A 57,671-nucleotide genomic window follows, 5' to 3' on the forward strand; every position below is an offset into this window, starting at 1 on the left:
TGATAAAATACGAAGTTCTGTAGCTTTACATTTAGGGAAATCTGTAGCTGATTTGGGTGACATTATAGCAACTGAATCTTCTTTAACAAATAAAGTACTAAATATTTCAAGTCAAAGTTCAGTTCGTGGATTAAATCCCGGATACGCTTTTGGTGAGTTGGTTGTAATTGATGGATCTCCGGAAGGTGTTGAGGTTTCTTCAAACAAAATTTATATTTTTCAAAAACCACCATCCGATTTAAAACCTGTAGGAGGAATTGCTACTGTTGCAGAAGGAAATTTAGTTTCTCACGTTCAATTATTAGCACGTAATTTAGGAATTCCAAATGCTGCGTTGTCTGATGATAATCTTCAAAGTTTAAAAAAGTTCAACGGGCAAAAAGTGTTTTATGCGGTTTCAAATAAAGGAAATGTTATTTTGAAATTAGAGAAAGATATGACTCTGGAAGAAAAAGGGTTGTTTTCCAAAAAAGAAAGAAATGAAGCTAAAATTGCCGTTCCTGTTGAAAATATTCGGTTAGATGTGAATAGCATTTTAAATATGAGAAATGTTGATGCGAAGGATTCTGGTAAGTTATGCGGACCAAAAGCAGCTAATTTGGGACAATTGAAAAAAATGTTTCCAGATAAAGTTGTGGAAGGTGTTGTAATTCCGTTTGGAATTTTTAAATCACACATGAATCAGCAAATGCCTGACCAAAATATTTCATATTGGAATTTTTTAACCAATATGTTTTTAGAAGCTGATAGGCAACGTTCAAATTCTATTTCGGAAATAGAAGTAGAGAAATTTCAATTGAAGCAGCTAGAGATTTTGCGTGATGCTATTAAGAAAATGCCGATTCAAGCAAGTTTTATTACACAATTAGAAAATGAATTTTTAGCTGTTTTAGGAAAAAAATTAGGTGAAATACCTGTGTTCTTAAGAAGTGATACGAATATGGAAGATCTAAAAGATTTTTCAGGAGCGGGTTTAAATTTAACTTTATTTAATGTTGTTGCAAAAGATAAAATTATTCAGGGAATAAAAGATGTATGGGCTTCACCTTATACAGAAAGAAGTTTTAAATGGCGTCAAAAATATTTGTTAAATCCAGAAAATGTGTTTCCTTCAATTTTGGTAATTCCAAGTGTTGATGTAGATTATTCTGGAGTTATGATAACAACTGGAATAAATTCAGGAAATTCAAAAGATTTAACCATTGCTTTTAGCAGAGGCGCTGGTGGTGCCGTAGATGGACAATCTGCAGAGGCTTATGAATTAGGAGCTGACGGAACTGTCAAATTAATTGCTCCGGCAAGAGAATCAGATTATAATAGTTTGCCAACTACTGGTGGAACTGCTAAAAAATCTGCAACTTTTGAAAACTCAGTTTTAAATGAACAAAACATAAAAGAGATTAGAGAATTAGCTGAGAATTTACGAAAAAAAATGGCTAAAGAAGTAAATGCCGAATATATAGGTGCTTATGATGTGGAACTTGGTTTTAAGAATAATAAATTGTGGTTGTTTCAAATTCGTCCGTTTGTTGAAAACAAAAAAGCATTAAGTTCTGGGTACTTAGAATCAATTACCCCAAAAATTGATAAAAACAAGGAAGTATTACTATCTAAAAAAATATAAAATGAAGAATTATTTAAAAATTGCAATCGTTTTAGTGTTGTCTTGGACTTTTACTGGGTTAAACCCTTACCCAATTGATGGTTATGCGCGAACAGGAATTAAACGATTATTACGATTAGAACGCATAAAAAGTGGTGAAATAAAAGAGAATTTAAATTTACCTGCAGGCGCCTTAAAATCTTACAATGAAATCGCATTAAGTTTAACTTCAAAAAAGAAAGATAGTACAGCGCAGTTTTTAGTTAAAGATGAAAAATTCAACAAAGAGATTAATGGGTTATTTTATGGATTGGATAAAAGTTACTCTCTTTCAGTTATAGATATTTCAGATGTAAATAATATAAGATATGCTGCTAGAAATGAAACTGCAGGCTATCAGCCAGGTAGTGTAGGGAAATTGGCTGTTCTAATTGGTTTATTTACTCAATTAGAGATAATTTATCCTGATTCTTTTGAAAAACGCATTGAGTTGATAAAAACAAAATCTGTAAAAGCTGGTTTGTGGGGGTTAACTGACGAACATACAGTTCCAATTTTTAATACTGAAACTAATAAATTGGTAAAACGACAAGTGATTGCAAGTGATGTTTTTAGCTTGTTTGAATGGACTGATCATATGACGTCTGTTAGCAATAATGGTGCTGCAAGTATTGTTTGGAGAGAAACGATATTAATGGCTGCTTTTGGTAAAGATTATCCAGCTTTAACTCAAGAAGGTGCAGATACTTATTTTAAAAACACACCTAAAAAAGAATTAACAGACCTAGGAAACGATGTTGTTAATTTACCATTACGAAAACTTGGAATTACTTTTGAAGAATGGCGTTTAGGAACTTTTTTTACAAGAGGTGCAAATAATTTTATTGGAAGTAAAGATGGTAGTATTGGAAGTCCTATTGGATTAATGAAATTTCTAGTGCAATTAGAACAGGGAAAGGTTGTAGATGAAAAATCTAGCTTAGAAATGAAACGATTAATGTACATGACAGATAGGAGAATTAGATATGCATATTCACCAGCATTAAAGGATGCGGCTGTTTATTTTAAATCGGGGAGTTTGTATAAATGTGATAGAAGTAAAGGTGAAGCTTGTGGAAAATATATGGGAAATGTTCAAAATTTCATGAATTCAGTTGCTATTGTTGAGCATCCAAATAATTGTAAATATATGGTGGTTTTAATGACAAATGTATTGCGCAAAAATTCTGCTAGTGATCATATGTATTTGGCAGGAAGTATTGATAAACTAATTAATAAGTAGGTGAAAATTATTAGGAAAGTATTTCTAAAGCTTTATTTCTTATATTTTCATTTTTATCATCCAAAACAATTTCAACCAAGGGTATAAATTTTTTATCGTTGGTTTTTTCTATTAAGTATAATACAGCCTGTTTTAGTTTAATGTCTTTTCTACTCAATAAAGAACGATAGCATTCCTCTTCGCTGTAAACTTGTAAGTTCAGCTTTTTTATTTTTTCTTCTGAAATAGTATCAACTAAAATAGATTCAGCTATTGGAATCAATTCTTTTTTAAGTTGAATATTTAAAATATTATCTAAAAATTCAATAGCATGAATGCGCTGTTCTTCCTTACCTGTTAGGATAATATTTAGAATTGGTTCAACATCATTTGGTGGATATTTAATTCCTAAAAATTGAAATATTCGCTGCAATTGACGGTCTAAACGTTGTTCCAGTAATCGAATTAAACCATTTCGGGCTTTAGTGATCTCTATATTTTCTTCTGAAATATTTTTCTTTTTGTATTGAATCACAATCTGAGAATGAATTACAGAAAGTGTATCTTGATAAAGATAGCATTCATCTAATATTTTATCAACTATAAATCTATCTTTTATATGTAAATTCGGGTATTTCCATTTTAGTCTTTTTAACGCTTCTATGGCTTCTATTTTAACAGAATGCTCTGTTCCATCTGTTAATTTTTTTAGTGCACTTATTGCTTTTTGAGAAGCGAACTTTTCAATAACTGCTATTGCATGAGTGGCATCTTCTAGATCAATAGTTTCTCTTTTAACTTTTTTCACTAAAATATCTATAATTGGTACACCATAACTATATAGCGCATCAATAGCTGTTTTTCTAGTATCCTTTCCAGATAAATGGTCTATAATTAAATCGATAAATTGTTGATCCAGAGTTTTAGCAGCACTTAGAATGGCTGTAATTTGTAATTTTAAATTTTTAGATGCCAGTTGTTCTTGTAAAATGTCATAAAAATTTTCTGATTTTGAATTTCCAATTGCTTCTATAATGGCTATCATTTTATTCGTTTTTTCCTCTTCGGAATCAATAAATTTCCATTGAATCAATGCTTGTTTTAACCTGTTTTCTAAACTAAAACGTTCTTGTGATAAATGATTGTTTCTTAGTTCTAAAGATAAACCTATTAATGCGGCATTAGCTATAGTAATATCATTTATGCTTAAAAATTTATTAAAAAGTTCAATAGTATCCTTATCATAATGCTTTAATAAATATCTAAAAGCATCTGTAGTTATTTGTTGGTCTTTATCATAAATCATTGATTCTATTTGAGAGCATAGGTTTTCAGTTTTTAAATAATATAAATTTTCAATTGCCAGTGCTCTTACTTTTGTCGAATCGTGATTTAATAATTTTTTAATTGAGTGAAAAAAACGTTCATCTTTTGCTTCCAACGTTTTTTCAAGCATATGTCTAATCTGGCTTTCAGAACCATTTTTAAAAACTTTTTTTACAGTTTCAATTATTGAAGTAATTGGTATTTCTTTTTTTGCTGTTTTTTCCTTCTTGGAATGAGAAGTTTCCAGCAAATCTTTGAATGAAATAATATATTCTTTTCTAAGGTGATATATATAATAAATCCAAACGGAAATCAGGGTAATAATTATTAGACTTATTGAGGTTGAAGAGATGTTTAACCCATTAATAAAAAAGATTAAAATAAAACCTGCCAAACCTGTTGCAATACTATCAACAACTACATCTGTAAATGTTTTGGTTTTCTTTTTAATATCAATTGGTATTGGAATAGAAAGTAACTCGGTAGCTGCTTTATTCACAGATTGTTTTAAACTTCCATCAACAACTTTAATGGCAATTATTACCCATAATTGCGGAAGGAATAGTAATAAGAATGATCCAATTAATATACCTGAAGGTAGCCAAAATAATGATTTCCCTACTCCAAATGTACCAACAATCCGTTGGGTTAAAAACAATTGAATTAAAAGAGAAATTAGGCTTAATGTTGAAAACCAAAAACCAAAAAATGAAGTTAATTTTTCTGGGTCATCAATTAGTCTTGAGGCATAATCACTGTATTGATAATCCACTAATTTTGCAACTAAAACACTCAAGCCAATTACAATGGCAATTAAACTAAGTAATTTAGATTGTTTTATTAGTTTAAATGGTGATTCTCCTTTTGGATTGGACCTAAAGGATACTTGGAACGAGTTTAGTTTAACTACTTCATTTTTCCAAATGTATTTAGTAATAGGTAAACAACCTGCAAGTAAAATTACGGCTACAAATAATAAGCTTTCTGTTCTTATAAAAGTTGTCAAAAATGAAGTTAAATATCCTCCAAAAATTCCACCGGCAATTGCACCAGCTCCAATAAAACCAAAAACACGTTTTGCTTCCCTAACATTATAAACAAGATTTGCTAAAATCCAAAATTGTGAAGCCGTTAACAGTCCAAAAATAGCAACCCAAATGTATGGGATATATAAAAGTAAACCACCAGCAATATTGAATTTAAATGCAATACCAAAAATAATTAATGAAATTACGGATCCCATTAAGGTTCCTTCAATAACTTTATTTAATGAATTTTTCTCTAAAATTTTATCATAAAAATAAGAGCCTACAATGGCCATAATTGCAGTTAAAACATATCCTAATGGTAAAGCAGCGGATGTAAGTTCTGATAAAAAAAGAGAATTTATTGTGGGTTTAATAATAAGTAATGTAGTAATAAGTAAAAAAATATTTAATTGTAATAACAAGGTTTTTTTGAGCTCGTCATCCTTTAGATCAAAAGCTTTTAAAATATATTTTTTTAGCGGAATAATGTTAAACATTTATAAAGTATATTACTTAAGTATTATTTGTTGTTAAGATAACAAGTTATCTTTCAATGTTAAATAAGTCTATGTTAAATTTTACACCTATTTTATAAAGATATTGAATCTATAAATGTTTGCCAAAGGTTTAATGAAGCAAAAGAAGAATAAGCGTTTTAATAAAGAGTTTAAAAGAATAAGGCCTTACTTATTTATTAAAATTAGTAAGGCTTTATTCGGTATGTTTTTAAGTTTTGAATTATGCTTTTTTAAGTGCTTTTTCAATTGGCCTTACTAAACTTCTAATAATTTGCTCACCACTTTCATCTTCTATAAGAGCAACAAGGATGTATCTTCTTTTAGGGTCTTTTCCCCATACTAATATTGAATCAGAATGGAAATTTCTCCAAGATCCTGATTTTCTAAATAACCTTGCATTTGGAGCAATTTGGTCTAGTGTATTCACAAATTTATGATGAAGGGCTGGGTTTTCAAGTATATCTAACATTTGCTTTGAACGATCACTACTAACTAACTTTCCATTAGCTAATAAGTAATAATATCTACAAACTTGGTTAACAGTAGCAGCATGGCTTAAATTTAATAGTGGCTCTCTATTTGTGTCTCCACCGCCACCATAGCGTTTTCCAACCCATAGACCACCGCCGTCTTCTTCATCATATAATTCATATTTTTCACTGGTCATTACACTTGCAATTTTGGCATAACCTAATCTATCAATCATTCTAGTTGCTGCATGATTATCCGATTTACTAATCATTAATTTCATATCATTAGTAACTTCTTTAGTTTCTATAAGTTCACCGTTTTCAATAGCATCCATTGCTGCTAATAAAATAGAGATTTTAGGTAAACTTGCAGCATACATCATATGGTTTCCATTAATGCTTGCATATTTTGCAATTTTTGGATTGCTCAAATCAATTACCCCAACAGCCATTTTATTTTGTGACATTAAGGTTTTCCATTTCGGAATTAAATTCAATTCCTTTTCTAAATTTGTTTGAAGTGACGAACTGGACAAACTGTTTAAAGGTTTCAAGTTTAAATTATTTTGTTGTATTGGCAATTCATTTTGTGCCAAAATAGGAAAAGAAAAAAAATATAGTAAAACTATAAATAATTGATATGTTTTCATTTAGGGATTTATATTGTTTATTATTGATGTCAAATATATTTATTTTTTTGACACAGAAAATGTTAAATTTTTAGTTATGAATAAAATAAGATTGTGTTTTAATATATGCCTTTATATCAAAATATAGTTTAAAAAAATGTTAATTTTTATTTTGATTTTTTAAAAAATATTCTGAAAAAGGTTTTTAAAGTATAAAAAGATTGCGTTAAAGCAAATAGTAATTAAAAATAATATATATAAAAAAAGCGGCCATTGGCCGCTTTTTTTATATTGAATAGATTTCTATCCTTTTCTTCTTTTTGAAGGCTTTGTATTACCAAATGCACTTTTACTATCAGATCGTTTTCTTCCAAAACCACTAGAATCCCCACCTGATTTTCTATCTTTACTTCTAGGTCTTCCTCCACCGCTTCTACCTCCACGTTCTCCGCGTTCATCACGATCTCTTCTGCCTCCACCGCTTCTTCCGGAACGTTTCTTTTCAGTAATTTCAACGTTTACATTTCTTCCTTCAAAACTAACATCACCTTCTTGAAAAGCAGAAATTGTTTGGTCTTTATAATTCTTATCTAATTCAAAAAATGAAAAAGTATCTAAAATTTCAATTTGACCAATTTCTATATTTTTAGCTATTTTTTGGTCATTTATTAATCCAATTAATCTAGCTGGATTTAATTTATCTTTTCTTCCTACATTAATAAAGAAACGAGTCATATTTTCATCATCTCTTCTTTTTCCTCTAGAATCTGAACCTCTATCAGAACCTCTCATTTGATCACTGTCATTTAAGTCAGGAGCATTTTCATAATAAGTTAAAAAGGTATTGAATTCTAAAGAAACAAATCTTTTTATTAATTCTTCACGATCTAAGCCTTCTAATTTTTCATAAATAGACGGTAAGAATTCATTTATTTCAGTTTCGTTCACTTTAATGTCATGAACTTTGTCAATTAACTTTAATAGCTGGTTTTGGCAAATTTCTTTACCTGTAGGAACAGGTGTGCTAACGAATTTTTTACCAATCATTCTTTCAATAGGACGTAGTTTTCCTTTCTCTCTTGCAGTAACAATGGCAATAGAGATCCCTTCTTTTCCAGCACGACCAGTTCTACCACTACGGTGAGTATAAGATTCTATTTGGTCTGGTAATTTGTGATTAATAACGTGCGTTAAATCAGTAACATCTAAACCTCTTGCGGCAACATCTGTAGCAACTAAAATTTGTAATACTTTTTTACGGAATTTACCCATAACACTATCACGTTGAGCTTGAGATAAATCTCCATGAAGTGCATCAGCATTATACCCATCTTTTATTAATTTATCAGCAACTTCTTGTGTTTCTCTACGTGTTCTACAAAAGATAATACTGTAAATATCAGGATTAACATCTGCAATTCTTTTTAAAGCATTGTATCTATTTCTTTCTGAAACAACATAATATTGATGGGATACTTGATCTGATCCTTTATTTTTTTCACCAGAAGTAATTTCAACTGGCTTGGTCATATAGTTTTTAGCTATACTTTCAACTTCTCTAGGGAAGGTAGCAGAAAATAGTAATGTTTGTTTTTCTTTAGGTGTTACAGCAAGAATTTTATCTAATTCATCTTTAAAACCCATATTTAACATTTCATCAGCCTCATCTAATACAAGCCATTGAACGTTATTAAGTTTTAATTGCTTTCTGTTTATTAAATCTACTGTTCTACCAGGAGTTCCAACAACAATGTGCATTCCTTTTCTAAGTTTTCTTATTTGATCATCAATACTCGCTCCACCATAAACTGCAGTAACGTTAAAGCCTTTTATGTGTTTTGCAAATTCTTCAATATTCTTTGCTATTTGCAAAGCTAATTCACGTGTTGGAGATAAAATAATGGCCTGAGTATCTTTGCTTTGAGTGTCAATTTGTTCTAAAATTGGCAAACTAAAAGCTGCAGTTTTTCCAGTACCTGTTTGTGCAAATGCTTTTAAATCTTCTTTTGATGCAATTACTTGTGGAATTGCTTTTTCTTGAATTTCTGTAGGATTTTCATATCCCAAATCTGTAAGAGCCTTAATGATATTTTCATTAAGCCCTAGGTCTTTAAATGTTGTCATTCTGTATAAATTATTGATCTACAGATGCCCATCTATAAACCGGTTAAAAATCGTGCAAAGGTACGCTTAATTATAAAGCAAAAAACAAATATTTAATTTAATTGTAGTTTAATCAATTCTGAACTAAATTTTGGAGAGTCTAAATAGGTAAAACCATTTGAAACAATACCTTCTTTGTTAATCATTATTGTTCTAGGGTATCTACTGGTTAAATATTGATGCGCATAACTGTCATTAGTCAGTTTGTATTGCTTACTAAGATTAAGTAAGTTTAAATTAGGTTCTGTTGCTATATCTTGAAAACCGGGGTTCATATTTATTCCGATAAACAACATTTCAGGATTGTTTTTTTCTAAATATCGAATTCGTTTTACCAAATAATCAAACGACATATATTCTGCTGACCAAAAGTAAACTACTGCATTTTTATCTTTTATAACATCACTAATATTTGAAATTTCACCTTTATAAGATTCGATTTCAAAATTGTTTAACGGTTTGTTATTTAAAACAAATTTACTATCATTTACTAAATTTTTAACTTGAGAAACATATTCTTCATCAGTACAATTTTCTATAAAGACATTTAAAGTTTCTTGATTTATCGAGCAGGTTGATTCACTTTTTAAGAAATCTTCAACTACAATACCTTTTAATAAAATGTTTTTGAATTCTTCTAATTCTACATTTTCAATAATAGAATTTAAAATATTTATAGTAATATTATTTTTAGAACTATCCTTTTCTTTAGTTTGATAACTTAAATTGTATAAATAGTTTATTACATAATTTCTGTATGGATAAAAAGAAAGCAAGTTATCTTCATTTAAATTTATGCTTTTTCTATAATTATAAAAGTTCTCTGAAACTTTAGGGAATTTAGAAAGTTTATGTGCTTTTTTATAGTAGTATGGATATATTTCCTTTAACCTATATAATGGATAATGAATTGCAGTATTTGTGAGTTTTTTAAAACCGTCAGAAACATTTAATTGGTTGGTTGTAAATTCATTATAAATATTTTCTCTTTCCAAAGCTAAAGAATCAATTTTAAATTGAAAGTCTTTTTCGTTTAAGCTAAAATATTTATACATAGCTTTTTCTTCTTTTTCATTTTGTAAAAATAAATTTATTAAAAACTCATTTTTACTACTTCCATTACCGCTATATACAATAGATTCATCAAAATCCCAGGTATTTAACCTTATTAAAATACTATCTTTTGGCTCTAAATAAACATATTGAAATTCAATTCCATGTTTAAATGTATATAAACCTTCATTTAATGATTTATATGAATTAATAAATCTGTTTTGACTATCTAATGTTAAAGTATCTATTATTTTATCATTCTTTAAGAATAGTACAAAATTGGATTTTGGATTTATTATTTGACCTCCAAAATAAGTTGTAACATCATTATTCTTAGATGAATTACAACTAAAAATTAAAAGGGTTAATATGCTGCTAACTATATATTTCATGAGATTAGGATTAGAGCAAAAATACGCACATCTTTAGGTTCTGGTTGTTAATGACTTGTTAAATTAAATGTTTGAACACTTATTTTTTTGTTAAAAATTATTTGCACAAATTAAATAAATATTAGTTAATCTAATTTATTACTTTTGCACCGCAAAATAAAAAAATAAAAATACAATGCTTTCAGTTTCAAATTTATCTGTACAATTCGGTAAACGTGTTTTGTTTGATGATGTAAATACAAAATTTACCATAGGAAATTGCTATGGAATAATTGGAGCCAACGGTTCTGGTAAATCAACTTTTTTAAAAATTATCTCAAATCAAATTGAGCCAACTTCGGGTCAGGTTCATTTAGAACCAGGAAAACGTATGTCGGTTTTATCCCAAGACCACTATGCTTTTGATGAATTTCCGGTGCTGGATACAGTTTTAATGGGAAATAATAAGTTGTACACTTTAAAAAAAGAAATGGATGCCATTTATGCAAAAGAAGATTTTTCTGAAGCAGATGGAATTAAGGCAGGAGAACTAGGAGCTGAGTTTGAAGAAATGGGCGGCTGGAATGCAGAAAGTGAAGCAGCGTCATTATTATCTTCTTTGGGGATAAAAGAAGAAATGCACTATACATTAATGTCGGAATTAGACGGAAAGTCTAAAGTACGAGTTTTAATAGCACAGGCATTATTTGGAAATCCAGATGTGCTAATAATGGATGAACCTACTAACGACCTAGATTTTGAGACAATTGGTTGGCTAGAAAACTTTTTAGCAAATTATGACAATACAGTTATAGTTGTATCGCATGACCGTCACTTTTTAGATGCAGTTTGTACGCATGTTTCTGATATTGATTTTGGAAAAATTACACATTATTCTGGTAATTACTCATTTTGGTATGAGTCAAGTCAACTAGCTGCAAAACAAAGAGCTCAACAAAGTAAAAAAGCTGACGATAAAAAGAAAGAATTAGAGGAGTTTATTCGTCGTTTTTCTGCAAACGTTGCAAAATCTAAACAAGCAACCAGTAGAAAAAAAATGATTGAACGTTTAAATATTGATGAAATTAAACCATCAAGTAGAAGATACCCTGCAATTATTTTTGAAAGAGAAAGAGAAGCAGGTGATCAAATATTAAATGTTGAACATTTATCTAAAGCTACAGAAGAAGAAGTTTTATTTAATGATATTCATTTTAACTTAAATAGAGGAGATAAAGTTGCATTAATATCTAAAAATTCCAGAGCAGTAACTGCTTTTTATGAAATTTTAAATGGTCATTTAAATGCAGATAGGGGTAAATTTCAATGGGGTGTTACCACAAATCAATCGTATTTACCATTAGATAATGCGGAATTTTTTACAGATTCAAGTTTAAATTTGGTCGATTGGTTGCGTCAATATGCAAAAACTGAAGAGGAAAGAGAAGAAGTTTATTTAAGAGGGTTTTTAGGAAAAATGATTTTTAGTGGGGAAGAAGCACTTAAAAAATGTAATGTACTTTCTGGAGGAGAAAAAGTTAGATGCATGATGTCTAGAATGATGATGATGAGGGCAAACGTTTTAATGTTAGATGAACCAACAAATCATTTAGATTTAGAAACTATCCAAGCTTTTAATAATTCATTAAGTAATTTTAAGGGAACTGTTATATTTACAACTCATGATCATGAGTTTGCACAAACGGTTGCTAATAGAGTAATTGAAATAACACCAAAAGGTGTTATAGATAGATATTCAACATTTGATGAATATTTAGAGGATCCAAAAATTAAGGAATTAAGAGAAAAGATGTATAAATAATAAAAAAGGGAGCAATTGCTCCCTTTTTTATTGCCCATTTCTTCTTCTTCTACCAAATTCTTGTAAAATTCTTCTGTTAAAATCTTTTTCAGATTTTTGAAGTTTCACTATTTGTATTGCAGATATTATTTTGGAAAGTTCTTTTATCATTTTAATTTTGACATCTGAAATTTCTTTTTCGTAAATAAGTGATTGATCAATTATTTCCTGTGCTTTTTTTTCTGTTAAACTTTCAATTCCACCAGCTATCTGAATTTCTTGAAACATACCACCTTCAAGTTTAAATTTTAGTTCCTGAAGTTTCTCGGAGTATAAATTGTAAACTGGCCAAAATTTTTCTGCTTCATTTGGTGTTAAGTTTAAAGCTTCAGTGATAAAAGCTGTTTTTAGAAGCTTTATTCGTTGCCTATTCATTTTTTGAGCAAAAATTGAGGAAGCTGTAAATATTAATATGACTGCTATAATCAGTGTTTTTTTCATTTTTTTAAATTTAATTTTCAAAAAATAATTCTTCTATTTCATTTTCATTTAAATAATCTAAAACTTCACTGTCAGAGATAGATGAAATAAAATGAGAATCATCTAATTCAACATCGGGAAAAACTAACGTTAAACTTTCAGCATCAAAATTAATACTACCATTTTCAATAAATTCTTCAATTTCTGAGGAGGTAATTGATTCAAAGGAAATATCTTTTGAATTATTATTTAATAGAAAAATTAGTAAAAATGAAGCTGCAATTGCAAGAGGAGCAACGTATTTAGTTGTTTTTTTAAGTGTTATTATTTTTGATTGAGATTTTAATTTTGAAAGTACATTTTCTTCTAAATTATCGAAATAATTTTCTGGAATTGTATTGTTTTTTTCTGTTTTAAAAGTTTGTGCTTTTAATTTGGTAATAACAACATCTTCTAAAGAATCAAAGTAATTATTTGGTGTTTTAAAATTTGGAGTTCTTGTTTGAATATTTAAATTCTTAGATTTAATTTCAGCTACAACACTATCTTCAATGGAGTCAAAATAATTTTCAGGTACCTGAAATCCAGATTCCTTAGGAGTTATTTCACTTAATATTGGTGCTATTTTATTTAAATCTTTATTTGTCATTTTAATAATTAGACATTTATTTATAGGTATGGTTTAATGAGTTTTTAAAAATGCTTCAATTTTTTTTACAGCATGAAAATAGGAGGCTTTTAACGCTCCTACAGATGTGTCTAAAATTTCAGACATATCTGCATATTTCATTTCATCAAAATATTTCATATTAAATACCAACTGTTGTTTATGTGGTAAAGAAACAATTGCCTTTTGCAATAATAATTGAATTTCATCTCCAGTAAAATCTATATCATTATTCAAATTTTGAACCGTATTAAGTTGTAATTCACTTAAATCTACATGTTGTTTTGCGGCTTTTTTATTGATAAAAGTGATGGCTTCGTTAGTAGCAATGCGATATATCCAAGAATATAATTTACTATCTTCTTTAAAATTATTAATATTTTTAAAGACTTTTATAAAAGTATTTTGAAGTACGTCATCAGCATCATCATGTACATAAACAATTTTACGAATATGCCAATACAAACGTTCTTTATACAAAGACATTAAACTTCTGAAAGCTTGTTCCTGAGTTTTTTTATTTTTTAGTTGAGCAACTAATAATTTATCGTCATTCACTTACTAATGTTTGTTATTAGACGATTAAAATTAAGAAAGGTTTAATTGATAGCCAAATAAACTATTTTTTTAAAAATTTTCTTCTTGAATAACCGAACAATCTTTCTTCTTTAATTGTTTCAGCAATACCTTTAGGAAGCATTTCTTCCCAACCTTGTTCTCCATTGGCAATCATATCCAATACTTTTCTTGAGAAAACTTCTAAAATATCTGGGTTAAAATCTTTAATATCAACAACTTTACCATTGTATTTAAAGAATTTATACAATTCTTTCATTCTTGGATGAACTTTCAAGTTTTCACTAGTTTTAAGTTCTCCAGTGCGTTCATCTTTAAGTGGGTATAAGTAAACTTTTAAATCTTTAAAAAATAATTTACCAAATGCTTCTAATATTCCACCACTTAAATTACGGTAATATTTTTCATTAAAAATTTGAACAAAACTATAAACACCCATTGCTAAAGCAATTCTTTCTTTTGTGAATTCTGAGAAGTATTCAACCAATTTATAATATTCCTGGAAATTGGTAATCATCACATTTTGCCCAAGTGAGCACAGTAATTCAGCTCGATCTAAAAAGTCTCTTTCATCAATCTCGCCCTCTGAGCTTAAATTTGTTAAGGTAATTTCAAAAATAATTTTGGCGTTTTCTTCTTTAACTTTACTTTCATTATAAAACATTTGTTGAGCCAGTTTATACATGTCCATGTTAACCTTTGTAACTGGTCTAAAACTACCTCTTAATGCTAAAATATTTGCTTTGTATAATTGTTGTGCCGGTAATAAGTTATTACCATCAGGACCAAACATTACGGCATTTGTCATACCATTTCTTACTAAAAGCAAACTCATTAATCTATTATCAACATACGAAAAGCGTGGTCCCGAGAAATTAATCATATCAATTTCCAGTTGAATTTGATGTAAATTATCGTAAAGTGATTTTAATAATTCTTTTGGTTTATCATTTAAATAGAATGCACCATATACTAAATTGACTCCCAGAATACCAAGAGTTTCTTGTTGTAGTTTTGCGTCAGTTTCTTTAAATCTAACATGTAAAACTATTTCGCTATAATCTTCTAAAGGATCTAATTGAAATTTAATACCAACCCAACCGTGTCCTTTAAATTTCTTTACAAAATCAATGGTGGTAACTGTATTGGCATAAGAAAAGAAAATTTTATCGGGGTGTGTTTTTCTACTTAATCGTTCTTCAATTACTTCAATTTCATAAGTAAGCATTTTTTTTAAACGATTCTCAGTAACATAACGCCCATCTTCTTCTACTCCATAAATGGCGTCAGAAAAATCCTTATCATAAGCACTCATTGCTTTGGCTATGGTTCCAGAAGCCCCACCAGCTCTAAAAAAGTGACGCACAGTTTCTTGTCCTGCTCCAATTTCTGCAAACGTACCGTAGGTATGCTTATTAAGATTAACTTTTAAAGCTTTATCCTTACTTGATAATACTTGGTTAATATCTTTATCACCTTTCAATTTTAAAGCCATTTTCTTTTTTCTTTTTTGCAAAAGTATGAAATAATTTTGGCTCAAAAAAAATAGGGTAAAAGTTTAATTTTACCCTATTCTAAAAAAATTTGAAATTATGTTTACATATTTTTAAGTTCTGCAACTAATTTAGTTAATGCTTGTTTGGCATCACCAAATAGCATTGAAGTTTTTTGATTGTAAAATAATTCATTTTCTATACCTGCATAACCAGGTTTCATACTACGTTTATTTACAATAATATGTTTCGCATTTTCTACATCTAAAATAGGCATTCCATAAATTGGACTTGCAGGGTCGTTATGAGCTGCAGGATTTACAACGTCATTTGCACCCACAACAAATACTACATCAGTACTTTTAAATTCTGGGTTGATGTCTTCCATTTCAACCAATTTATCATAATCAACATTTGTTTCTGCTAAAAGAACATTCATATGTCCAGGCATACGACCAGCCACCGGATGGATTGCATATTTTACATCAATACCTTTGCTTATAAGTAATTGTTCTAATTCATGAATAATATGTTGAGCTTGTGCAACGGCTAAACCATAACCAGGAACAATAATTACCTTATTAGAATAGTTCATTAAAATTGCAACATCACTTGGTGATGCTTCTTTAATATTTCCTTGAACTTTATTTCCTTCGCCGGCAACAGCAGCGCTTCCTTCTCCAAATGCTCCAAAGATTACATTAGATAATGGACGGTTCATAGCTTTACACATTGCTAAGGTTAAGATTGTACCTGCAGATCCTACCAAAATACCACCAGTTAACATTACCATATTTCCATATAAGAAACCTCCAAAAGCAGCGGCTAATCCTGTAAAAGAATTTAGCAAGGAAATAACTACAGGCATATCTGCACCTCCAATTGGTAACACAAATAAAACTCCATAAGCTAAAGCAGCAAAGAATAATATGTATAAAAACATGGTGCTATCTAATCCGCTGATAACTATATAGGCTCCAAAACCTAGAATACCAATTAAAAATAAATTATTTAAAATATTGTATTTAGGTAAACGAATTGGTTTGTTTAGTGTTCCGTTTAATTTTGCCCAGGCAATCATACTTCCTGAAAAAGAAACACTACCAATTATCATTCCTGCAATAATTGTTAAAATAGAGAGTTGGTCTCCAACATAATGATGAAATTCAATTAAACCTATTAATGCAGCACTTGCTCCACCCATACCATTAAAAATCGATACTAATTCTGGCATTTTGGTCATACCAACTTTTTTGGCAACCATCCAACCAATTATAGTACCAATAATAATTGCTGCTGCAATTAAAATATAAATAGTATTTGAAACTTCACCTTGATGTAAAAAAATGGTGCCAAAAATGGCTAATGTCATACCAGCCGCTGCAATTAAATTTCCTTTTCTTGCAGTTTCCGGGTGTCCTAACATTTTTAAACCTAAAATGTAGGTTACCGATGCTATTAAATATATAAACTCTAGACTAAATACGTATTCCATTATTTTTTCTTTTTAAACATTTCTAACATGCGATCGGTAACAACAAAACCACCAACCACGTTCAAAGTTCCAAGTAAAACTGCTACAAAACCAAGTGATAACGCTAAAATATTATCAGGTTCTGCACCGAGCATTACTAAAATTGCACCAATAATTACAACACCATGAATTGCATTTGCGCCAGACATTAAAGGTGTATGTAATACGGCAGGAACATGTCCAATTATTTCAACTCCAACAAATATCATAAGTATTACAATGTATATCATTTGAAGATTATTGCTAATAAAATCTATAAATTCAGTCATATTTATTCAGTTTTTCCGTTTTGTCTTATTTCTCCGTTGTAAACAATTAATGTTTTGTCAGTTATTTCTTCTTCTAACTCCCATTTAAATTCGTTGTCTTTTGCTAGATGTTTAATAAAGTTAAACATGTTTTTACCATATAAATCACTGGCGTTTGTTGAAACACTTTCAGGAGAAATTGTAGTTCCAATAATTTTAACACCATGTTTTATTACAGTTTTATTTAATTTGCTCGTTTCAACGTTTCCACCTTGTGCAGCTGCTAAATCTATAATAACAGCACCGTTTTTCATTTGTTTAATTTGATCTTCAGTTATTAACACTGGAGATTTTCTACCTGGTACCATAGCAGTTGTAATTACCAAATCTGCTTGAAATAGAGATTTATTAACCGCTTCTTTTTGCCGGCGGGCATAATCTTCAGAAGCAGCTTTTGCATAACCACCTTCAGATTCTTCACCTGTATTATCTACTGATATGAATTTTGCACCAAGAGACTCTGTTTGCTCCTTAGTTTCCATTCTAATATCTGTAGCTTCAACAACAGCTCCTAAACGTTTGGCAGTTGCTATTGCTTGTAAACCGGCAACACCAACACCATAAACTAATACTCTTGATGGAGTTATAGTTCCGGCTGCAGTCATCATTAATGGAAATATTTTTGTCATTTCGTATGCTCCTAAAATAACAGCTTTATAACCCGCTAAATTACTTTGAGAGCTTAAAACATCCATATCCTGGGCTCTTGAAATCCGTGGCATTGCATCCATAGAAAAAGCTGTTGCGCCTTGCTTAGCAATTAATTTCATGTCATTTGGATGCGATTTATGGAAAAGTTGAGCCATAATAATTTGACCTTTTTTCAACTTTTCAATTTCGTCGTTATCAAAAGGATTTATCTTAACTATTACATCTGCATTTTTAAAAATATCAGATTTGCTTCTGATATGAGCGCCAACTTTACTGTAATCAGAGTTTTTAAACGAGCAAGAATATCCTGCGTCTTCTTCCACCAATATTTCAAATCCTTTTTCATTAAGTAATTTGGCAATATTTGGTGAAATCGCTACGCGTTTTTCGCCTTTTTGAGTTTCTTTTAAGATGCCTATTTTCATTTATTTAATTTTAAAAAATGATGAATAATTTTATTTGGTAAATTCAAGAAAGGGTCTTGAATTAAAGATTAATGAGTATTCAGAAAAAAGAAAACTAGCAATAGAGCTAGTTTTAAGAAAGCATAATTTTTTATTTAATTTTAACACACGTAAAATTAAAGTCATAATAATTAACACATTATAAAAGTTAACCTGGGGTAAATTATATAACTTCATTTCACTTGTATTATTTATACTTAGTAAATTTAAATATTATTTTAAGCTTAAAAGTTGACATAAGTCACCCTTTTAATAAATTGACAATAATTATAGGTTATTTTATGAATTGTGTAATAATTATTACAAAAACAATAGTCTAAAAACATATTTTTTAATGAAGTTGAGTTTGTTAAATGAGTTTTTTGATTGGTTTTATATTTTTTGCTTTTAAAGATTAACTGTATTTTTATAAAAAATTATAATTTTGAAAATAACATTTTTGGGAACTGGAACGTCACAAGGAATTCCAGTAATAACTAGCACACATCCAGTTTGTTTATCAACAAATAAAAAAGATAAACGGTTACGAGTTTCTATTTTAGTTGAATGGGAAGAATGCACCTATGTTATTGATTGTGGGCCAGATTTTAGATACCAAATGTTACGTGCAAATGTTCAAAAAATAAATGGTGTTTTAATTACCCACGAACACGCAGATCATATTGCAGGATTGGATGATTTGCGACCTTTTTGTTTTCAGATTGGAGCAGTCCCTATTTTTGCTCAAAAAAGAGTATTGGATAATTTAGCCTATCGTTTTGAATACATTTTTAATGATAATTACAAATATCCAGGAGCACCTAAAGTTATTCAGGAAGTTATAGAAAATAAACCTTTTACACTTAAAAATTTAGAAATTATTCCAATAGAGGTGATGCATGGTGAACTAAAAATATTTGGTTACAGATTTAATAATGTAGCCTATTTAACTGATGTTAAAACAATAGATTCAGTAGAGAAAAAAAAATTACGAAACCTTGATGTTCTAATTATTAACGCGATTAGATTCAAACCTCATCATTCTCATTTAAATTTGGATGAGGCTCTTAAATTAATAGAAGAACTAAAACCAAAAAAGACCTATTTAACACATATTAGTCATCATTTAGGTTTTCATGAGGAAGTGGAAAAAACATTGCCCAAAAATGTGTTTTTAGCTTATGATGAGTTGGTTTTAGAAATTTAATTTGTTCTAGGTTGGTTTGTTAAATGAAACGTAATTTCACCACCATTTTTAATTTCATCATATTTTAATGAAAAGCCATCAATAATATTTCCATTAACATCTACTTTTTCAACATAAACATTTTCTTTTCCTTGGTTTACAGTTTTTATTGAAATGGTTTTTCCGTTCTCTAAATTTATAATTGCATTGTTTATCATTGGGCTTCCTATTGCATATTCATTTGAAGCCGGAGTAACTGGATAAAAACCCAATGCACTAAAAACATACCAGGCACTCATTTGCCCGGCATCATCATTACCACACAAACCATCTTCACCATTGCTGTACATAGTGTTCATAATCATTCTAACGCGTTCTTGTGTTTTAAATGGATGATTGGTCCAATTGTATAAATAAGGCATATGATGCCCCGGTTCGTTGCCTTGCACGTAATTACCTATAATTCCATCTCTTGTAATATCTTCGTTTTTTTCGATGTATTTATCTTCAATTTCAGTATTGAAAATATAATCTAAATGTTTAGAAAATTTATCTTTTCCACCCATCATCTCAATCATATTATCTATTTCCTGAGGCACATATAAGCCATAATTTAAAGCATTTCCTTCAATAAAACCTTGTCCGTGAGTATCAATTGGATCAAATTCTTTACGCCATTCTCCGTTAGCTAATTTTGGTCGCATATACCCAATTTTCTCATCATACACATTTTTATAATTTTTTGAACGATTTATATACCTATCATAAACTTCTTCATTTCCTGCTTTTTTAGCAATTTGAGCAATACACCAATCATCAAAAGCATATTCTAATGTTTTTGAAACGGAAGCAGCACTTTTATCTTCGGGTACATAACCAAGTTTCATATATTCTCCAATGCCATCAAAATAGGTGAGCGTAGCTGTGTTTTCTGAAGCTTTTAAAGCTTGGTCAATATCAACATCAGTTGTGCCTTTTGCAATAGCATCTGCAATTACTGTAACAGAATGATACCCAACCATACACCAGTTTTCATTTGCATAATGACTCCAAACTGGCAGCATTTTATGCACACTTTGATCGTGATGCGCCAACATAGATTTTACCATGTCGTTGTTTCTCGCTGGTTGAATGATATTGAATAAAGGGTGTAAAGCTCTATAAGTATCCCAAAGTGAAAAAACGGTATAGTTTGTAAATTCGTTAGACAGGTGAATATTTTGATCTAAACCTCTATAAGAACCATCAACATCTTCATAAATAATTGGACCTAACATTGTGTGATATAGTGCAGTATAAAAAGTTTCCTTTTGTGCTATTGTTTCAGTTTCTACAACAATTTTATTTAATTCGTTGTTCCATTTTTGTTGGGTTTCTTCTTTAGTTTTATTAAAATCCCAATGAGGAATTTCAGCTTCTAAATTTTTTAAAGCCCCTGCCGTACTCGTATTTGAAAGTGCAAATTTTATTTTAATTTGTTCGTTTTCCTCTGTGTTAAAATTGAAATAAGCTCTTATATTTTTTCCAGCCATTTCAGGAAAATTTTCTTCTTCATTAAAACGTCTGTAAAATCCGTTGTATTTAACGTCATCATATTTTTTATGACCATAACTTTTAAATGGTTTTGAAAATTCCATTGCAAAAAACACTTTTTTAGTTCTTGCCCATCCTTTTGTTTGTCTGTACCCTGTTACTAATGAGTCGTTTTCAACTCTTATAAAAGTCCAAACATTTTTGCCATCGTAATTATAAATATTTGAAATTAAATCGAGAATAATATGTGAATCTTTTGATTTTGGAAATGTGTATTGATGAAAACCAACTCTATTTGAAGTAGTTAATTCGGCTTTTATTTTATAATCATCCAAATCTACTTTATAGTAACCTGGTTCAGCAAATTCATTTTCGTGAGAATATTGAGAATGATAGCCACTTTGTGGAATTGCAGCATCTCCTGGCTCTAAATTTAAACTACCAGTTGTTGGCATTACTAGAAAATCGCCTAAATCTGAATGACCAGTTCCACTAAAATGGGTGTGACTAAAACCATAAATGGTTGAATCATCATATTGATAGCCAGCACAATATTTATAAGTATCCGGATTGTATTTTCCATCAATAAACATAGGTTGTTGATTCGTTTCCGGACTTAATTGAACCATACCAAATGGGGAAGTAGCTCCGGGAAAAGTATGTCCCATATTTTTGGTTCCGATAAATGGATTTACAAATGGAAGTAAATTAATTTTATTAGCAGCGTTAAAATCTGCTTCAACTGTATTTTCTTTATTTGTACTACAAGAGCTTACTAAAATTGATAAAATTAAAATGTTTGCTATTTTTTTCATTTTGTTAATATTCCTATTCAATTATTAATTGATATTTTAAAAGTAAACCAGCCAAACCTTCTTTAGAAAATTTGGCTTTTTTAAGATTGTTTATTTCCGGATTGATAGAGTAGTTGAAGGAGGTTTTAAAATTAGCTTTTTCTAAATTGGTGTTATCGAAAATGGCTCTGCTAAAATCGCAATTATTGAATGTTGATAATGATAGATCAGCTTCAGAAAACTCAACTTCTTGAAGATTACAATCTGTAAATTTTGATTTTTTTAATTTTAATTTAAAAAATGAAGCAAGGTTTAACTGACAATCGTTAAATGTAATTGTTAGCAAAAAATTATTGCATTTACTAAAATTAACGCCAAGCATTTTACAATTTGAAAAATTTACTTCATTTAAAGTGGTGTTTTCAAGGTTTATTAAACTTAAATTACAATCTTTAAACTCACATTCTATAAAATTAATATTGGAAAGATCTAAATTGTAAAAATCACAATTTATAAAAGTGCAGTTATCATATTCTCCTTTTGGAAATCCTTTTTTAACAAAATCAACATTTTTAAAATTTTCACTGTCTATAAAATTATTGATCATTTGTGGGTTATTTGGAATTGAATATTGATACGATTATATCAACAAATTTAAATATTCCTTTTGACTTAAAAAGTAAGATTTGGTTCAAAAATTTTTGAATTTTTAATTTATATTATTTTGTAGGATTCTTACTTATTTTTTAAAACTAAAAACTCATTATCCATTACATTTCCAGTTAAAATTAAATTTTTGAAAGGTGCAGCAACTGTAGATGCAGACATTGAACTTCCATCCTCTAAATAAATTTGCTCAATGGAGTAATCATTTTTGTCACGATAATTTATTTTAATTATTTCAGAAGGTGATATCTCTTTTTTACCTTTTGCATAGGATGCAAAACTTAATAAATTTGGATGCGCACCAACCCATAGATTTCCTTCACTATCAAATTCAATATTATCAACTCCGGTTCCGCAAAAAATATCTTCAATAAAAGTTAAATCTCCATTTTGCTCTTTTTTATAAACTTTAATTAAAAATTTTCGAGGAGAAGCAACAAATAGTAGGTTTCTTTTCGCATCAAAATTAATTCCGTTCGCATAAGCAATTCCTCTGGCAGCTTCACGGTAATTTTCTCCGTCAAAGTAAATTACATTAGATAATGAGAGTCCGGCGTAATCTTCAATTAATTGTCCTAAACCCTTTGTATATTTATGGTCATTTGTAAAGTAAAATTGTGTATCATTAATTAAAACAACATCATTTGGACTTATAATTAGAGGGTCTACTAAAGATTTTTCAAAAATTAATTTTTTACCTTTCAAATTAAAAACCTCTAAAGAATGCCCTTTTGGTGTATGGTTTACCGCCATAATTTTGTAGGTACTATCTATTTTAAACATAGAAATTCCGTGAGGGGCAAATTCATTTTTAAAATTAGAAGTGAGGTTAGTTATGTTAAAATTTCCGCTTTCCAATTCCATAAAATATAAATCTCCTTTATCTATAGTATTAGAATTAAAAAATCCTCTTTTTGTTGATGAAATTAAAGCGAAATTATCTGGGGTACTTATGGTAATATCTTCAGCTCCTGGAAGCACTATTTTTTTTACAATTTCTCCATCAAATTTCTTTTCTATAGTTCTAAAATAACCAGTTGAGAAAAATATGTTGGCAACAAATACAATAATAAATACAATAATTAGTAGGCCAATTTTTTTAATTAGTTTCATAAATCAATTTTGGTATTTTAGTTCACTTTGTTACCTGTCTGAAAGCAAGTTTGTTAAAAATACACAAAACATTTCAAATAGGTGAGAAGTTGTTTATTGTTGCTAAGTAAAATGCTTATTTTGCTTTTATTAATTTAACTAACATCCCAATTTGACCTAAATGATATATATCGTGATGTAGTATTCCTTCAATTAAAAAACTATAATTGTAATAGTTTTTATAATCGGTATCAAAATATAATTCATTTAAAAAACTATCGTCTTTTTGTTCCAGAAGCTGAATTATTTCAGTTAAACTATCGTCATAATCTGATTTTATTTTGTTCCAACCAATTATTTTAAGTTGTTCAATTGTTAACCAATTCTCTTCACTTTCATCTGTTAACAAGCCTTTTTTAGTTTTTATTTTTAAAATGGCTTCTTGCCTCCAAAATGTTAAATGTGAGATTAATTCTGCAACACTATGCAATGTTGGTATTGGTCTTGTAAATATTTCATTTTCATTTAACAAATCAAGCTTTTTTTTGAAATTTACATTTAACCAAACTTGTTCATTTTGAATATCCTTCAATTGCTTTACAATATTGTTAATGAGTGTCTTCATTTTTTTTTAATTCAAAATTAATTTTAATAAAATATGGGTGAAGTAGCATCATGTATTTTAAATTTATAAGCATCTCTAAATTTGAGATATCTAAAAATAAGAATATTTTTTAAATTAATTTTAATTTACTACTTTTCTATGAATTTTAATTTATTTGATGAAAAAATACTTAATCATTTTAACAGTTATTTTTCTTAATTTTAATTTAAATGCTCAGGTTATTGATGGATTTATTTATGTTACAAATGAAATTCCAACAATTAAAGTAGAATTACGTTATTTTTCAAAGAATAATTTTGTTGGAGAAAAAATTGATGGATATCATTCAAATACACCAATTTTAACAAAAGAGGCTGCAAAAGCTTTAAAAAAAGTACAGAAAATTTTAGCAGAGAAGAATTTATCTATTAAAATTTATGATGCTTACCGACCGCAACAAGCAGTAAATCATTTTTGGAAATGGGCAAAAAATGTAAATGATACTTTAATGAAACATGAATTCTACCCAAATGTAGCCAAGAAAGATTTATTTAAGGAAGAATACATTGCAACGCGATCTAGGCATAGCAGTGGAAGTACAGTTGATATAACGTTAATAGATTTAACTACTAATAAGGATTTAGATATGGGAACTCCGTATGATTTTTTTGGGCCAGAATCTTGGGTGGATTTTAATGGTGTTTCAAAAGAGCAAAAGGAAAATAGGGATTTATTACAAAGTGTTATGTTAGCGAACGGATTTAGAAATTATCCTAAAGAATGGTGGCATTTTACACTTAAAAATGAGCCATTCAAAAATATTTATTTTGATTTTGAGGTGAAATAAAAGCATAAAAAAAGCCCATCAATTATGATGGGCTTTTGTAAAAAATTAAGAAGTATATATTAAATTACTTTTACATTTACTGCGTTTAATCCTTTTTTACCTTCCTGTAAATCAAATTCAACTTCATCGCCTTCACGAATTTCGTCAATTAATCCAGAAATGTGAACAAAATGTTCTTTGTTTGAACCTTCTTCAGATATAAATCCAAAACCTTTAGTCTCGTTGAAGAATTTTACTGTTCCTTTACTCATTTTAAAAAATTTTATATTAATTACTTTTTTGAATTGCAAAGATGGTGCCAAAAAATGACATGACCTAAATAATAGTGTTTTTTAATTATTAGCTTTATTAGTTATTTTTTTTCATTGCTTCAGTCCTTAATTCATTGGGTAATTTCTCAATAGCATACCTTAATGCGGTACGCGGCATTGTAGCTTTTTTACTAATAACAAAGTTGAAAATTTCTTTCTGGTTCACTTTACTCGCCTCTTTTAACATCCAGCCATATCCTTTTTGCACCATATCATCTTTATCTAGAAGTAGTAAATCAGCAATTTTTAATATTTCATTTATAAAATGTCCACGACGAGCAGGAACTATTAAAGAGACTGCTGCGGCTCTTTTTTTCCATCTGTTTTCTGATTGAGTCCATTTTATTAAATCATTTAAATAATTGGGGTACATAACTATAAATGTACCAATTGTATGGTTGCATAGCGTATCGCAAGTAGCCCAATTTGTAATGTATGTATCTACCCATTTTTCAAATATTAAAAAATCGGTTGGTTCATATTTTTTGCGAATAAAATAAGACCAGTCATATGCAATTAGAGCTTCTTCGGTATATCCAGATTGCAAAAGTTCTTCGCATAATTTAAAAATTTCAAGTTTAGGTTTATCCTTAATTAATTTAAAATTTTCTTTTGCAATTTTATGCACTATTGCAGCTTTTACTCCATAAACTTTAATTTCTTCTTTAAAAAACCGTTGACTACTTTCTTTAACTTTTTCGTCACTTCTATTTTTGAGTTCTGTTTGTATATTTTTTATGATTTTAGACATAACCATAGGTTTTGAATTTATTTTTGGAATACAAACGAAATTAGTCTAGGAAGTTCATTTTTATTTAATTCATCATCAAACCATTCATTTAGTTCAATAAGTTTAAAACCATTATTTAATGCAACGGAGGTAAATTCTGAGATGTTATGCGTGTAAACCTCTAATTCTTCAGTGCCATTTTCAGTTTCATATCTTGCTTTACTTCCATAATATTGTTTATATGGGTGTAATTCACAAATAAAGAAAATTCCATTTGGTTTTAACTTTTTATATGTTTGTTTAAAAATGAAATCCAACTCTTTAATGTGTTCAAGAATTAGACTGCTTGTTATTAAATCTACAAACTCATTTTCAATTTTCCAAGATTTGGTTAGGTCAGATTTTTCAAAAATCACTTTTGGGTTTTTGATTTTTTCTTTAGCTATATTGAGCATTTCTTCAGAAAAATCTATACCAATTATAAGTTGAGCTTTTTCTAATAGCCAAATTGTATTTTTCCCAGTTCCACAACCTAATTCTAAAACACTATCAAAATTGTATTTTGAAAGGGTTTTAATTGTTGCAAGTTTATCTAAATCTCTAGTTCTGTTCTTGTTAGTGTCATATTGATTTGCCCAGGAATTGTATGATTTTTCAATACTCATATTTTTTAAAATTTACTCTGTATATAATTGAACACTAAATATACTTTTAAAACTGGTTAGAAATACAGAATTAAAAAAAAACTCTTTAATATGACTGAAATCATTGTGAGTAAATTCAATTTTTTTTAAAGTAAAATATTGAGATATTTTTTATTGGGTTTTAATTATTGTTTCTGTTCTTGCTTATGTAGGTTACATACTTGTATAAAGAAAGGAGTTTACTTTTAACTTGACGAAACCTAGCATTTGTTAATTAGTTATCTATAAATTGTCAGTCCAGTTTTAAGGAAGTTATCGCTTAATTAGTTATTGTTTTGATTATATATTTAAGAAAAATCTAATAATATCGGCAGTTGATACAATACCAACTAATTTTTCATCTTCAACAATGGGCACGGCATGATATTTTCCTTCCGCTAATATTTTAGCAACATCTTCAATTGTGGCGGTTGAGGTTAAAAAAAACGGATTTCTAGTCATAATATCCTCAACTTTTAATTTTTTATAAACAATAGCATCATCATTTATTCCTGCTCCAGCAATATTATACATAAAATCTATAAGGCTTATCATTCCTGTTAATTTTCCTTTTTTAGTTACTGGTATATGATGATGGAAGTTTTTTTTCTCATAAATATGTTTAACATCCAAAAGGATTTGTTCAGGTGAAACACAAACAACATTCTTAGTCATAATTGATGTTATTAATCCTGTTTTTGTTCTCATTATTTTGGTTTTAACGTTATTAATACATCTTAAATTTAGCATGGTATATTAAAGGTTAAAATGAGGAATATCATTTTAAGGATAATTTTTTAGTAATAATTTTAATAGAAGCGTCAAAATTACCCGTCATGAAAACAAAATCAATAATAGAATTACTTACACTTAGTTCTAGTCTATACATTTTAGCAAGAGATACCGAACTTTTGGAAAGAATTAAAGAATTATCTGAAAAAGGAAAAACTGAAGTTAACAAGATAATTTCAGAATCAAAATTAGATGAAAATGGTAATGAATTAGAATTTGCAGATAAAATACTTCTTAAAACTCATGAACTTAGAGAAGAGTTAAATGAAAAGATTGAGGAATTGGTAACTAAGCTCTATAAAAAAATTAACATAGCACATGTTGAAGAAGTAAAAGCGTTGAATGAAAAGTTAGAAAAAGCGGATATGGCAATTGCATTATTGGAAGCTCGATTAAATAAATTAGAAAAAAAATGAAATGGGGGTTTTAACGGGTATAAGACGTAATTTTAAATCTATATCAAGGTATAATCAAATATTAAAAGTCTTATTGAAGTATGGTTTTGAAGACTTAGTTTATTACCTAGATGAGAAAAAGCGGTATGTTTTTCTTCAGAAGTTTATTCCTAAGGCTTCTAGAAGGCAGGCTCTTTTATATACAAAATGGGCCAAAATGAGATTGGTATGTGAAGAACTTGGACCAACTTTTGTTAAGTTTGGTCAAATTTTAAGCAATCGTCCGGATTTAGTACCGTTAGAATTAACATTTGAGTTAGAAAAACTTCAAGATAATGTACCTGCAATGTCTCAATTGGGAGCAAAAGAAGTTGTAGAGATTGAATTAAAAGATACAGTTGATAATTTATTTGCTTGGTTTGATCCAGAGCCCTTTGCCTCAGCATCTATGGCTCAGGTACATAAAGCAACTTTAAAATCAGGTAAAAGAGTCGCTTTAAAAATACAGCGCTCAGGTATATATGATATTATTGTTGAAGATATAAAAGTAATGTATAAAGTTGCTGAAGTTTTGGAAAAAAGAATTCCATCTATAAAAAGTTTTGATCCAGTAGGGCTGGTTAAAAATTTTGAATATTCTATTTTAAAAGAACTCGATTTTATAAATGAATCTATTAACGTTGAACGATTTTATAATAATTTAGAAAACGATGAAGCACAAGATCACTTCTCATTGGCACCTAAAGTATATCGTGAATTTACTACCTCAAAAGTATTAGCCTTAGAATTTATTTCAGGTATTAAAATTGATAAAATAAAAGAATTAGAAGAAAAAGGTTTTAACACAAAAATTATTGCCCATAGATTAGCTGTAAGCTACTACAAGCAAATTTTTGAATATGGTTTATTTCATGCGGATCCACATCCTGGGAATTTGCTAGTACTTCCAAATGGAAAAATTGGTTACTTGGATTTTGGAATGATGGGAAGTATGTTACCAAGAGATATAGCCATTTTTGGTAAATTGTTTATAGCAATTACAAAAAAAGATGTTAAAGCAATTATTGATGCCCTTCAAAAACTATCAAATAATGTACATATTCCAAATATGAGGAATTTGGAATTTGATGTTAATGAATTTGTTGAAAAATACTACATTAGAACAATTCATGAAAATGAGATGAGTACCATTCTTCTTGAGCTAAAAGATATTATAATTAATCATGGCTTAAAAGTACCTACCTATTTTTTCCTTTTTTTAAGATCTTTAATAACCTTGGAAGGAGTTATTGATAAATTAGACCCAAACTTTGACCAGTTTGAAATAGTTAAACCTTATCTAATTAAAAGTACGCGAAGAAGATTTAATCCAATAAAAATAGGAAAGAAAGTTGCAAATTCAATAGTTGAGATTACCGATTATATGGAAGATTTTCCTACAGATTTAAAAAATGCTATCAGAAAAATAAATTCTGGGAAAATAAAAGTAGATTTAACGCATAAAGGTATTGATCCTATGATACATACCTTGCAGCGCATTACTAAACAATTGATTACTGCTTCTATTATGGTTGCATTAATTATAAGTGCTGCATTGTTTATTATTTATGATGTTCATCCGTTGTGGAAGAATATTTCTGTAATTGGTATAATCAGTTTTATTTTATCAATACTTTTAGGAATTAGAATGGTTATAAATATAAGAAAAGGTGATTACGACTATTAATCACAAAAAAAGCACAATATATTATTGCGCTTTTTTTAAGTGGATACCTTTCTTATGAATTTGAAAATGCATTTTTGAAATGGCTAAAAGCTTCTGCTATTTCGTTTTGAAAGTGTTCAAGTTTTGTTTCTTCTTTTTTCTTAGAATATTTAGCTGTTATTTTGTCAATAAATGAATTAAATTCTTCTTTACCTTTTTTAAATGAACTTATTGCTGCTTTTTTATCCTTTTTGTATTCTCCTTCTAATATTTCAAGCTGAATTTTAAATTGTTCAATTTCAATTAGTGTTATTGCATACATACGTTTTAAAGTTTCATTGCTTTTTATTTTAACTTCAATTTCATGCAGCGTTAAAAGCAATTGTTTTTTTTGCTTTTTAAAAGCCTGAATAGTTTCAGCTTTTCCTAAATCTAATTGTACAAGTAGTTCTTCAAACTTAGCCTTAAGATCATCAATATTTTCTTTAACTTTTTTAATTTTATATTCACTATCGTGAATATATAAGTTAAATTCCTTTTTAACTTCCTCATATGTATCTTTAGCTTCTGCTTTACCTAAAGCGGCTTTAACTTGAAATTTTTCTAAACTAATAGCTGTTTTTCTGAGTGCAATTATAATTTTATCAATAAATTGATTTTCGTTTTTATCTTTCATAATTATTTGTTTTAGAATTTAATTAAATTTCAACAGAATTCTTTATAAACACAATGAGGAATATCATTTTTCATTACAATTTTTAAATGTTAGATTTAATAGATTTATTCTAAATCAGCACTTTTAAAGGGAGTGTAGTTTTATAGTTAGCTTCTTCTGGGGTGGCATATTTAAAGAATCTTATAATTATTTTATACTTATGTAGTTTATTTATTAAAATGATATGTTTTATATATATCATAATTAATATTTTGTAAACCACGAAAACATTAAATAAATACCCTGTTATTACTGTATTTCCCATTGTAATTGTGTACCCTAAAATGTTAACAGAATAATTACTTTTTAATACTTGAACACTAAACATTCTTTTAAAACTGAGTAAAATCATAGAATTTAAGAGAGAAAAACGCCTTAGTTTGACTGTTGTCATTGTGTTTAAGATCAACTTTTTTTTCCTTTAAATAAAATTTAAAGATGCTTTTAATTGGTTTTTTAGCACTGTTTTTATTGCTGGTAGTTTATCTATTATTAGTGCCAATTATATTGGTTATAAACACAAACTCAAATGAGTATTACTTGCAAATCAAGGGATTAGCAAAGGCAAGTGTTGAAAGTGATGTTAAGAAAGTAATAAAAATTAAATTGAAATTATTCTTTTTTAACTATTACTTCTATCCACTAATGTATAAAGCTAGTGGTGAGAAAAAAAAGTTAGAAAACAACAAAAAGAAAAAAAGAAAAAGGAATATAGAATTTAAGACAATGCTGAGATTATTGAAATCTTTTAAAGTTCAAAAATTATTAGTTGACATAGATACGGGAGATTGCATTTTAAATGCCAAGTTGTATCCTATTTTTGGGTTCTTAAATTATCACGTTGGAAATTTTAAAGTAAATTTTGAAGGGAGAAATCAATTGGTTTTTCAGATACAGAACAGACCATTGAATATTATAAAATCATTTATAAACATATAAAAATTAAAAATTATGGAATTACATTTTGAAGAATTATTGGGGCAAATTACAGACTTTATGAAAACAGAAGCAAATACTGATACTGTAGTTGGTAAACAATTTGATTTAGGAGAATTTAAATGTGTACCAGTTATTAAAGTAGGTATGGGATTTGGTTCTGGCGGAGGTGAAGGTCGTGAAAAAAAAGAAACAAGTAGAGAAGGAATGGGAGCAGGTGCTGGAGTTGGTATTGAACCAATTGGTTTTTTAGTAACAAAAGGCGATCATATCTCTTTCTTAGAAGCAGGTAAAACACATGGCTTAGCTGCATTATTTGAAAAAGTTCCTGACTTAGTTGAGAAAATTGTTAAGGAAAGAAGCAAAGAAAAAGCAACAGTTTAATCTACAATTAATGAAAATTAATTAAAGCTTTGAATGCTTTGTAAAATTTTGAACTGAGCAAGTTTATATTCTTAGAAGAATGAACGTGCTCAGTTTTTGTTGTTTTATTTTGTGCCTATCCAAGTTAATTTATGCCAAATGGCCTCTAAAGGTCCGTGTTTGTGATTTTTCATCCACCAATGGCAGAAATAGCCCATAAGTAAGCTTAAAACTATACCAATAAGTAAACCATAAGTTGGGCTCGTATATTTATACAATCCCAAACCAAAACCATAATAAATACTGGAACCTACAACAGATTGGATGATATAATTTGACAGACTCATTTTTCCTAATGGGGAAAATAAATTTAATACTTTATGAAAAAACTTTTTTTGAAATAACAATGTAAATCCAGAAATTAACACCAACATAAATGCAATATTGGTCCAGGAGGTTTCAATAGTTAATAGAGGACGCAACACATTTTCACTTTGAATCCAATTTGCTAAACTGTTTTTAATTAGATAAAATGGAATAAAAATAATTGCCGCAATTATTAACGTTTTTGCCCAAAACTGTTTGCTTTTTTCGGAAGTTACAAACAGCGATTTTCTTCCTGCTAACATCCCAAATAGAAACAAGGATAAAATTTGAAAAATACGCCCGTTTTCCCAATTCCAAAGAAGTACACCAATTTTTCCATTGGTTAAATTCCCTATAAAAGTATTTAGAATATTGTTTTCTGGAATGTATTCTCCCATTTTTCCAAAATATGTCCAAGATTCAGGATCTGCAATTTGCAATACTGGGTTTTGTAAGGCAGTAAAAAAATGAAACCATTCATAAGGTTGCAGCATTAAAAATAAAGCAATCCAAAAGACAGTTTTAGTACTCAATTTTGCCATTGGTATTAAAAAGAAGCCAATTATGGCATAAATTGTAAGAATATCACCTTGAAAAAAAGCAGAATTTATAAGCCCAAAACCAAATAATAACAGTAATCTCCAGGCAAAACGTGGTCTAAAATCGTTTCCTCTTTTTTCCTGATTGTTAAATTGAATAAAAAAGGTAAGCCCAAATAAAAATGCAAAAATGGCATATGATTTACCTCCAAATATAAAAAATAAGCTATCCCAAATTATGGTATCAATAGAAGCCATCCATCCAGGAATGTTTTCGGGTGTAAAATAAAAGTCGAAATGCTCAACATTATGTAACAACATTATTGATACAATTGCAAAGCCACGAAGAGCATCAATAACGTGGAGGCGGGATGAAGTGGAGGCCATTATCTAATAAATATTTATATTTTATTTTCTCAAATTTCATTAATTATTAGAAAAATCCATTTGACAAATGTCAAATAATGATTATTCAATTTTAATTTTTAATTTTTCAGAAATTGAATTAGAAGCATTTCCAACATACACATAATAGGTTCCTTTTTCTAAATTCCAATCTGAAACCGTTTCATCATAAAAAGATAAATCCTTAGCGTTAATTACAACTTCAACTTCGTTTGTTTCACCTTTAATTAGCTTCACTTTTTGAAAACCTTTTAGCTCTTTTAAAGCTCTTTTAACCTTAGATTTATGTTTACCTATATAAACTTGAATTACTTCAGCACCATCTGAATTTCCGGTATTAGTTACTTTACAAGATATTTTTATTTGATTATCTGCTGTATATGTTTTTTTATCGGTTTTAATATCTGAAATTTCAAAAGATGTGTATGATAAACCATATCCAAAAGAAAATAATGACTCAATTTTTTTAGTATCGTGCCAACGGTATCCAACTAAAATATCTTCTTTATAATATTGATTTATACTATCTCCGGGATATGATAATTCACCGAATGAATGCGCTGCATTGTCTTTTAATTTTACGGGAAAAGAAAAAGGTAATTTTCCAGATGGATTTGCATCTCCACTTATAATATCTGCAATTGCATTGCCGGCTTCACTTCCTAAATACCAAGTTTGCATAACTCCTTGTACTTTTGATAACCAGGGCATTGCAACCGCATTACCACTTACCAAAACTACTCCGGTATTTTTATTTATAGCTAAAATTTCATCAATTAGACCATCTTGTCCAAATGGTAACTCAAATTGTGTACGATCTCCACCTTCACAATCTTGAAGATAGCTTTTATTCAATCCTCCAATAAATAATACAATATCTGATTTTGCAGCTGCTTCCAGTGCTTCTTGTTTTAATTTGTTTTGATCAAGATTAGATGGTATCACTCTTCCGTAAGCTGATGGCCCCGAAGAATATCCCATTGCGTGAATAATGGTTGCATTTTTAAATCTGGATTGCAAACCTTGCAATGGAGAAACTTCTAATTTGGCTTTTAATTCTGATGAACCGCCACCAATTGTCATTGGTCTGGTTGCATTTTCACCAATTACAGCAATCGTTAATTTTTTAGATGGATTAATTGGGAAAAATTGATTTTCATTTTTTAACAGCACAATACCTTCGGTTGCAATATTTCGGGCAACTTCAAGATGCTCTACATTATTCATGCGTCCAAAATTACGAGTAGGATTCATATTAGTTCTAAACATCAGTTTTAGAATTCTACGTACTTTGTCATTAACGACTTCTTCGTCAATTTCTTTGTCTTTTAACAACTTTAAAAAAGGATTTGCTAAATAATAATAATCATAAGCTGATTCAGTAGAAGAGGTTAGTCCATCTGTACCAGTTCCCATTTCCATATCTAATCCAAAAAGAGCAGCTTCGTTTGTATTATGAGTTGAACCCCAATCGGAAATAACAACTCCGTCAAAAGCCCAGTCTTCTTTTAAAATTTTGTTTGTAAGTAATTGATGGTGAGTTGTATGTTGTCCTCTAAATTGATTGTAAGCTCCCATTATTGACCAAGCTTCACCTTCTTCAACAGCAGCTTTAAAAGCAGGAAGATAAATTTCGTATAAAGCTCTATCACTCACTTCAACATTTATATGCCCTCTCCATAATTCCTGATTGTTTAACACATAATGTTTTACACAAGCCGCAACACCATTTTGTTGCACTCCTTTTATGTAAGGAACCACCATTTTTGAAGCTAAAAATGGATCTTCACCCATATATTCGAAGTTTCGGCCGTTTAAAGGAGTGCGGTAAATATTTACTCCCGGACCTAATAAAATATCTTTTTTTCTATAACGTGCTTCTTCACCAACATTTACACCATAATCATTTGAAAGTTTAGGATTAAAGGTTGCTGCAAGACAGGTAAGCGCAGGAAACGCAGTAATATAATCGTTTGTCCAATCGGCATATCCCCAATTGTCCCAGTTAATTTCTCCACGAACTCCGTGCGGACCATCTGACATCCAAATTTCTGGAATTCCTAAACGTGCAACTCCCGGAGTACTGAATTTAGACTGAGCGTGGCACATTGCTACTTTTTCTTCCAAGGTTAATAGTGAAATTATACTATCTATTTTCGTATCTATATTTTGTGGTAATGGATTTGAAAAGTCATAATTTGATGTAGGAAATTCACTTATTTTTTGTGCCTGAATGTTCGTGTTAAAAAGAAAAATCATCAAAAAACTTAAACATAATTTTATTGATAATTTAAATAGATACTGAGTTCTCATTATTGATATTTTATTAAATTAATTATAGCTGATTTCAAAAGCTTAAAATTACTATGAAATCATTGATTAAATTAATAAAAATGAAACAAATTTCAATACAATAGTATCAGAAGGATTTTATATTAAAAATTGTCATTCTGAGTGGTAACCAAGAATCTTTAGGTAATAATAGTATGAAATATAGATTCTTCAATCCGTTTCACTCCTTTCAGAATGACAAAATAGTGTGTGTCATTCTGAGTGGTAACCAAGAATCTTTGGGTAATATTAGTATGAAATATAGATTCTTTAATCCGTTACACTGCTTTCAGAATGACAAGAAATTCGTTTTATTACAAATCACTTTCATAAAGATTGAGTCTGTTTTTTATAGTATTTAGTTCTTTTTGCATAGTTTCCATTTTTTTTAACAGATTAAAAACCACATCAATACCTTCAATGTTTACATTTAGTTCATTGTGAATTCTTATCATTCTTTCAAGATCACTTATAATGTCTTGAGGTATGTATTTTGTTTGTTCAATCACTTGTATTTCAATGAGACCCATAGTATCTAAAGCATCAAAAAATGAGACCTCAACTTGATAATGAGTACAAAGTGTATCTATTAAAATTAGTTCTTGTGTAGCCATTTTATCTTAATTTTTGTAATTCTTCAAATAATTTTTTCTCTTTATCGGTTAGGTTTATTGGAGTTTTAATGTTGTATGTAATAATTAAATCGCCAAACTGATTTTCCTTTTTATAAACCGGAAATCCTTTTCCTTTCAACTTAATTTTGGTTCCGTTTTGAGTTTCAGATGGAACTTTTAATTTTACCTTTCCTTTAAAAGTATCAACATTAATTTCACCACCCAATATTGCGGTGTATAAATCTAAATTGACAGTAGTATATAAATTATTGCCTTCTCTTCTAAATTTTGTAGTATTTTTTATAGAGAATTTAATGAATAAATCGCCATTTGGACCTCCATTTACGCCAGGACCACCTTTTCCTCTAATTTTAATAACCTGACCGTTTTGTATTCCTGCGGGAATGGTAAGCCTTATATTTTTGTTGTTAACGGTTAAAACTTGCTTTTGGGTTTCATAAACGTCTTGCAAATTTAAATGAAGTTCGGCATTAAAATCTTGTCCTTTAAATTTTACACCACCACTTCTTTGTCTGCCGGAAGATCTTGCTCCACCGAACATAGATTCAAAAAAGTCTGAAAAATCACCTTCTGAAAAACCTCCACCCGTAAAACCTCTTTGCTGAGATTGCCTGCTACCTTGTTGTTGTTTTGCTTTTTCAAATTGTTCTGCATGTTTCCAATTCTTGCCATATTCATCGTACTTTTTACGATTTTCAGGATTGCTTAAAACCTCATTCGCTTCGTTAATTTCTTTGAATTTTTTTTCAGCGGATTTATCGTCAGGATTTAAATCGGGATGGTATTTACGTGCTAATTTTCGATACGCTTTTTTAATTTCAGCTTCTGTTGCTTTTTTTGTGATACCTAATATTTTATAATAGTCTATAAATTCCATTTGAAGTATATTTAAAAAATAGGACTTACATTATAAACTGACCAATACTTTTTGAAAGAATTATTGGATGATTTGGGGAGAATTTTCATCCAGAAAGAACTCAAATTATCAAAAATTTATTGGTTCAATTCTACCTTAAATTTACGGATAAAATTTAAAAAGGACTAACTAAAAGTATCTTTTAATTTCAGTAAATTGGATATTTTAATATTTTTTTTAAAAAAATAAGTTTCTGTTTCTCCATAAAAAATAGATTGCCCAGAAAGAAAAAAGGGCAAAAGGTAAAAATATAATTGTTCCAGATGAAATTGAATTTGAAGCAAAATCTCTAATAATTATTACTGTAAAAGAATACCAGTATAAAACATTTGCTAAATGTGCAGCCAACCAACCAATTTCCTGCTTTTTCCAAAGAGCTATTGATCCAATAAGTGAGCGGAACAGGCCATAGTAAATCTGCAATTCCGAACCCGTAAGTTGTTGAAAAATTTATTTGTTTGGAACTGTTTTTTAGTGAGGTAATGGCTGGGAGTTTAATAAAGGCTAAATCCCCAAAAAAAACTGTATAAAGAAGTGCTGCGAGCCCATTAATTATAGCAATTAATTTAATACCTGATAGTTGTTTTGGTTTGGACCTATTTTTCATTGTTTTATTTATTAAAATATAACAATTTTAAAAATAGATGAGCAATAGATTTGCATAACAACAATTTTTTATAATTGGTACCGCAATAACTGTAAGTAATACCAATACTAACTCTATTACATTTACTTTAAATCTGTTTGCAATATAAAACGCTAAAATGGCATCTATAATTAATCCGGAAATTCCAAAAAGGATTAACGCAAATACTAGAACCAATTCAAGGCTTTTTTCAAAAAATAATACACTCCAATTTGTAATTAAATAAATTAAACAACCTAAAAGAAATAGTGTAGCACTAGTATTTAATATAGAAATTTTTGGTGTCATTTCTTTAAGATTATTTAATATTTAAATGCAATAAAATTATAAATTTTTTGATAATTTTAAATATGAAAATGTTGTTTAAAATAATTAAGAAATAAACCTTTATGCTCGTAGAGCATTTGAGCTTACTTTTATAGTTTTTTGGGCTGCAAATTTTTCTTCATTAAATTCCAGAGATTTCCCTTTTGGAATGCTCAAATTTTTCCATTTATCTGCTTTTATAATTCGACCAATATAAACTATTTGACCAATGTGAAATGCATAGTGCGCTAACTGTCTGTTTATGGCTTCAACAACAGTATGTCTTTCATTTCTGATATAAACTTTGGTGTTAAAATTATCTTTATTAATAGAGTCTAAGGCTGTAAACAAACATTCCCAGCCATCATTCCATTTTTTTATAAATTCGCTTTTAGATTTTATTACATATTCAAATTCCTGATCTCTTTTTCGCCAATTTTTTTCACCATCGGTAGTTAAAAAATCTGTCCATCTGGATTTCATATTTCCCCATAAATGATTCACAATTATGTCAATGGAATTACTGTCAAGGTTATATTGCCAAAATAATTCCATTTCGTCAAGTTGACTGAAGGTTTTTTCACCAAGCATTTTGTAATATTCGAATTGCTTTTTTGCACTTTCAAGATAATTAGCTTCCATAATAGTTCATTTTTTACGTTCAACTTAATACAACCTAATATAACCCATTTATCCCATAGAGATATTCTTGTTAAAAAGGAAAATTTGCAATTTTTTTAGTTTGTACATTCAAATATATTAAACATAAAATACTGATAGTATGACTTTTATCAGGGAGGTGGAAATAATTGCTAAAACACTTAAGAGTATGTTTTTTAAATAGTTATTTTAATTGAAAGTGAAATTATTGAGGCACTTTTCTTTATTTATAAGTTTATAAGGTTTTCCATAAAACTTATTATTGCCTAATTTCAATTATAAAAAATGCAAATTGCAAACCGTCATAAATGGCGTGCGAAACAATTAAAGGCAGTATTCTACGGTATTTGTAAAAGTAGAAACTTATTACTACGCTTTTTAAACCTATAGAAATTATGCCTGCAGTACCTTGATATAAATGTACAGCACCAATTAAAGCTGATGCTATAAAGATTGCCATTATATGCCAGTCTTTATCTTTATTTATATTCCATAAGGTTTTAAGTAAAAAAGCTCTTGATAATTCTTCAAACAAGGCAATACCAATCCATAAAACCGGACCAAACCAAATAACCATTAGCATAGGGCTATTTGCCAGATCTCCCATAACATTTATAAGTTCTGTATTTGGCGGATTGTTATTAGGAATCCATTGATACAGCGTTGCACGTTCTATAAAGAACATTATAAAATAAATAATGGCTAAACCAATACCAACTAAAATATCCCAGTACCAAGTTCCTTTGCCACTATTAAACGTTGTTTTAAACGTATCTTTTATAAGGTATTTGTTTAATAAAAGAATTAATATAATTGTTCCACCTCCAAAAAGAAGTGGATAAACTGTCATATCTGTAGTTGAAAAACTCTGTGTTTGCGTAAGCCTGTACCATATCATGATTATATTGATCGGTAAAATTGCAATACAAATCGCAAGAATATTTTTAGCTATTTTATTCATTTGTTAAATTATATAATTCTAATTTATTACGAGTTTCTCCTTTACAAATAATCTGTCTTTATTAATTCGATAACCTAATTATATCCCAATTAAGATCACATTTATTCCATTATAAATACACTCGAAAAAAAGGAAAATTTGCAATTTTTTTAGTCTGTATACTCAAATATAAACAACATAAGATGCTGATAGTATGATTTTTATCAGGGGTAAAAAATAAGAGCTAAAAAAGCGCACTTTTAATAGGTTTTACTCAAATAAAAAAGCCTAAACTGTAATTTAATGCAGTTTAGGCTTTGTAAATTTTAGGCTTAAGTTATTAAGCCGCTTTCTTCGACTTTCTGTAAAGGAAAGAATTGTATAATTTTCTTTTGGCAAAATTAGATCGCTGACCGCTATTCACAAATTTGGTAAAAAGATTTTTGTTCACTCCAAAATATTCGTAAGTAGTTCCACAAACAAATGTAATTTCTAAGAGCATACTTTTATGTTTAAAGTCTTCAATTTTTGATTCAGAAGTTATTTTTGAGTATTCTTCTAAATTGGCTTCTTTAGTTTCTGGAGCGATACTCACTAAAAAATGATAGCCATCAATAATTTTTGTACTAATAATTCCAGCTTCATTCTTTTTTTCTTCGTCCTGAAATTTATCTGGATGCCATTCTTTTACCAATCCTCTGTATGTATTTTTAAGTTCTTTCAGATTAATGGCTCCTTCTACCTTAAATATTTTTTTGTATTCATTGATACGCTTCATATGTAATGTTTCAAATTTTTTGCAAATGTATTCATATTATTTTAATAAAGCCTATCATTTTTTTAAATGGAAGAATAGAAGATATTTCCCTGTAAAACAGGATTGTTGTCCTATGTAATGAATAATAATTTTAAAAGGAATGGCTAATGATTTATCAGTTTGAATGGGAAAACTGGTTTAAGGATGTAGTAAAAAAAGAAATTGGTATTAATTATAAAGAAATTTGGCTACCTTTTAAATGGTTTTTTATTTTAATGCCAATAAGAAATAACCATTTTTTAAATATTGCGAAGTGATTGTTATTTTTAATAGCTGCTTAATTCCAGCATTGTTCTTGCTTCCATATCAATAATATCTAGGTCAGTAAATGTTGGATTGTTTTCTTTAAATTTTTTTAAGATACTATAACCTATTGCATATCCGCTTCCAAATGGAATCTCTTTGTTACCATACATAACTTTTAAAATTATTTCAGACCCTCTTTTATCTAAATCGGGTTCAATTAAATTCCACACAAAATGCTCTTTTTCTTCTGAAATATAGGTTGTAGAGTGAACTTCAATAGCATTGTTAATACTTTTAGCAAAGGCATCAGCTTTACCTTCAAAAATCAAATATTCCAATAAAGAAAAGTTAGCATCAATCCAGTTTCTATACATCCAGGCACTATGATGATATTCATAAGCAATTGTAAATGATAAATATTCTTTCCAGTTATCAGCTGTTTGATCAATAGCAATTATAATTTTACCACTTCCAAGTGCTACACCATAGCCAGGTAATTTATACTTGTTAAGCCTTTTTTTTAAAGCTGGACTAATTGGTAATAAAATAATTTTTGTATCTGGACCCTTTATTAAATCTGTTATGGAGTTTAATTCCTTTTCAATAATTTCAATCGCAACTTTTGTATTGAATTTTTTTAGTTGCTCTTTTAGAAAATCGGAAGGTTCATATGGTATTTTTATAGAATTAATCATAAATGCAGCTTCAGCATTCTCTAATATTTCATTTTCAATTGGATTAAAAAGTAACTTTTTAGATGCTCTGTTGTAATCGCTGAATTGTTGTTGCTCAATTAAATAATTTTCAAATAAGTTTTTTGTAGTTAATATTTCAAATTTCTGGCCTTTTATATCAAAATTAGTTCTTTCAAAATCTGGAACAACGGTCTGTTGACATCCATTAAACAGAAATAATGCAAACAATAAAAAACCAATTCTAATCATAGTTATTAGTTTTTAGTGGTTATTAAAAATGAAGTTTTTAAACCTTGCGCCGAATTTGGACCAATAAAAACATTAAAATCACCAGGTTCTACTTTATTTTCTAATTTGTGATTCACAAATTTCAAATCTTCTGGAGAAATAGTAAAAGTTACTTCCTGTTGTGCTCCTTTTTTAAGGTGTACAGCTTTAAAACCTTTTAATTCTTTTATAGGCCTTGTTATACTTCCTACAATATCCTGAACATACAATTGAACAATTTCGTTTCCATCTCGATCTCCCGTATTCGTTAATAAAACTTTCACTTGCAACGCTTCATTTAAACCAATGGTATCCTTAGAAATTTGAATATTTTCATAACTAAAAGTTGTGTAACCCAAACCATATCCAAACGGAAAATGAGGTGTAAAACCAGCATCTAAATAATGAGAAGCGTTTCCTAAAGAACTTTGCCAGGCACCAATTGGAATGGAATCTAAATGAACAAAGGTTGAATTATTGGCTGGTCTTCCAGTATTTTTATGATTATAAAACAGCGGATATTGTCCGGCAGTTTTTGGCCAGGTAATAGGAAGTCTTCCTTTTGGTTCGGTATCTCCAAAAATAATATCGTGCAAAGCAGGTCCGCCCATAGTTCCAGGATGCCAAGCCATTAAAACAGCATCAACATCATCTATAATATTAGTAATTGTAATTGGTCTCCCAGCCATAATTACCAAAATAATTGGCTTTCCTGTTTTGGCAAGTTCTTTTATCAATTGTTCTTGTGCACCCGGTAAATCAATTGTTGCTCTACTATGCGCTTCACCAGAAAGAATGGCTTCTTCTCCACCAATAAAAACAATTACATCTGATGCTTTTGCTTTGCTTACTGCCTCTGTAAAACCTTTGGTAGATTTATCTCTACTATATGCTGTCCCTAAAGCGTAATTAACATTTATATTATTTTTTATAAATGTTTTTAAAGGTGTTTTTGTTTGTGTTTTGTCTCCATCAAAAGTCCAGGTTCCTAATTGCTCGTGAGGAGCATCTGCTAACGGACCAATTAATGCTATTTTAGTTGTTTTATTAAGTGGTAATATTTGATTGTTTTTTAATAACACGGTACTTTTTATAGCAGCTATTTTTGCTTCTTCTAAATGAGAATCACTATAAAAATCGACATTATTATCTGTTGAAATATATGGGTTTTTAAATAAATTCAATCTGAATTTTATTCTTAAAATATCTTTCACATACATATCTAATTGAGCTTCGGATACCTTTCCTTCTTCAATCAATTCTTTTAAATGATTTTCGTAAGATTGGCTGGTCATTTCCATATCCATCCCGCTATTTGCAGCAAGTTCTGCAGCGTGTTTTTCATCCTTTGCATAACCGTGTGTAATCATTTCTGTAACTGAATTCCAGTCACTTACTACAAAGCCATCAAATTTTAATTCGTCTCTTAAAACTTGTTTCAATAAAAACTCATTACCGGATGCCGGAATCCCGTTTAATTCATTAAAAGAAGTCATTAAAGTTGCCGCACCAGCATTTATTGCTGTTTCAAAAGGAGGTAGGTAAACGTTTCTTAATAAGGATTCAGGAATTTCTGCAGTATTGTAATCTCTTCCGCCAATTGCTGCGCCATAACCAATAAAATGCTTTATGCAAGCAGCCATACTTGTTGGGTCACTTAAACTATCACCCTGAAAACCTTCTACATAGGCTTTTCCTAAAACAGATGCTAGGTAAGGATCTTCACCAGGAGATTCTGCAATTCGTCCCCATCTTCCATCTCTGGCAATATCCAGCATAGGAGCAAAGGTCCATCGGATGCCTACAGAAGAAGCTTCTATAGCGGCAATTCTTGAAGAAGATTTTGTAACTTCAGCATCCCAGGAAGCTGCCATTCCCAATGGAATTGGAAAAATAGTTTTAAATCCGTGAATTATATCTCTTGCAAAAATTAAAGGAATTCCATTTGGACTTTCTTCAACCGCAATTTTTTGTAATTCCGTTACATAATCGGTGTTCATTACATTTAAAAAGGCACCTATTTTGCCTTCTCTTACAGCATCTTTTAATGCTTGTGGAAGCTCACCTTTAACTCTGCTTGAAGTACCTCTTAAACTGGTTTGTCCAATTTTTTCTTCAAGGGTCATTTTTGCAACAAGCTCATTAATGGATGCTTCGTACTGTCTGGTTGAGGGAGTAGTGTCTGTTTGTTTTTGCTGACAACTGGTTAGGAAGATTATAGTAAAAATTAATATAAGTTTTTTCATAAGTGGTTAACTCAGAGTCTTTTTAGTTGGTTATTATTTAGTTAATTTATAAATTAAGTTTTTATTTTTTTAAAATTACATCAATAATTTTGTTTTTTATTTATACTATCATCACATAATTTCTAATTCTCGGAATTACACAACTAACGGCATCGTGAGCTAAAGGGAATTTTAGTGCCAATTGAGGCATTGTTAAGTTACTATCCTTTAGTTCCTCTTTAATTTTATCTACACGGGCAACTGCTCGTTCTATTCGATCTCCTGAAAAATAATTACTTCTAAAATCGACTTCAGTAAATTTGCTATTAGCATTGTATTTTCCGGTAAGCACACCTTCATCAAATGCTACCACAATATGGAATTAATTTATTAATGGTATAATTATATCTAGAATTGCAATCATGTATTTCGCCTTCAAACCTAATTTTTTTTGAAACGCCCAAGCTAAATATTCCTTTGCCTTTTGCCATTCTTTCAAGTTTTTTTAAGGCCTTTTTTGAGAGCTTTTTATAAATGGGTTCTAAAATAATACACTGTTCTTTTTTTGCTTGTTTTTGATCCCAAGTATCAGCAATTGAACCTTTCAATATTTCTTTAGAAAAATAGAGTTCTTTTAGTTTAGGAAATGAAAATTCAAATACTTCTTTAGATCCTTCATCGGTAAATTTTATAACCTCCTTGTTTCTAATAATAAAAATACGAATAAAATCTTTTTCAATGATGGAAAATCGTGTTGCTATTGTTGAGGCTGCATGAATCCAATTTACTTCGTGCCCTTTTAAACTAATTTCTTGTTGAGTAAAAAGATAAAAATCACGAATTTGATCTATGGTTTTGTATTTTTTGAATTCGTTATTAATTAAATTAAATACGTTAGCATTTTTCCAAATTATTGTTTGTTTTTTTCTATCTTTTTTTAGCCAACACCCATCCTTAAGAACAGTATTTCCAGTTTCATTTTGATAGGCTTTTAAATTTTTCCATTCCTGTGAAAAACAAGATGTTATGCTTAATAAAATTAGTATAATTATACTTTTATTTAGGATAGTTTTTAAGTTGAAATTAGATGTGTTAAAAACTATGTTATTCAGATTTAAATATTTTTTCAAAAGCATTGTAAACAGCTAAATGTAGTGTGTCTCCGTGATCTAGTCTTTCTAAAAATTCAAAGTACAAATTTGTATTTTCAGTATTTAGGGTATTTAATTTTTCATACAACTCATTAGCTACCCTTTGCATAACTTCTCCCTCTTTACCAACAGCTATATAAATGGATTTATTCGACATATAATCGATTGGTTTGAAATTAAGCAGAGATTCATCATCCCACCACAGGCTAGGGCTTACAATTATATAATTATTAAATAAATCAGGCTTTTTGAATAAAATTTCAGTTGCTAAAAGCCCTCCAAGAGACTGACCAATAATTGTTTTTGTAGTCTTTGTATGGTAGTTTGTTTCAATAAATGGTTGTAATTCTTTTTCTAAAAAATTAATAAATGTTTCAGAGCTTCCGGTAGTTGGGAAATCTATTTTATCTCTTTCATTATTGGTTGGAAACGTAAAATTTTTCCTTCTATCAATGTTAGAAATTCCAACAACTATAGACTCTGGAAGTATATTTATCCAAGGATAAGAACCAAATTGAACCAAACCTGAGATATGAATAAAATCTTCATCTGCTGAACCATCCAACAAATAAATAACCGGGTATTTTTTTATGGAATCTTTAGAATAGCCAAAAGGTAAATAAATATTTAAAACCCGTTGTTCGTTTAGTATTTTCGAATGTATTTCAACAGTTTCTCCAATTGAAAATGGTTTGCTATTATTTGTTTTACTTTCTGCTGGAATTTGGGCAATTATAGTAGTCCCAAAAATTAAAAAGATGATTACTAATTTGATGTCTTTCATAAGATAAAAAAGCAATTTTTAACTAGATTTAATATTGGTGAAAAGCATCAGAAACAAATTCTAAAACAACAGGAAGTGAAGCTCTCCAATAAGTCCAGCTATGAATCCCATCTCTAACTCTATATTCATGTGGTATTTCTTTCTTTTTCATTGCGATATGTACCAAACTATTCCCTTCATATAAAAAATCATCGTCACCACAATCTATAAACCATCTAACACTTTTATATTTATCCGCAGAATTATTATTTATTAAAGAAACAGCATTGTGGTTATTAAAATATTCTTGAATAACAGTTTCGCTCAAAGAAGGATCATTTTTCAAGAAGCGTTCTTTAAAATTATCAATTGAAAGTTCTCCAACGTAAGCACTTAAAGGACAAGCAGAAGAAAACATTTCCGGATGGTGAAGCGCATACATAAAACTTCCGCCGCCGCCCATAGAAAGACCTGCAATAGCTCTAAAACGCTTTTCACTTTTAATACGATAGGTTTTCTCAACATATGGAATTAATTCTTCAAAAAAGAAATCTTCGTATCTCCAATCGCCTTTAATGTTATTAAAATAACCACGTTGTCCAGTATTTGCATCTGGCATCACAATAATCATTGGAGTAGCAGTTCCATCTTTAATAGCATTGTCTGTAATACGAAGCACTTCACCAAATTGTACCCAACCAGTATGATCATCACCAGCTCCGTGTAAAAGATATAAGACAGGGTAACTTCTTTGAGAAGTTTCGTAATCAGGTGGTAAATAAACAGCAAATTTCCTTTCAGATTTTAAAATAGTACTTTTTACGGTTAAATTATCAAACACTTTACCATTTTGGGCAAAAGATACTGATGAAATTATTAGCATTAAATTTAATAAGATGGTTAGTTTTTTCATGTGTTTATATAATTTGTTTTTAAACGGTCACCTGCTGTTCGCTATTTGTCATTTTATTAAGTGATAAACTTTTTAGCAAGCTCGTTTCATAATGATAAAATTGTAATTAAAATTTGCAGCATTAAAAGTACTCTTTTTAAGTAATTTTATTATGAAATAAAAAAACAAAATTATGTTGTTTCTATTGGGTTGTTTTTTGTTGAAGCCCATTCTGTCCAGGAACCATCATAAACAGCTTTTTCATTTTTTATAACTTCTTCAGCCGCCAAATGTAAAATGCAAGCCGTTATTCCCGATCCGCAACTAAAAATTAGAGGATTATTGTCAAGTTCAATTTCACTAAATAATTGTACTAATTTTTCTTTTGATTTTAGCTTTCCGTTATTTAATACTTTGGTATAAGGTAAATTAATAGTATTTGGAATATGGCCACTTTTTAATGTTGGCCTAGGATCGGGTGCTGTTCCATTAAATCTACCCTCGGAACGAGCATCAATTACTATAGCTGATTTTGTTTTTAGATTGGTTTTAATGTCTTCCATATTTTTTACCAATATTGGTTTAAAAGTAGCTTCAAAATCTCCAACAGGGTACTTTTTATTTTGAATTTTTTCTGTTTCAAATCCATTTTTCACCCATTCTGGAAGTCCGCCATTTAAAACAGCAATGTTTTTATGCCCCATTATTTTAAACATCCACCAAACTCTTGGACTTGTGTAAATTCCTAAATTATCATAAACTACTATTTTACTGGATTTGTTTATTCCTAATTTTCTTACTTCAGTTTCAAAACCTTCTGGATTTGGAAGCATATTTGGCATTTCTGTATCTTTTTTGCTAAAATTATTTTTTAAATCAAAAAAACGTGCATTTGGTATTTGCCAACCATCAAATTCAGTTTTTATTCCTTGTTTATTTTCAGTTTGACTAGCATCAAGAATTATTAAATTTGGGTCATTTAAATTTTTATAAAGCCATTTGACAGATACAATTGTTTTTTTCAAAATATTTAAGTGTTATGTTCTTTAATGTAAATATACTATGATTTTTCAATTTTATCTAAAACAAAACAATGAAGTAACTTAGTATTATTCTAAACTAAGTAAGTACAGATATTACTTGAATAAAATGTTTATTTTTATACATATTTTATAATTCACTAACTTAATAATTATACAATGCATAAAATGAAAAAAAATGGTTGGATACTGGCATCCTTCCTTGCCATATTTTTTATGGTAACTTCTCAACAAACAATTGCACAAAGTAAAAAAAAGAAATCAGATAAAAACACTAAACAATTTGAGCTAAACGATAAAATGTTAAATATGTTTAGCTTTAGAAGTATTGGTCCGGCTGCATATTCTGGTCGTATTTCAGATTTAGCTGTAAATCCTGAGAATACTTCAGAGTATTATGTGGGTGTTGCCTCAGGGGGGTTATGGAAAACAGAAAATCACGGTACAACATTTAAACCAATTTTTGATAATCAAAATGTTTTTTCAATTGGTTGTTTGGCAATGGATCTAAATAATTCTAATGTTGTTTGGGTTGGTACAGGAGAGAATAACTCTCAACGTAATTTAGCATACGGTGATGGTGTTTATAAAACAACAGATGGCGGAAAATCTTTTACCAATATGGGGTTGAAAACGAGTTCTCAAATTGGTAAAATTATGATTGATCCTAGAAATAGCAATGTAGTATATGTTGCTTCTCAAGGACAAGCTTGGGGGCCAGGAGGAGAAAGAGGATTGTATAAAACTATTGATGGAGGTAAAACTTGGAATTGTATTTTAGAAATAGGTGAATACACAGGTGTTTCAGATATGGAAATGGATCCAAGAAACCCGGATATTTTATATGCTGCTTCTCATCAAAGAGAGCGAAGGGTGTATTCAAAAATTGATGGTGGTCCAGAATCTGCTATTTATAAATCAGTTGATGCTGGAGCAACTTGGAAAAAACAAACAAAAGGTCTTCCTAAAGGAGACGTTGGTAGAATTGGTTTGGCTTTATCACCAGCAAATCCTGATATTATTTATGCTGTTATTGAATTACCTGGAAATAAAGGTGGTTTTTATCGTTCTAGCGATATGGGTGAAAGTTGGGAAAAACGAAGCGATAAAGTCTCTGGTAGTCCCCAATATTATAATGAAGTATATGCAGACCCAATAAATCCTAATTTGGTAATATTAATGGATACTCGTAATGCACTTTCTGAAGATGGTGGAGCAACTTGGAAAAATATTGAAGGTGAAAATAAGCACGTTGATAACCATGTAATCTGGATTGATCCAGCTGATACAAATCATTATTTGGTAGGTTGTGATGGCGGTTTATATGAAAGTTACGATCGCGCAAAAACCTGGCAGTTTAAAAATAACCTTCCAATTACACAATATTACCATGTAAGAACAGATAACGATTTCCCATTTTATAATGTATATGGTGGTGCACAGGATAACGGTTCGTGGTTTGGACCATCACAAACAAATAGAAGATCATTAGTAAATGCTGATTGGACGTATACAATTGGAGGTGATGGTTATTTATCAATTCCAGATCCAAGTAATCCAGATATTCATTATTGTGAATCTCAGTATTGTGGAATTAGAAGATATGATAGAACTACGGGAAATAGTATTTCAATTAAACCACAACCAACAATTGATGAAGAATATAATTGGAACTGGAATACACCTTATTTCATAAGTTCATTTAACCCAAAAACACTTTATATTGGAGGAAATTATGTGTTGAAAAGCACTGATATGGGTGGAACTTGGAAAAAAGTAAGTAAAGATTTAACTCGTGGAATAGACCAGAATTCTTTACCAATGATGGGAAAAATGTGGCCGCCTGAAGCAGTTGCAAAAAATATGTCTACTTCTAAGTTTGGAAATATTTTTGCTTTGGCTGAATCTCCATTAAAACAAGGTTTATTGTATGCAGGAACTGATGACGGTTTAATTTGGATGACTGAGGATGACGGAGAAAATTGGAACAGATATGAGTCTTTTAAAGGAGTGCCAAATATGACTTTTGTTAATTATGTATTGCCTTCTCAACATAGTGAAAGTACGGTGTATGCTTGTTTTGATGGAAGAAAAAATAGTAGTGATTTTACACCTTATTTGATAAAAAGTACTGATAAGGGTAAAACCTGGACTTCCATAGCTTCAAATTTACCTAAAGGAACTGTTTATTGTATTCAGGAAGATTTTGAAAACCCTAATTTGTTATTTATTGGTACAGAATGGGGTGTTTGGACAAGTATAGATGGCGGTGGAAAATGGGTGCAGCTTAAAAAAGGAATTCCACCAATTCAAGTAAAGGACATTACAATCCAAAAACGTGAAAACGATTTGGTAGTTGCTACTTTTGGACGTGGATTTTATGTGTTAGACAATTATTCGTCATTAAGAAAATTAAGTGAAGAAATTACTAAAAAAGAGGCACATTTATTTGAAATTAGTGATGCCTTATTGTATTTTCCTTCAAGTAATTTAAATTATCAGGGCGATGTTCATTTTAGAACTCCAAATCCAGATCCTTCTGTAAAATTTGAATATTATATAAAAAATGGTTTCGAATCTTTAAAAGACAAAAGAATTAAGGCTCAAAAAGAAAGTGAAAAAACTTCAACATATTTTTATCCAACGGAAGAGGAATTAAGAGCTGAAAAAGAAGAATCAAAACCAAATTTAATTTTTACGGTTTACGATACTTCTGGAAATATTATGAGAAAAATAAGTGAACCATTAAAAAAGGGATATAATACAACTCACTGGGATTTATCTTATTTAGTGAATCGAGGTACAAAAGTTCCTCCAGGAGTTTATAAAGTTGCAATTGATAAAAACATTAAAGGCATTTCTACAAGGTTAGTGGAGCCTCAAACGTTTAATGTTACTTCTTTGCCAAATGCTTTAGGGACTGCCAATTATGTGGATAACTTTAATTTCTTAAAACAAGTAAATGACTTAAATGTGCTAGTTACTGCATCTAGAGGTAAAATTGATGATATGAATACTCGACTTAAAAACATGAAGAATATTCTTGGAAATATGCCAGTTGAGGCTGATGTATTAGTTACCAAAATTGATGCTTTACAAAAAGAAGTTGATGGAGTTGCAAAGGTTATTATTGGTGGTTTTGGAGCAAAAAACACGGTTGCAAGTAGGTTAAGATACGCCTTGTATACAACATATTCTGCACAAGTTGATATTACAGGAGCTCAAAAAGAGCAATTTAATATTGCAAATTCAGCATATAAAAATGAAGCACCTAAATTAAATAATTTGTTTAATGAAAAACTTCCTAATTTAGAAAAAGAGTTCGAAAAAAATGGTGGTGTATTATTTAATAATCCGCCTACTAGAAGACGTTTTTATGAAGAATAGAATTGTGAAATAAAATTGTAATAAGAAAGAGGTTATTTAAAAAGTGAATATATTTCGTTTTTAAACAACCTCTTTTAAGTTTTTATTTATACGTATATAGTTTAAATTTTTGAATTGAATATTCTCCAAAGGGTATACGAATATGTCTTCCCTGATGCGTTTGATCACCATTTAAATGACGAATGGTTTTCCATTTATTATTTTCAAAAATACCTTCATCAGCTTTTAAAATTCCAGCTTTATTAGTAGTTGAACCTATTGGTTTTACAGTGATAACAACTCCTGTGCCAACAAAATAAAACTCATCATTTTCTGTGTGAATAATTATTGCCCCCGTCATTGGCCAATCATCATCTTTAGCAGATGGATTCCAGCCTAAGGTTAGATCGTGTTTAAAAGTGAATTCATAGTTCCCAAATTCTTTTACAATTTCTTGATTTTCTTTATCAAAAAGCACGCCTTCAATTTTATCTTTTCCTTGGTATTCGGAGATAATAGGGGTTATTTGAGTTAATAAATTATATACTTTCCCCAATGGTTCATCTTCAGGTTTATTAGTTGATTCAATTGAAAAAGGAGAGAATCCTAAGGCTTCATAATGACCAATTGCATACAAAGATTTTGCAGCCACTGTTTTATCAAATTTATGTTCAGGAATAAAAAGAGGATCTCCTTGACGCACATATAAATCATTCCAATGCTTAAATCTTGGATTGTAAAAATCTGGTGCTAAAAAATCAATTGTTGGTCCCGCAGCTTTCCAAAGATCCATTAAATGGGGCAGAGGTCCTGCGCTTGGATATTCACCTGGTTCTTTTCCAGGCCTGTTAAGTGCAGCATTTACAAACATTGGGAGCGGATACATATTTTTACCAGCTTCAATTATTTTATTTGTAAATTTTGAATAATACCAAGCCATAAAAAGCTCATCTGTATGTTTGCCTTTTCCAAAAACAGATTCCCAATTTCCTTTTGTTTTAAAACCATTTGTTTTCCATATTTCAAAAAACTCAGGAACTAGTTTATTTTTATGTTGTTGTAAGTAATTTATTAAGTCTTTCGGCACTTCTTTTTTAAAAGATTCCTTTGCTAAAGGATGATAATCTCTTGCAGTTGGTAACATTCCAATTTCATTTTCAACCTGCATCATAATAACCGTATTTTCCTGACTGTCAATTAATTTAATATGTTGCATGAGTTTTTCAAATGCAATTAAATCTGCTTGTAAATTAGAATCACTAAAAGGAGTTAAAATTTCATGACTTAAACCTTTATCATCTTTAATTCTTGGAAATCTATCTTGATTTAATTTAACCCAATCAGGTGCATGACTTGACATACTATTTTTCCAGGAAGCGAACCATAAAAAAACAATTTTCATATTATTTTTTCTTGCTTCCAGTATTAATTGGTCAACAAGAGCAAAATCGAAATTGTTTTCTTCAGGCTCCAAAAGTTCCCAATAAATGGGAATTAGTACAGTATTTAAATGCATTCCTTTTATTTTTGGCCAAACAGAATTCATATATTCCTTGCTTGTTGCGGATGAATTCCCTAATTCTCCGCCCAAAATTAAAAATGGTTGATTCCCCACAATTAATTGAGTTGTTTTACCTTGTTTTAATAAATGAGGGATTTGATTTTGGCAAAAACTAATTTGGTATGTAAAAAGGGCAATTGAAAAAAATACTATTTTATAAATTTTGTTCATTTTAATTGTTGTTATTTTTGTGAGCATATTTTAGGATTTATATCACAGTTTTCAAAATAAATAGTTAAAAGTAACTCATTTTTTTAGATAGATTAAGTGATTCTTTATTAGAATAGTAAAAAACCGATCTATTATTGATATATGTGATAAAAGTCATAATAATTTAAAGTGTTTTTTATACATTTATTTAAATTTATATAAAATTTAATTGCGAAAAGTTTTTTATTAAATGATTAATTTAAAATTCGTCCCATTTTCGCCCTTTTTGAGTAGGAGTTTTTTCTTTCTGTTCATCATATTTAATTCAGTATCTTATTGTTACGGTCAAAATATACCTGTGCCTGAAAATATACAAGCAGCGCTATTGCCTAAAGTTTTAAAATTCAATTCAGAACTTTCAGAAAAAGTAAAAATTAAAATGCTAATTGTGTATGATAATAATTCTTTGAATACTAAAGATAAGTTTTTTAAAGAATTAAAAGGGGTAATGGAAATTAAGGCAATTAGATCAATTGAGTTGGACGAGACTATCTCAGGTTATGATCTTGTTTATTTTATGCCAGGACTTGCTGATTTAGCAATTATATGTAAATCACAAAAAATACTTTCGGTTACTGGAATTTCTCAATATGTTGAAGAAGGAAAAATTTCCTTAGGATTTGGAATTCAGAATAACAAGCCAAAGATATTTGTTAATTTAACTTCTTTAGATGAAGAGGGGCAATCGTTCTCCTCTGATATTTTAAGAATTGCAAAAATTTTTAATTGAACTAGCTATGAGTTTTAATAGAAAAATATTTGTTTTTATCATTTCTCTTCCACCACGTTCAAAAGTTTTAGTTGCTCTAATTTGTGTAATATCATCTTTTAAATTCAGTTCATCAAAATCTTTTTCATTAAAATCTAAAATGTTTTCTGTTTTCTTTTGTAATATTTTCCGTCCAAAAAATAAGCCAATTAAAAATGCGCCTAACATCCAGCAAAATATTTCTATGGAATGTGCGATTGTTTGGTCAGAAAATATTGATAAAATCATTTTTAGTATTTTTAATTAATTCTTATTTCAATTCTATTATTAAGTAATTTCCCTTCTTTAGTATATTTATTGGCTATTGGCTCAGCTTCACCTCTTGTAAAGGTGTTTATCTGAATTTTAGAAATCCCATTTTTTATAAAATATTCTTTTAATTTATTGGCTTTGTTTTTGCCTAAAATTAAATTATTTTCAAAATAACCCTTATTATTTGTATGGCCTGTAATATCAACTGTCTTTGATGGATTTTTTTCTGAAAACTGCTTTAGTAATTTGGTGTATTCAATTAACTCGGTATTCTCGATTAATAGATCGTTTTCAACAGTAACATACAATCTTTTATTTGAAATAGCATTCACAATACTATCTATTAGAATAGTATTTAATGGAATAAAACTTAATTCAATTCCATTGGAAAATGTTCCATTTTTATCAAAAACAAAAGGTTTATTATTTTTTGAAATTTTTATAGATTTTTGAGAGATACCTTTATTAATTAACTGATTTTTAAGTGAATTTGCACGTAAAAAACCTAAATTAGAATTTTCAGAGCTTGAATATTTTCCAATAATTTCTAATTGTTTATCGTAATTATTAATTAAAAATATGGATAGAGAATCTATCAAAAAAGGGATGCTGTCTATACTTGAGATTTTTTCAGAATTTTCAACAATACGAAACCCTTTAGAAAACCTAAAAATGGTTTCATTGTTACTAATTACATTTAAATTATTTAGAGCAGGTTGGCTTTTAGTTTCAATTATATTAGAAGGTCCTGTTCCATAAAAATTGATGTTTTTAAAATTTTTATGTGTTATTAAATAGTGAGAAGTTAATGCAATAATCACCCAAATGAAAAAAAAGAGAAAAGCCTTTAAATAATTTAGCATGAATATATAGTTAGCAGGCTAAATTTAATATATTTTAATGTTTATTACAAATCTATACTATTTAATATGAATAGATTAATGAAAAATTATTTCAATTTTGCAGATTCTACCAATTCTAGTTTATTCAAACTGGTTTTTGTAGTAAAAAAGCCATAATTAATAAAAGCATTGTTCTTTTCAATTTTATCAATTGTTCCACAAGCATTGCTATCAATTATTCTAACCTTGTCGTTAATTTTAAAGGTGTAATCAGCTTTTTGTTTAGCAATTTTTTTGGCTTCTGTTTTAAGATTCTCTCTTACTTTAGTTACTTCTACCAAAACTTCTTTTTCAATTGAAACTAGCTTTTCTTCAACTTTTTTCTTTTCTACCTTAACTTGTTTTTTTTGAGCTTTAGTTTTAGGCTTTGGTGGGTTCTTTTTAAGAAATTTTGTTTTTTCTAAAGAAATCCAATTATTGAACTCTAAATTAAGTTCTTTTTTATTATTAGTTTGAAGGTATTTATTTACCAATTCATTAATTTTTCTACCATATGCCAGCATTTTTTGATTGCTATCATACAATGCCTGAAAACTCTCTAGTTTCTCTTGAATTTTATCTTGCTTTACTGTTAATGAATCAGATTTTTCAGCTGCAATGTTTTTTTCTTTTTGCAAGTCTTTAGAAGTTCTCTGTAACTTATTACGCTCTTTTTGAAGGTTAGAAATAGTTTTATCCAATCTTACTTTTTCACCTTCAACTCTTTTTTTAGCTTTATTTATTAAACTAAAAGGAATTCCGTTTTTTTGTGCAACTTCAAATGTAAATGAACTCCCGGCTTGTCCAATAAATAAATGAAATAATGGTTCCAATGTTTTTTCATTAAACTGCATATTTGCATTGGCAACATTTTCTAATTCGCTGGCCAAAACTTTTAAATTTGCATAATGAGTTGTAATTATTCCAAAAGCTTTTTTATTGTAAAATTCCTCTAGAAATATTTCAGCTAAAGCTCCACCTAATTCAGGATCACTTCCGGTACCAAATTCATCTATTAAAAACAGCGTATTTTCATTACATCTTCTTAAAAAACTACGCATATTTTTTAAACGATAACTGTAAGTACTTAATTGATTTTCAATAGATTGGTTATCTCCAATATCAGTTAATATTTTATCGAAAAAATAAGTTGAAGAACGCTCATGAGCTGGAATTAATAATCCGGCCTGTAACATTGTTTGCAATAAACCTATTGTTTTTAAAGTAATACTTTTACCACCTGCATTTGGACCGGAAATAACAATAATTTGCTGTTTTTTATTTAATTCTAATGTTTGCGGTATAGTCTTTAATTTTTTTGCATTATTATTTAACAAGAGAATTGGGTGGTAAGCATCTCTAAAATAGATCTTTTTTTCTGATGTGATTTTTGGTAAACAAGCATTAATCTTTTTGGAGTATTTAGCTTTTGCTCCTATAACATCAAGTTTTATTAAATAGTTTTGATATTCAATTAAATTAGAGACATATGGTCTTATAACATTTGTTAATTCTTTTAAAATTCTAACAATTTCCTGATGTTCTTCGTATGCTAAATTTTGTAATTCTCTACTGTGTTGTAAAGTTGCTTCTGGAGCAATAAAAACGATGCTTCCAGTTTTAGAGCTTCCAAGCAAACTCCCTTTTACTTTTCTCCTATGCATTGCTAATACCGCTAAAACTCGCTGATTATCAACAACCGACTCTCTTATATTATCTAAATAACCTGCACCACTATATTGATTTAATGCTTTGGTAAAGCTTGAGCCAATTTTAGAACGAATCGAGTTAATTTCTCTTCGTATTTCTTTTAAAAGTACAGATGCATTTTCATTTACTTCACCAAATGGACTTATTATAGTATTGATATTCTCGGTTATAGATTTCTGATATTCAATATCTTCTGAAAAACTAAATAAAACAGGATAAATAGTTTTTAATTTTTTTAAAAATTTTAATAACTCATAAACAGTGTTAGAATTGTTTAATATTTTTAAAAAAGAAGCGGGTTCTAAATAACTATTTTCAATATTTAATAAGTGAATCTCTTTTTGAATATCATCAAAATAATGATTTGGAATTCTATTATCATTTACAAATGAAGAAAGGTATTCGTTCACTTGATTTAACTCAGGAAGTAATTTTTGGATCTTGTTAAAAGGTCTAATTTCTAAGGCACTATTTTTTCCTAAATCAGAAATACAAAGTTCACTTACCGATTGTAAAATGGTAAAAAATTCTAGATCAATTAATGTTTTTTCTGAAATGTTACTCATAAAAAGTGTTACTTTTGAAAAGTAAGACAAAAGTATAAATTTAACGTGAATAGCAATAATGAAAGTTGAAATTGATGATAATTGGAAGAGCTTACTTCAAGAAGAGTTTGAAAAGCCTTATTTTGAGCAACTTACTAATTTTGTAACAGAAGAATATAATGTGAATTCCTGCTTTCCGCCAGAGAATCAAATATTTGAAGCATTTAATTTATGCGCTTTGGAGGATTTAAAGGTCGTAATAATTGGTCAGGATCCTTACCATGGAGTTGGACAAGCGCACGGATTGTGCTTTTCGGTAAATGAAGGAATTCCACATCCACCTTCTTTAAAAAATATTTTTAAAGAAATTGAAACGGATTTAAATATTTCGTATCCAACAAGTGGAAATTTGGAACGTTGGGCTAAACAAGGTGTACTTTTATTAAATGCAACGCTAACTGTTAAAGCGCACAATGCAGGTTCTCATCAAAAGAAAGGTTGGGAACAATTTACAGATGCTGTAATTACAAAAATTTCGAATAAAAAGGAAAATATTGTGTTTTTACTATGGGGTGGCTTTGCAAAAAAGAAAGGAATAAAAATAAATAAAGCAAAGCATTTCGTTTTAGAAACAGGACACCCATCTCCACTAAGTGCCAATAGAGGTTATTGGTTTGGTAATAAACATTTTACAAAAACAAATAACTTCTTAAAAATCAATAATTTACAGCAAATAGAATGGTGATTAATATCATATATTATAAATGTAATATATGTTACTTTTACTGTAAATTAACCCGGATAAAATGA

The 57,671-nt window shown here is 29.2% G+C and carries 54 protein-coding genes (2 of these 54 running past the window's edge); 14 read left to right on the plus strand and 40 right to left on the minus strand.

Features of this window, described 5'->3' with window-relative positions; all coding sequences use genetic code 11:
• Positions 1-1,624 carry the 3' portion of a PEP/pyruvate-binding domain-containing protein gene (locus CHB63_RS01390; protein WP_089376647.1) on the plus strand. 1,283 nt of this gene lie to the left of the window's left edge, so the window shows 1,624 of its 2,907 coding nt (coding positions 1,284-2,907); the start codon falls outside the window, past its left edge; it ends in the stop codon at positions 1,622-1,624.
• A gap of 1 nt (position 1,625) precedes the next feature.
• Positions 1,626-2,885, plus strand: a complete 1,260-nt coding sequence (locus tag CHB63_RS01395) for a serine hydrolase (protein WP_089377544.1) — start codon at positions 1,626-1,628, stop codon at positions 2,883-2,885.
• Positions 2,886-2,895: 10 nt separating this feature from the next.
• Here the strand turns inward: CHB63_RS01395 and CHB63_RS01400 are convergent, their stop codons facing one another.
• The 4 genes from CHB63_RS01400 to CHB63_RS01415 all read right to left on the minus strand — a co-directional run bounded on the left by CHB63_RS01400 (position 2,896) and on the right by CHB63_RS01415 (position 10,443).
• Positions 2,896-5,715: an Npt1/Npt2 family nucleotide transporter gene (locus CHB63_RS01400; protein WP_089376648.1), complete on the minus strand. Its 2,820-nt coding sequence runs from the start codon at positions 5,713-5,715 to the stop codon at positions 2,896-2,898.
• A gap of 241 nt (positions 5,716-5,956) precedes the next feature.
• Positions 5,957-6,856 (minus strand): serine hydrolase, encoded by a 900-nt coding sequence (locus CHB63_RS01405; protein WP_089376649.1) that lies wholly within the window; start codon positions 6,854-6,856, stop codon positions 5,957-5,959.
• Between the two features lie 282 nt (positions 6,857-7,138).
• Entirely contained in the window at positions 7,139-8,959 is a 1,821-nt protein-coding gene (locus CHB63_RS01410; RefSeq protein ID WP_089376650.1) for a DEAD/DEAH box helicase, read from the minus strand.
• Positions 8,960-9,051: 92 nt separating this feature from the next.
• Complete coding sequence (locus CHB63_RS01415) at positions 9,052-10,443, minus strand: hypothetical protein (RefSeq protein WP_089376651.1); 1,392 nt, start codon at positions 10,441-10,443, stop codon at positions 9,052-9,054.
• A gap of 175 nt (positions 10,444-10,618) precedes the next feature.
• Between CHB63_RS01415 and CHB63_RS01420 the strand changes: the two genes are divergently transcribed.
• The gene (locus tag CHB63_RS01420; RefSeq protein ID WP_089376652.1) at positions 10,619-12,244 is read left to right on the plus strand and encodes an ABC-F family ATP-binding cassette domain-containing protein; all 1,626 of its coding nucleotides are present in this window, start codon (positions 10,619-10,621) and stop codon (positions 12,242-12,244) included.
• A 27-nt stretch (positions 12,245-12,271) separates the two neighbouring features.
• Here the strand turns inward: CHB63_RS01420 and CHB63_RS01425 are convergent, their stop codons facing one another.
• The 7 genes from CHB63_RS01425 to CHB63_RS01455 form a co-directional block, all read right to left on the minus strand.
• Positions 12,272-12,724, minus strand: coding sequence for a hypothetical protein (locus CHB63_RS01425; RefSeq protein ID WP_141107236.1), 453 nt, complete (start codon positions 12,722-12,724; stop codon positions 12,272-12,274).
• A 10-nt stretch (positions 12,725-12,734) separates the two neighbouring features.
• Complete coding sequence (locus CHB63_RS01430; protein WP_089376654.1) at positions 12,735-13,352, minus strand: hypothetical protein; 618 nt, start codon at positions 13,350-13,352, stop codon at positions 12,735-12,737.
• 33 nt (positions 13,353-13,385) lie between these two features.
• A complete protein-coding gene (locus CHB63_RS01435) occupies positions 13,386-13,928 on the minus strand; it encodes an RNA polymerase sigma factor (RefSeq protein WP_245856729.1) in 543 nt (180 codons plus the stop codon).
• A gap of 61 nt (positions 13,929-13,989) precedes the next feature.
• Entirely contained in the window at positions 13,990-15,441 is a 1,452-nt protein-coding gene (locus CHB63_RS01440; RefSeq protein WP_089376655.1) for a nucleotidyl transferase family protein, read from the minus strand.
• A 101-nt stretch (positions 15,442-15,542) separates the two neighbouring features.
• Positions 15,543-16,934, minus strand: coding sequence for an NAD(P)(+) transhydrogenase (Re/Si-specific) subunit beta (locus tag CHB63_RS01445; protein ID WP_089376656.1), 1,392 nt, complete (start codon positions 16,932-16,934; stop codon positions 15,543-15,545).
• Complete coding sequence (locus tag CHB63_RS01450; protein WP_089376657.1) at positions 16,934-17,242, minus strand: NAD(P) transhydrogenase subunit alpha; 309 nt, start codon at positions 17,240-17,242, stop codon at positions 16,934-16,936. The genes CHB63_RS01445 and CHB63_RS01450 overlap by 1 nt, the downstream gene beginning before the upstream one ends.
• 2 nt (positions 17,243-17,244) lie before the next feature.
• Positions 17,245-18,357, minus strand: a complete 1,113-nt coding sequence (locus tag CHB63_RS01455) for a Re/Si-specific NAD(P)(+) transhydrogenase subunit alpha (protein ID WP_089376658.1) — start codon at positions 18,355-18,357, stop codon at positions 17,245-17,247.
• A gap of 463 nt (positions 18,358-18,820) precedes the next feature.
• Between CHB63_RS01455 and CHB63_RS01460 the strand changes: the two genes are divergently transcribed.
• On the plus strand, positions 18,821-19,582 hold the full coding sequence (locus tag CHB63_RS01460) for an MBL fold metallo-hydrolase (protein WP_089376659.1): 762 nt from the start codon (positions 18,821-18,823) through the stop codon (positions 19,580-19,582).
• Here the strand turns inward: CHB63_RS01460 and CHB63_RS01465 are convergent.
• The 4 genes from CHB63_RS01465 to CHB63_RS01480 all read right to left on the minus strand — a co-directional run bounded on the left by CHB63_RS01465 (position 19,579) and on the right by CHB63_RS01480 (position 24,271).
• Entirely contained in the window at positions 19,579-21,909 is a 2,331-nt protein-coding gene (locus CHB63_RS01465) for a GH92 family glycosyl hydrolase (protein WP_089376660.1), read from the minus strand. The two genes, CHB63_RS01460 and CHB63_RS01465, sit on opposite strands and share 4 nt — an antisense overlap.
• Before the next feature lie 13 nt (positions 21,910-21,922).
• Positions 21,923-22,495 carry a pentapeptide repeat-containing protein gene (locus CHB63_RS01470; protein ID WP_089376661.1) on the minus strand — a complete coding sequence of 191 codons (573 nt, stop codon included), beginning with the start codon at positions 22,493-22,495 and terminating at the stop codon, positions 21,923-21,925.
• A gap of 128 nt (positions 22,496-22,623) precedes the next feature.
• Positions 22,624-23,667, minus strand: coding sequence for an SMP-30/gluconolactonase/LRE family protein (locus tag CHB63_RS01475; RefSeq protein WP_089376662.1), 1,044 nt, complete (start codon positions 23,665-23,667; stop codon positions 22,624-22,626).
• Positions 23,668-23,782: 115 nt separating this feature from the next.
• Positions 23,783-24,271 (minus strand): DinB family protein, encoded by a 489-nt coding sequence (locus CHB63_RS01480; protein WP_089376663.1) that lies wholly within the window; start codon positions 24,269-24,271, stop codon positions 23,783-23,785.
• Positions 24,272-24,428: 157 nt separating this feature from the next.
• Here CHB63_RS01480 and CHB63_RS01485 point away from each other — a divergent pair, with 157 nt between their 5' ends.
• Complete coding sequence (locus tag CHB63_RS01485) at positions 24,429-25,097, plus strand: M15 family metallopeptidase (RefSeq protein ID WP_089376664.1); 669 nt, start codon at positions 24,429-24,431, stop codon at positions 25,095-25,097.
• A 59-nt stretch (positions 25,098-25,156) separates the two neighbouring features.
• Here the strand turns inward: CHB63_RS01485 and CHB63_RS01490 are convergent, their stop codons facing one another.
• The 4 genes from CHB63_RS01490 to CHB63_RS01505 form a co-directional block, all read right to left on the minus strand.
• Entirely contained in the window at positions 25,157-25,348 is a 192-nt protein-coding gene (locus CHB63_RS01490) for a cold-shock protein (protein WP_089376665.1), read from the minus strand.
• Between the two features lie 97 nt (positions 25,349-25,445).
• Positions 25,446-26,159 carry a DNA alkylation repair protein gene (locus tag CHB63_RS01495; RefSeq protein ID WP_089377546.1) on the minus strand — a complete coding sequence of 238 codons (714 nt, stop codon included), beginning with the start codon at positions 26,157-26,159 and terminating at the stop codon, positions 25,446-25,448.
• Between the two features lie 17 nt (positions 26,160-26,176).
• Positions 26,177-26,803: a class I SAM-dependent DNA methyltransferase gene (locus CHB63_RS01500; RefSeq protein WP_089376666.1), complete on the minus strand. Its 627-nt coding sequence runs from the start codon at positions 26,801-26,803 to the stop codon at positions 26,177-26,179.
• Positions 26,804-27,121: 318 nt separating this feature from the next.
• The gene (locus tag CHB63_RS01505) at positions 27,122-27,529 is read right to left on the minus strand and encodes a CBS domain-containing protein (protein ID WP_176420199.1); all 408 of its coding nucleotides are present in this window, start codon (positions 27,527-27,529) and stop codon (positions 27,122-27,124) included.
• A 128-nt stretch (positions 27,530-27,657) separates the two neighbouring features.
• Here CHB63_RS01505 and CHB63_RS01510 point away from each other — a divergent pair, with 128 nt between their 5' ends.
• Positions 27,658-28,029: a hypothetical protein gene (locus CHB63_RS01510; RefSeq protein WP_089376668.1), complete on the plus strand. Its 372-nt coding sequence runs from the start codon at positions 27,658-27,660 to the stop codon at positions 28,027-28,029.
• 1 nt (position 28,030) lies between these two features.
• Positions 28,031-29,734 (plus strand): ABC1 kinase family protein, encoded by a 1,704-nt coding sequence (locus CHB63_RS01515; RefSeq protein WP_089376669.1) that lies wholly within the window; start codon positions 28,031-28,033, stop codon positions 29,732-29,734.
• 52 nt (positions 29,735-29,786) lie between these two features.
• On the opposite strand, the gene CHB63_RS01520 is transcribed toward CHB63_RS01515, so the two are convergent.
• Positions 29,787-30,389, minus strand: coding sequence for a hypothetical protein (locus CHB63_RS01520; RefSeq protein ID WP_089376670.1), 603 nt, complete (start codon positions 30,387-30,389; stop codon positions 29,787-29,789).
• 477 nt (positions 30,390-30,866) lie between these two features.
• On the opposite strand from CHB63_RS01520, the gene CHB63_RS01530 reads away from it, so the two are divergent.
• Together CHB63_RS01530 and CHB63_RS01535 are read left to right on the plus strand one after the other, a co-directional pair.
• Entirely contained in the window at positions 30,867-31,367 is a 501-nt protein-coding gene (locus CHB63_RS01530; RefSeq protein WP_089376672.1) for a hypothetical protein, read from the plus strand.
• 12 nt (positions 31,368-31,379) lie between these two features.
• Positions 31,380-31,748 carry a GerW family sporulation protein gene (locus CHB63_RS01535; RefSeq protein WP_089376673.1) on the plus strand — a complete coding sequence of 123 codons (369 nt, stop codon included), beginning with the start codon at positions 31,380-31,382 and terminating at the stop codon, positions 31,746-31,748.
• A 104-nt stretch (positions 31,749-31,852) separates the two neighbouring features.
• Here the strand turns inward: CHB63_RS01535 and CHB63_RS01540 are convergent, their stop codons facing one another.
• From CHB63_RS01540 to CHB63_RS01580, 9 genes are all read right to left on the minus strand, one after another.
• A complete protein-coding gene (locus CHB63_RS01540; RefSeq protein WP_089376674.1) occupies positions 31,853-33,019 on the minus strand; it encodes a DUF418 domain-containing protein in 1,167 nt (388 codons plus the stop codon).
• A gap of 81 nt (positions 33,020-33,100) precedes the next feature.
• Complete coding sequence (locus tag CHB63_RS01545; RefSeq protein WP_089376675.1) at positions 33,101-35,296, minus strand: beta-glucosidase; 2,196 nt, start codon at positions 35,294-35,296, stop codon at positions 33,101-33,103.
• Between the two features lie 386 nt (positions 35,297-35,682).
• Positions 35,683-35,982 carry a chaperone modulator CbpM gene (locus CHB63_RS01550; protein ID WP_089376676.1) on the minus strand — a complete coding sequence of 100 codons (300 nt, stop codon included), beginning with the start codon at positions 35,980-35,982 and terminating at the stop codon, positions 35,683-35,685.
• Between the two features lies 1 nt (position 35,983).
• Positions 35,984-36,880: a DnaJ C-terminal domain-containing protein gene (locus tag CHB63_RS01555; RefSeq protein ID WP_089376677.1), complete on the minus strand. Its 897-nt coding sequence runs from the start codon at positions 36,878-36,880 to the stop codon at positions 35,984-35,986.
• 328 nt (positions 36,881-37,208) lie between these two features.
• Positions 37,209-37,526 carry a hypothetical protein gene (locus CHB63_RS17035; RefSeq protein WP_141107237.1) on the minus strand — a complete coding sequence of 106 codons (318 nt, stop codon included), beginning with the start codon at positions 37,524-37,526 and terminating at the stop codon, positions 37,209-37,211.
• A 27-nt stretch (positions 37,527-37,553) separates the two neighbouring features.
• Complete coding sequence (locus CHB63_RS01565; RefSeq protein ID WP_089376679.1) at positions 37,554-37,853, minus strand: hypothetical protein; 300 nt, start codon at positions 37,851-37,853, stop codon at positions 37,554-37,556.
• Between the two features lie 99 nt (positions 37,854-37,952).
• Positions 37,953-38,513, minus strand: coding sequence for a DUF1572 family protein (locus CHB63_RS01570; protein ID WP_089376680.1), 561 nt, complete (start codon positions 38,511-38,513; stop codon positions 37,953-37,955).
• A 277-nt stretch (positions 38,514-38,790) separates the two neighbouring features.
• On the minus strand, positions 38,791-39,492 hold the full coding sequence (locus CHB63_RS01575; protein WP_089376681.1) for a CPBP family intramembrane glutamic endopeptidase: 702 nt from the start codon (positions 39,490-39,492) through the stop codon (positions 38,791-38,793).
• A gap of 319 nt (positions 39,493-39,811) precedes the next feature.
• Positions 39,812-40,249 (minus strand): KTSC domain-containing protein, encoded by a 438-nt coding sequence (locus CHB63_RS01580; protein WP_089376682.1) that lies wholly within the window; start codon positions 40,247-40,249, stop codon positions 39,812-39,814.
• A 146-nt stretch (positions 40,250-40,395) separates the two neighbouring features.
• Between CHB63_RS01580 and CHB63_RS17080 the strand changes: the two genes are divergently transcribed.
• A complete protein-coding gene (locus tag CHB63_RS17080) occupies positions 40,396-40,545 on the plus strand; it encodes a hypothetical protein (RefSeq protein WP_176420201.1) in 150 nt (49 codons plus the stop codon).
• Positions 40,546-40,554: 9 nt separating this feature from the next.
• Here the strand turns inward: CHB63_RS17080 and CHB63_RS01585 are convergent, their stop codons facing one another.
• The 7 genes from CHB63_RS01585 to CHB63_RS01615 form a co-directional block, all read right to left on the minus strand.
• Positions 40,555-41,478 (minus strand): DUF2268 domain-containing putative Zn-dependent protease, encoded by a 924-nt coding sequence (locus CHB63_RS01585; protein ID WP_089376683.1) that lies wholly within the window; start codon positions 41,476-41,478, stop codon positions 40,555-40,557.
• A 5-nt stretch (positions 41,479-41,483) separates the two neighbouring features.
• Positions 41,484-43,742: a beta-glucosidase BglX gene (bglX, locus tag CHB63_RS01590; RefSeq protein ID WP_089376684.1), complete on the minus strand. Its 2,259-nt coding sequence runs from the start codon at positions 43,740-43,742 to the stop codon at positions 41,484-41,486.
• A gap of 100 nt (positions 43,743-43,842) precedes the next feature.
• The gene (locus tag CHB63_RS01595) at positions 43,843-44,094 is read right to left on the minus strand and encodes an aldo-keto reductase family protein (RefSeq protein WP_089376685.1); all 252 of its coding nucleotides are present in this window, start codon (positions 44,092-44,094) and stop codon (positions 43,843-43,845) included.
• Entirely contained in the window at positions 44,081-44,851 is a 771-nt protein-coding gene (locus CHB63_RS01600) for a hypothetical protein (RefSeq protein WP_141107239.1), read from the minus strand. The genes CHB63_RS01595 and CHB63_RS01600 overlap by 14 nt, the downstream gene beginning before the upstream one ends.
• Positions 44,826-45,656, minus strand: a complete 831-nt coding sequence (locus CHB63_RS01605) for an alpha/beta hydrolase (RefSeq protein ID WP_089376687.1) — start codon at positions 45,654-45,656, stop codon at positions 44,826-44,828. The genes CHB63_RS01600 and CHB63_RS01605 overlap by 26 nt, the downstream gene beginning before the upstream one ends.
• A 28-nt stretch (positions 45,657-45,684) precedes the next feature.
• Positions 45,685-46,548: an alpha/beta hydrolase gene (locus CHB63_RS01610; RefSeq protein ID WP_089376688.1), complete on the minus strand. Its 864-nt coding sequence runs from the start codon at positions 46,546-46,548 to the stop codon at positions 45,685-45,687.
• Between the two features lie 170 nt (positions 46,549-46,718).
• Positions 46,719-47,552 (minus strand): sulfurtransferase, encoded by an 834-nt coding sequence (locus CHB63_RS01615; RefSeq protein ID WP_089376689.1) that lies wholly within the window; start codon positions 47,550-47,552, stop codon positions 46,719-46,721.
• Between the two features lie 174 nt (positions 47,553-47,726).
• Between CHB63_RS01615 and CHB63_RS01620 the strand changes: the two genes are divergently transcribed.
• Positions 47,727-50,954, plus strand: coding sequence for a WD40/YVTN/BNR-like repeat-containing protein (locus tag CHB63_RS01620; RefSeq protein ID WP_089376690.1), 3,228 nt, complete (start codon positions 47,727-47,729; stop codon positions 50,952-50,954).
• Positions 50,955-51,036: 82 nt separating this feature from the next.
• Here CHB63_RS01620 and CHB63_RS01625 read toward each other — a convergent pair whose 3' ends face one another.
• Positions 51,037-52,665: a GH35 family beta-galactosidase gene (locus CHB63_RS01625; RefSeq protein ID WP_089377547.1), complete on the minus strand. Its 1,629-nt coding sequence runs from the start codon at positions 52,663-52,665 to the stop codon at positions 51,037-51,039.
• A gap of 337 nt (positions 52,666-53,002) precedes the next feature.
• Between CHB63_RS01625 and CHB63_RS01630 the strand changes: the two genes are divergently transcribed.
• The gene (locus CHB63_RS01630) at positions 53,003-53,434 is read left to right on the plus strand and encodes a YfiR/HmsC family protein (protein WP_176420210.1); all 432 of its coding nucleotides are present in this window, start codon (positions 53,003-53,005) and stop codon (positions 53,432-53,434) included.
• Here the strand turns inward: CHB63_RS01630 and CHB63_RS01635 are convergent.
• The 3 genes from CHB63_RS01635 to CHB63_RS01645 form a co-directional block, all read right to left on the minus strand.
• Entirely contained in the window at positions 53,408-53,701 is a 294-nt protein-coding gene (locus CHB63_RS01635; protein WP_141107241.1) for a hypothetical protein, read from the minus strand. The genes CHB63_RS01630 and CHB63_RS01635 overlap by 27 nt on opposite strands.
• Positions 53,702-53,712: 11 nt before the next feature.
• Positions 53,713-54,588 carry an OmpA family protein gene (locus CHB63_RS01640; protein WP_089376693.1) on the minus strand — a complete coding sequence of 292 codons (876 nt, stop codon included), beginning with the start codon at positions 54,586-54,588 and terminating at the stop codon, positions 53,713-53,715.
• A gap of 86 nt (positions 54,589-54,674) precedes the next feature.
• Positions 54,675-56,882: an endonuclease MutS2 gene (locus CHB63_RS01645; protein ID WP_089376694.1), complete on the minus strand. Its 2,208-nt coding sequence runs from the start codon at positions 56,880-56,882 to the stop codon at positions 54,675-54,677.
• Between the two features lie 58 nt (positions 56,883-56,940).
• Between CHB63_RS01645 and ung the strand changes: the two genes are divergently transcribed.
• A complete protein-coding gene (gene ung, locus CHB63_RS01650) occupies positions 56,941-57,606 on the plus strand; it encodes a uracil-DNA glycosylase (protein ID WP_089376695.1) in 666 nt (221 codons plus the stop codon).
• A gap of 61 nt (positions 57,607-57,667) precedes the next feature.
• A protein-coding gene (locus CHB63_RS01655; protein WP_089376696.1) for a hypothetical protein crosses the window boundary here: on the plus strand, positions 57,668-57,671 show its 5' end (the start). 719 nt of this gene lie beyond the right edge of the window; only the first 4 of its 723 coding nucleotides appear in the window; the start codon lies at positions 57,668-57,670; the stop codon falls past the right edge of the window.

This window comes from Lutibacter flavus, from assembly GCF_900188355.1.
GTDB classification, from domain to species: Bacteria; Bacteroidota; Bacteroidia; order Flavobacteriales; family Flavobacteriaceae; genus Lutibacter; species Lutibacter flavus.

Coding starts and splice junctions, on each gene's coding strand:
- CHB63_RS01610 (WP_089376688.1), bottom strand. CDS start 46,548: ATGAAAAAACTAACCATCTTATTAAATTTAATGCTAATAATTTCATCA.
- CHB63_RS01415 (WP_089376651.1), bottom strand. CDS start 10,443: ATGAAATATATAGTTAGCAGCATATTAACCCTTTTAATTTTTAGTTGT.
- CHB63_RS01490 (WP_089376665.1), bottom strand. CDS start 25,348: ATGAGTAAAGGAACAGTAAAATTCTTCAACGAGACTAAAGGTTTTGGA.
- bglX (WP_089376684.1), bottom strand. CDS start 43,742: ATGAAAAAACTTATATTAATTTTTACTATAATCTTCCTAACCAGTTGT.
- CHB63_RS01475 (WP_089376662.1), bottom strand. CDS start 23,667: ATGAAACTAATTAAAAAAATTGGCCTACTAATTATTGTATTTATTATT.
- CHB63_RS17080 (WP_176420201.1), top strand. CDS start 40,396: ATGATTTATCAGTTTGAATGGGAAAACTGGTTTAAGGATGTAGTAAAA.
- CHB63_RS01640 (WP_089376693.1), bottom strand. CDS start 54,588: ATGCTAAATTATTTAAAGGCTTTTCTCTTTTTTTTCATTTGGGTGATT.
- CHB63_RS01405 (WP_089376649.1), bottom strand. CDS start 6,856: ATGAAAACATATCAATTATTTATAGTTTTACTATATTTTTTTTCTTTT.
- CHB63_RS01580 (WP_089376682.1), bottom strand. CDS start 40,249: ATGAAGCGTATCAATGAATACAAAAAAATATTTAAGGTAGAAGGAGCC.
- CHB63_RS01485 (WP_089376664.1), top strand. CDS start 24,429: ATGAAAAAATACTTAATCATTTTAACAGTTATTTTTCTTAATTTTAAT.
- CHB63_RS01550 (WP_089376676.1), bottom strand. CDS start 35,982: ATGGCTACACAAGAACTAATTTTAATAGATACACTTTGTACTCATTAT.
- CHB63_RS01425 (WP_141107236.1), bottom strand. CDS start 12,724: ATGAAAAAAACACTGATTATAGCAGTCATATTAATATTTACAGCTTCC.
- CHB63_RS01645 (WP_089376694.1), bottom strand. CDS start 56,882: ATGAGTAACATTTCAGAAAAAACATTAATTGATCTAGAATTTTTTACC.
- CHB63_RS01535 (WP_089376673.1), top strand. CDS start 31,380: ATGGAATTACATTTTGAAGAATTATTGGGGCAAATTACAGACTTTATG.
- CHB63_RS01585 (WP_089376683.1), bottom strand. CDS start 41,478: ATGATTAGAATTGGTTTTTTATTGTTTGCATTATTTCTGTTTAATGGA.
- CHB63_RS01420 (WP_089376652.1), top strand. CDS start 10,619: ATGCTTTCAGTTTCAAATTTATCTGTACAATTCGGTAAACGTGTTTTG.
- CHB63_RS01530 (WP_089376672.1), top strand. CDS start 30,867: ATGCTTTTAATTGGTTTTTTAGCACTGTTTTTATTGCTGGTAGTTTAT.
- CHB63_RS01465 (WP_089376660.1), bottom strand. CDS start 21,909: ATGAAAAAAATAGCAAACATTTTAATTTTATCAATTTTAGTAAGCTCT.
- CHB63_RS01430 (WP_089376654.1), bottom strand. CDS start 13,352: ATGACAAATAAAGATTTAAATAAAATAGCACCAATATTAAGTGAAATA.
- CHB63_RS17035 (WP_141107237.1), bottom strand. CDS start 37,526: ATGAAAAATAGGTCCAAACCAAAACAACTATCAGGTATTAAATTAATT.
- CHB63_RS01540 (WP_089376674.1), bottom strand. CDS start 33,019: ATGGCCTCCACTTCATCCCGCCTCCACGTTATTGATGCTCTTCGTGGC.
- CHB63_RS01455 (WP_089376658.1), bottom strand. CDS start 18,357: ATGAAAATAGGCATCTTAAAAGAAACTCAAAAAGGCGAAAAACGCGTA.
- CHB63_RS01605 (WP_089376687.1), bottom strand. CDS start 45,656: ATGAAAGACATCAAATTAGTAATCATCTTTTTAATTTTTGGGACTACT.
- CHB63_RS01395 (WP_089377544.1), top strand. CDS start 1,626: ATGAAGAATTATTTAAAAATTGCAATCGTTTTAGTGTTGTCTTGGACT.
- CHB63_RS01500 (WP_089376666.1), bottom strand. CDS start 26,803: ATGAGTATTGAAAAATCATACAATTCCTGGGCAAATCAATATGACACT.
- CHB63_RS01445 (WP_089376656.1), bottom strand. CDS start 16,934: ATGGAATACGTATTTAGTCTAGAGTTTATATATTTAATAGCATCGGTA.
- CHB63_RS01450 (WP_089376657.1), bottom strand. CDS start 17,242: ATGACTGAATTTATAGATTTTATTAGCAATAATCTTCAAATGATATAC.
- CHB63_RS01515 (WP_089376669.1), top strand. CDS start 28,031: ATGGGGGTTTTAACGGGTATAAGACGTAATTTTAAATCTATATCAAGG.
- CHB63_RS01400 (WP_089376648.1), bottom strand. CDS start 5,715: ATGTTTAACATTATTCCGCTAAAAAAATATATTTTAAAAGCTTTTGAT.
- CHB63_RS01495 (WP_089377546.1), bottom strand. CDS start 26,159: ATGTCTAAAATCATAAAAAATATACAAACAGAACTCAAAAATAGAAGT.
- CHB63_RS01440 (WP_089376655.1), bottom strand. CDS start 15,441: ATGGCTTTAAAATTGAAAGGTGATAAAGATATTAACCAAGTATTATCA.
- CHB63_RS01520 (WP_089376670.1), bottom strand. CDS start 30,389: ATGAAAGATAAAAACGAAAATCAATTTATTGATAAAATTATAATTGCA.
- CHB63_RS01555 (WP_089376677.1), bottom strand. CDS start 36,880: ATGGAATTTATAGACTATTATAAAATATTAGGTATCACAAAAAAAGCA.
- CHB63_RS01565 (WP_089376679.1), bottom strand. CDS start 37,853: ATGACACCAAAAATTTCTATATTAAATACTAGTGCTACACTATTTCTT.
- CHB63_RS01545 (WP_089376675.1), bottom strand. CDS start 35,296: ATGATTTTTCTTTTTAACACGAACATTCAGGCACAAAAAATAAGTGAA.
- CHB63_RS01620 (WP_089376690.1), top strand. CDS start 47,727: ATGCATAAAATGAAAAAAAATGGTTGGATACTGGCATCCTTCCTTGCC.
- CHB63_RS01625 (WP_089377547.1), bottom strand. CDS start 52,665: ATGAACAAAATTTATAAAATAGTATTTTTTTCAATTGCCCTTTTTACA.
- CHB63_RS01575 (WP_089376681.1), bottom strand. CDS start 39,492: ATGAATAAAATAGCTAAAAATATTCTTGCGATTTGTATTGCAATTTTA.
- ung (WP_089376695.1), top strand. CDS start 56,941: ATGAAAGTTGAAATTGATGATAATTGGAAGAGCTTACTTCAAGAAGAG.
- CHB63_RS01510 (WP_089376668.1), top strand. CDS start 27,658: ATGAAAACAAAATCAATAATAGAATTACTTACACTTAGTTCTAGTCTA.
- CHB63_RS01505 (WP_176420199.1), bottom strand. CDS start 27,529: ATGAGAACAAAAACAGGATTAATAACATCAATTATGACTAAGAATGTT.
- CHB63_RS01480 (WP_089376663.1), bottom strand. CDS start 24,271: ATGAAGACACTCATTAACAATATTGTAAAGCAATTGAAGGATATTCAA.
- CHB63_RS01635 (WP_141107241.1), bottom strand. CDS start 53,701: ATGATTTTATCAATATTTTCTGACCAAACAATCGCACATTCCATAGAA.
- CHB63_RS01570 (WP_089376680.1), bottom strand. CDS start 38,513: ATGGAAGCTAATTATCTTGAAAGTGCAAAAAAGCAATTCGAATATTAC.
- CHB63_RS01410 (WP_089376650.1), bottom strand. CDS start 8,959: ATGACAACATTTAAAGACCTAGGGCTTAATGAAAATATCATTAAGGCT.
- CHB63_RS01470 (WP_089376661.1), bottom strand. CDS start 22,495: ATGATCAATAATTTTATAGACAGTGAAAATTTTAAAAATGTTGATTTT.